This window comes from Halopseudomonas sp. 4NH20-0008, assembly GCF_057548395.1.
In genome coordinates this window covers 1-57,671 of sequence record NZ_BAAJMD010000001.1, presented here as the reverse complement: position 1 = coordinate 57,671, position 57,671 = coordinate 1, and the positions used below count along the sequence as shown (strand labels likewise).

At 56.6% G+C, this 57,671-nt stretch carries 43 protein-coding genes (1 of these 43 running past the window's edge); 29 read left to right on the top strand and 14 right to left on the bottom strand.

All coding sequences use genetic code 11. The features are described 5' to 3' along the window. Positions 1 to 1,206, bottom strand: partial view of a polyphosphate:AMP phosphotransferase gene (pap, locus tag AC27HQ_RS00215; protein ID WP_487153807.1) — the 5' portion only. The gene continues 249 nt to the left of window position 1, outside the view; only the first 1,206 of its 1,455 coding nucleotides appear in the window; it begins with the start codon at positions 1,204 to 1,206; the stop codon falls past the left edge of the window. After that, positions 1,199 to 1,963, bottom strand: coding sequence for an EAL domain-containing protein (locus tag AC27HQ_RS00210; RefSeq protein WP_487153806.1), 765 nt, complete (start codon positions 1,961 to 1,963; stop codon positions 1,199 to 1,201). The genes pap and AC27HQ_RS00210 overlap by 8 nt, the downstream gene beginning before the upstream one ends. A 111-nt stretch (positions 1,964 to 2,074) precedes the next feature. Between AC27HQ_RS00210 and radA the strand changes: the two genes are divergently transcribed. Continuing rightward, the gene (gene radA, locus AC27HQ_RS00205; RefSeq protein WP_487154174.1) at positions 2,075 to 3,448 is read left to right on the top strand and encodes a DNA repair protein RadA; all 1,374 of its coding nucleotides are present in this window, start codon (positions 2,075 to 2,077) and stop codon (positions 3,446 to 3,448) included. Positions 3,449 to 3,625: 177 nt separating this feature from the next. Here the strand turns inward: radA and AC27HQ_RS00200 are convergent, their stop codons facing one another. The 3 genes from AC27HQ_RS00200 to ettA form a co-directional block, all read right to left on the bottom strand. Continuing rightward, positions 3,626 to 3,982, bottom strand: a complete 357-nt coding sequence (locus tag AC27HQ_RS00200) for a PilZ domain-containing protein (RefSeq protein WP_487153805.1) — start codon at positions 3,980 to 3,982, stop codon at positions 3,626 to 3,628. A gap of 84 nt (positions 3,983 to 4,066) precedes the next feature. Continuing rightward, a complete protein-coding gene (gene gdhA, locus AC27HQ_RS00195) occupies positions 4,067 to 5,407 on the bottom strand; it encodes an NADP-specific glutamate dehydrogenase (protein WP_487153804.1) in 1,341 nt (446 codons plus the stop codon). Positions 5,408 to 5,619: 212 nt separating this feature from the next. Then, positions 5,620 to 7,284 (bottom strand): energy-dependent translational throttle protein EttA, encoded by a 1,665-nt coding sequence (gene ettA, locus AC27HQ_RS00190; RefSeq protein ID WP_487153803.1) that lies wholly within the window; start codon positions 7,282 to 7,284, stop codon positions 5,620 to 5,622. A gap of 190 nt (positions 7,285 to 7,474) precedes the next feature. Between ettA and AC27HQ_RS00185 the strand changes: the two genes are divergently transcribed. The 5 genes from AC27HQ_RS00185 to AC27HQ_RS00165 all read left to right on the top strand — a co-directional run bounded on the left by AC27HQ_RS00185 (position 7,475) and on the right by AC27HQ_RS00165 (position 16,174). Next, positions 7,475 to 11,341 (top strand): EAL domain-containing protein, encoded by a 3,867-nt coding sequence (locus AC27HQ_RS00185; RefSeq protein WP_487153802.1) that lies wholly within the window; start codon positions 7,475 to 7,477, stop codon positions 11,339 to 11,341. A gap of 121 nt (positions 11,342 to 11,462) precedes the next feature. After that, positions 11,463 to 12,719 (top strand): serine hydroxymethyltransferase, encoded by a 1,257-nt coding sequence (gene glyA, locus AC27HQ_RS00180; protein WP_487153801.1) that lies wholly within the window; start codon positions 11,463 to 11,465, stop codon positions 12,717 to 12,719. Between the two features lie 126 nt (positions 12,720 to 12,845). Beyond that, positions 12,846 to 13,589 (top strand): substrate-binding periplasmic protein, encoded by a 744-nt coding sequence (locus AC27HQ_RS00175; RefSeq protein WP_487153800.1) that lies wholly within the window; start codon positions 12,846 to 12,848, stop codon positions 13,587 to 13,589. Between the two features lie 166 nt (positions 13,590 to 13,755). Next, the gene (locus tag AC27HQ_RS00170) at positions 13,756 to 15,156 is read left to right on the top strand and encodes a YjgN family protein (protein WP_487153799.1); all 1,401 of its coding nucleotides are present in this window, start codon (positions 13,756 to 13,758) and stop codon (positions 15,154 to 15,156) included. Beyond that, positions 15,134 to 16,174 (top strand): M48 family metallopeptidase, encoded by a 1,041-nt coding sequence (locus AC27HQ_RS00165; RefSeq protein WP_487153798.1) that lies wholly within the window; start codon positions 15,134 to 15,136, stop codon positions 16,172 to 16,174. The genes AC27HQ_RS00170 and AC27HQ_RS00165 overlap by 23 nt, the downstream gene beginning before the upstream one ends. A gap of 43 nt (positions 16,175 to 16,217) precedes the next feature. Here AC27HQ_RS00165 and mqo read toward each other — a convergent pair whose 3' ends face one another. Then, on the bottom strand, positions 16,218 to 17,699 hold the full coding sequence (gene mqo, locus AC27HQ_RS00160) for a malate dehydrogenase (quinone) (RefSeq protein ID WP_487153797.1): 1,482 nt from the start codon (positions 17,697 to 17,699) through the stop codon (positions 16,218 to 16,220). A 212-nt stretch (positions 17,700 to 17,911) separates the two neighbouring features. On the opposite strand from mqo, the gene AC27HQ_RS00155 reads away from it, so the two are divergent. Next, positions 17,912 to 19,012, top strand: coding sequence for an NAD(P)/FAD-dependent oxidoreductase (locus AC27HQ_RS00155; RefSeq protein ID WP_487153796.1), 1,101 nt, complete (start codon positions 17,912 to 17,914; stop codon positions 19,010 to 19,012). Positions 19,013 to 19,022: 10 nt separating this feature from the next. On the opposite strand, the gene AC27HQ_RS00150 is transcribed toward AC27HQ_RS00155, so the two are convergent. The 3 genes from AC27HQ_RS00150 to AC27HQ_RS00140 are packed head-to-tail and all read right to left on the bottom strand — an operon-like array spanning position 19,023 to position 22,215. Beyond that, complete coding sequence (locus AC27HQ_RS00150) at positions 19,023 to 20,381, bottom strand: sigma-54-dependent transcriptional regulator (protein ID WP_487153795.1); 1,359 nt, start codon at positions 20,379 to 20,381, stop codon at positions 19,023 to 19,025. Between the two features lie 33 nt (positions 20,382 to 20,414). Beyond that, positions 20,415 to 21,998 carry a two-component system sensor histidine kinase NtrB gene (locus AC27HQ_RS00145; protein WP_487153794.1) on the bottom strand — a complete coding sequence of 528 codons (1,584 nt, stop codon included), beginning with the start codon at positions 21,996 to 21,998 and terminating at the stop codon, positions 20,415 to 20,417. Next, a complete protein-coding gene (locus AC27HQ_RS00140; protein ID WP_487153793.1) occupies positions 21,991 to 22,215 on the bottom strand; it encodes a PP0621 family protein in 225 nt (74 codons plus the stop codon). Before AC27HQ_RS00140 ends, AC27HQ_RS00145 begins: the two co-directional genes overlap by 8 nt. A gap of 136 nt (positions 22,216 to 22,351) precedes the next feature. Between AC27HQ_RS00140 and AC27HQ_RS00135 the strand changes: the two genes are divergently transcribed. Beyond that, a complete protein-coding gene (locus AC27HQ_RS00135; protein WP_487153792.1) occupies positions 22,352 to 23,983 on the top strand; it encodes an NAD+ synthase in 1,632 nt (543 codons plus the stop codon). Positions 23,984 to 24,041: 58 nt separating this feature from the next. Here the strand turns inward: AC27HQ_RS00135 and AC27HQ_RS00130 are convergent, their stop codons facing one another. Then, complete coding sequence (locus tag AC27HQ_RS00130; RefSeq protein WP_487153791.1) at positions 24,042 to 25,031, bottom strand: outer membrane protein assembly factor BamD; 990 nt, start codon at positions 25,029 to 25,031, stop codon at positions 24,042 to 24,044. 192 nt (positions 25,032 to 25,223) lie between these two features. Between AC27HQ_RS00130 and rluD the strand changes: the two genes are divergently transcribed. The 3 genes from rluD to clpB all read left to right on the top strand — a co-directional run bounded on the left by rluD (position 25,224) and on the right by clpB (position 29,921). Then, positions 25,224 to 26,183 (top strand): 23S rRNA pseudouridine(1911/1915/1917) synthase RluD, encoded by a 960-nt coding sequence (rluD, locus tag AC27HQ_RS00125; protein WP_487153790.1) that lies wholly within the window; start codon positions 25,224 to 25,226, stop codon positions 26,181 to 26,183. Then, positions 26,180 to 26,911 carry a peptidoglycan editing factor PgeF gene (gene pgeF / locus AC27HQ_RS00120; RefSeq protein WP_487153789.1) on the top strand — a complete coding sequence of 244 codons (732 nt, stop codon included), beginning with the start codon at positions 26,180 to 26,182 and terminating at the stop codon, positions 26,909 to 26,911. The genes rluD and pgeF overlap by 4 nt, the downstream gene beginning before the upstream one ends. 442 nt (positions 26,912 to 27,353) lie before the next feature. Then, positions 27,354 to 29,921, top strand: coding sequence for an ATP-dependent chaperone ClpB (gene clpB, locus AC27HQ_RS00115; RefSeq protein ID WP_487153788.1), 2,568 nt, complete (start codon positions 27,354 to 27,356; stop codon positions 29,919 to 29,921). Between the two features lie 296 nt (positions 29,922 to 30,217). On the opposite strand, the gene aceF is transcribed toward clpB, so the two are convergent. Beyond that, the gene (gene aceF / locus AC27HQ_RS00110; protein WP_487153787.1) at positions 30,218 to 31,915 is read right to left on the bottom strand and encodes a dihydrolipoyllysine-residue acetyltransferase; all 1,698 of its coding nucleotides are present in this window, start codon (positions 31,913 to 31,915) and stop codon (positions 30,218 to 30,220) included. A gap of 10 nt (positions 31,916 to 31,925) precedes the next feature. After that, a complete protein-coding gene (gene aceE, locus AC27HQ_RS00105; protein ID WP_487153786.1) occupies positions 31,926 to 34,580 on the bottom strand; it encodes a pyruvate dehydrogenase (acetyl-transferring), homodimeric type in 2,655 nt (884 codons plus the stop codon). A gap of 224 nt (positions 34,581 to 34,804) precedes the next feature. On the opposite strand from aceE, the gene glnE reads away from it, so the two are divergent. The 11 genes from glnE (at position 34,805) to AC27HQ_RS00050 (ending at position 48,301) form a co-directional block, all read left to right on the top strand. Continuing rightward, positions 34,805 to 37,753, top strand: a complete 2,949-nt coding sequence (gene glnE, locus AC27HQ_RS00100) for a bifunctional [glutamate--ammonia ligase]-adenylyl-L-tyrosine phosphorylase/[glutamate--ammonia-ligase] adenylyltransferase (RefSeq protein ID WP_487153785.1) — start codon at positions 34,805 to 34,807, stop codon at positions 37,751 to 37,753. Between the two features lie 76 nt (positions 37,754 to 37,829). Next, positions 37,830 to 38,753, top strand: coding sequence for a branched-chain amino acid transaminase (locus AC27HQ_RS00095; protein ID WP_487153784.1), 924 nt, complete (start codon positions 37,830 to 37,832; stop codon positions 38,751 to 38,753). A gap of 100 nt (positions 38,754 to 38,853) precedes the next feature. Then, complete coding sequence (gene waaF, locus AC27HQ_RS00090) at positions 38,854 to 39,900, top strand: lipopolysaccharide heptosyltransferase II (RefSeq protein ID WP_487153783.1); 1,047 nt, start codon at positions 38,854 to 38,856, stop codon at positions 39,898 to 39,900. Positions 39,901 to 39,902: 2 nt separating this feature from the next. Further along, on the top strand, positions 39,903 to 40,964 hold the full coding sequence (gene waaC / locus AC27HQ_RS00085; RefSeq protein WP_487153782.1) for a lipopolysaccharide heptosyltransferase I: 1,062 nt from the start codon (positions 39,903 to 39,905) through the stop codon (positions 40,962 to 40,964). Next, entirely contained in the window at positions 40,964 to 42,085 is a 1,122-nt protein-coding gene (locus AC27HQ_RS00080) for a glycosyltransferase family 4 protein (protein ID WP_487153781.1), read from the top strand. Before waaC ends, AC27HQ_RS00080 begins: the two co-directional genes overlap by 1 nt. Beyond that, positions 42,079 to 42,891 (top strand): lipopolysaccharide core heptose(I) kinase RfaP, encoded by an 813-nt coding sequence (gene rfaP / locus AC27HQ_RS00075; RefSeq protein WP_487153780.1) that lies wholly within the window; start codon positions 42,079 to 42,081, stop codon positions 42,889 to 42,891. Before AC27HQ_RS00080 ends, rfaP begins: the two co-directional genes overlap by 7 nt. Continuing rightward, a complete protein-coding gene (locus AC27HQ_RS00070) occupies positions 42,888 to 43,634 on the top strand; it encodes a lipopolysaccharide kinase InaA family protein (RefSeq protein ID WP_487153779.1) in 747 nt (248 codons plus the stop codon). The genes rfaP and AC27HQ_RS00070 overlap by 4 nt, the downstream gene beginning before the upstream one ends. Next, positions 43,631 to 44,407: a lipopolysaccharide kinase InaA family protein gene (locus AC27HQ_RS00065; protein WP_487153778.1), complete on the top strand. Its 777-nt coding sequence runs from the start codon at positions 43,631 to 43,633 to the stop codon at positions 44,405 to 44,407. The genes AC27HQ_RS00070 and AC27HQ_RS00065 overlap by 4 nt, the downstream gene beginning before the upstream one ends. Next, positions 44,404 to 45,828, top strand: coding sequence for a lipopolysaccharide kinase InaA family protein (locus tag AC27HQ_RS00060; RefSeq protein ID WP_487153777.1), 1,425 nt, complete (start codon positions 44,404 to 44,406; stop codon positions 45,826 to 45,828). The genes AC27HQ_RS00065 and AC27HQ_RS00060 overlap by 4 nt, the downstream gene beginning before the upstream one ends. Before the next feature lie 103 nt (positions 45,829 to 45,931). Beyond that, positions 45,932 to 47,227 (top strand): Mur ligase family protein, encoded by a 1,296-nt coding sequence (locus AC27HQ_RS00055; RefSeq protein ID WP_487153776.1) that lies wholly within the window; start codon positions 45,932 to 45,934, stop codon positions 47,225 to 47,227. Between the two features lie 12 nt (positions 47,228 to 47,239). Further along, positions 47,240 to 48,301 carry a polysaccharide pyruvyl transferase family protein gene (locus AC27HQ_RS00050; RefSeq protein ID WP_487153775.1) on the top strand — a complete coding sequence of 354 codons (1,062 nt, stop codon included), beginning with the start codon at positions 47,240 to 47,242 and terminating at the stop codon, positions 48,299 to 48,301. An 11-nt stretch (positions 48,302 to 48,312) separates the two neighbouring features. Here the strand turns inward: AC27HQ_RS00050 and AC27HQ_RS00045 are convergent, their stop codons facing one another. Then, on the bottom strand, positions 48,313 to 49,458 hold the full coding sequence (locus tag AC27HQ_RS00045) for a hypothetical protein (protein ID WP_487153774.1): 1,146 nt from the start codon (positions 49,456 to 49,458) through the stop codon (positions 48,313 to 48,315). Positions 49,459 to 49,664: 206 nt separating this feature from the next. On the opposite strand from AC27HQ_RS00045, the gene AC27HQ_RS00040 reads away from it, so the two are divergent. The 7 genes from AC27HQ_RS00040 (at position 49,665) to AC27HQ_RS00010 (ending at position 57,115) form a co-directional block, all read left to right on the top strand. Next, the gene (locus tag AC27HQ_RS00040) at positions 49,665 to 50,489 is read left to right on the top strand and encodes a lipopolysaccharide core biosynthesis protein (RefSeq protein WP_487153773.1); all 825 of its coding nucleotides are present in this window, start codon (positions 49,665 to 49,667) and stop codon (positions 50,487 to 50,489) included. Between the two features lie 58 nt (positions 50,490 to 50,547). Then, positions 50,548 to 51,510: a glycosyltransferase family 2 protein gene (locus AC27HQ_RS00035; RefSeq protein WP_487153772.1), complete on the top strand. Its 963-nt coding sequence runs from the start codon at positions 50,548 to 50,550 to the stop codon at positions 51,508 to 51,510. 108 nt (positions 51,511 to 51,618) lie between these two features. Continuing rightward, complete coding sequence (locus AC27HQ_RS00030; RefSeq protein WP_487153771.1) at positions 51,619 to 53,358, top strand: carbamoyltransferase family protein; 1,740 nt, start codon at positions 51,619 to 51,621, stop codon at positions 53,356 to 53,358. Further along, positions 53,358 to 54,065: a sulfotransferase family protein gene (locus AC27HQ_RS00025; protein WP_487153770.1), complete on the top strand. Its 708-nt coding sequence runs from the start codon at positions 53,358 to 53,360 to the stop codon at positions 54,063 to 54,065. Before AC27HQ_RS00030 ends, AC27HQ_RS00025 begins: the two co-directional genes overlap by 1 nt. Next, positions 54,065 to 54,931 (top strand): sulfotransferase, encoded by an 867-nt coding sequence (locus tag AC27HQ_RS00020; RefSeq protein WP_487153769.1) that lies wholly within the window; start codon positions 54,065 to 54,067, stop codon positions 54,929 to 54,931. Before AC27HQ_RS00025 ends, AC27HQ_RS00020 begins: the two co-directional genes overlap by 1 nt. Positions 54,932 to 54,980: 49 nt before the next feature. Next, a complete protein-coding gene (locus AC27HQ_RS00015; RefSeq protein ID WP_487153768.1) occupies positions 54,981 to 56,111 on the top strand; it encodes a glycosyltransferase in 1,131 nt (376 codons plus the stop codon). Positions 56,112 to 56,227: 116 nt separating this feature from the next. After that, positions 56,228 to 57,115, top strand: a complete 888-nt coding sequence (locus AC27HQ_RS00010) for a DUF6625 family protein (protein ID WP_487153767.1) — start codon at positions 56,228 to 56,230, stop codon at positions 57,113 to 57,115. Between the two features lie 51 nt (positions 57,116 to 57,166). Here the strand turns inward: AC27HQ_RS00010 and AC27HQ_RS00005 are convergent. Next, the coding region (locus AC27HQ_RS00005) for an SGNH hydrolase domain-containing protein (protein WP_487153766.1) at positions 57,167 to 57,671 on the bottom strand (505 nt) is incomplete at its 5' end.

Sequence of the window (57,671 nt, the reverse complement as noted above, 5' to 3'; positions counted from 1 at the left end):
AATCGCCAACCAGAACTTGATGATCAGCGTATCGGCTTCAAGCAATTGCGTTTCAAAGTCGTTGATTTCGCCGTAGGCGCGTTGCCAGTCGGCGGCTGTGCAAAAACCTTCAACCCGCTCGACCAGCACTCGACCATAATAGCTGCGGTCAAAAATCACGATCTTGCCCGGCGCCGGGATACGCTTCCAAAAGCGCATCAGATAGGGTTGGCGACGTTCTTCCTCGGTAGGCGCTCGAGTACCATGCACGCGCATCTGACGTGGGTCGAGGCATTGGCTGACGCGACGTATGGCGCCGCCCTTGCCAGCGGCATCCGAGCCTTCAAAGACCAGCAACAGACTGAGCTTGGCAAACGCTGGTTGTGTCACCAGCGATTGGAGTTGCTTCTGGTATTTGTCCAATTGGATTTTATAGTCGTCTTTTTCCAGCCTGGCACTGTAGTCGAGCTGGCCCAGCAGGTCCTCATTGGACGGTATCCAACTGCGTGGCAATGGCAGGCTTTCCTCTGGCTGTGTCTGGTTGCGCATGGCCTCCAGTATCAGCTTGCCAATCTGAATGTCACGAAAGTAGGGATCCTGACTGGGGACGCGTTGCCATTCGGTACCGGGACTTGAGCTGAGTTGGATCATGGCGTGCGAGGCTTCGCGAACCTTCTCGTAATCCTGTGCACTGAAGTCGCCCCACTCGCGCATGCTGACGGAATCAAGGGCTTTTTTTACTTCAGATTTAGATAGTTGCACGCGGACATTGTCGCTGCTCAGTTGCAACCACAGCTTGACCAGAACCACCCCTTCGTTTACCAGCATCTGTTCAAAATGCAGGATATCCCGCATCTGCTGCTCAAACTCGGCGTAGGAAAGGGTGCCGCGGCTATAGTCCATCAAGGGCTGGTGATACCAGGAACCTAAGTAGAAACCTATCTCGCCACTGGGGGGAAGGGTGCGCCAGTAACGCCACATACGCGGCATGCGCTTGTCGATACCCTCTGGCAGGTGGTAGGCGCGGGTATTCAGGTAGCGATTGTCGAGCCAATCGTAAAAGCGATAGATGACCTCCGCCTTGCCGGCCATGTCATTGCCGCTGATGATGACCAATAGTGGGCCTTTGCCGTCACGGTTGAGGTCAAACTGAGCCTCCAGCAGGGCCTCATTCAGCTCATCACTCAATGTGTTGAAGTCTTTCTTGCTCAGACTATTCTCAGACATCGACAGGCCAGTTGACCTCGGGTAGGTGTTCAAAGGCCGGCTTGGCAAAGAGGTAGCCTTGGTACAGGTTGACGCCCATGCCGATCAGCACAGTGAGTTCCTCCTGGCTTTCGATGCCTTCGGCGATCACCTCGATATTCAAGGCTGCGCAAACGCCTAGTATGCCCTTGACGATGGCCTGGCGCACCGGGTCCTGGTCGATATCGCGGACCAGGTCCATATCCAGCTTGATGATGTCAGGCTGGAACTCAGCGAGTAGATTCAGCCCGGAGTAACCTGCGCCAAAATCGTCGATGGCGGTTTTGAAGCCCTGACGCTTGTATTCGCGAATGATGCTCTTGAGGTGTTCCTTCTCGACCAGCTTTTCGTTTTCGGTGATTTCGAAGATCAGTTGGTTGGTCGGAAAGTTGAAGCGTCTTGCTGCTTCAAGGGTGGCGCGGATGCAGGTGGCCGCCTGATAGACGGCATTGGGCAGAAAGTTGATGCTGATAAAACAGGGTATCTGCAGACGTGCTGCCAGTTCGACCGCCTTGACCCGGCAGGATTGATCGAAAATGTAGCGGTTATCTTCGTTGATGCGTGACAGGATGCTGGCTGCACCACTGCCATCCACGCCACGAACCAGCGCTTCATAGGCAAACAGGCTGCGGTCGCGCATATCAATGATGGGCTGGAAGGCCATGGTAAAGTCGAATGGCAACTGCTCACCGTCCTGGCAGGCTTTACAGGGTTTGGGTGTATCACTTGCGTTGCTCATACAATGGTTCCATCTGCGCGGTGAAGGTCAGTATAGTCGATGCGTCAGCCTGACTGTCGGCTGCTTTTGCTTTATGACAAAGATAGCATCATGCATACCCCGGGGGGGATAGTGGCGAAAAATAAACGTCTGTACGGCTGCACCGAGTGTGGTGCGACCTTCAGCAAATGGGCCGGCCAGTGCGGTGAGTGTCAGGCCTGGAATACTCTGGTTGAAACCCTGATTGACGCTACACCAACCGGTGGCACTGGGGCGGCGCGCAGCGGTAACTGGGCCGGGCAGGCGGCACAGGTGAAAACCCTGGCCGAGGTCTCAACAGAGGAGGTGCCACGCCAGCCGAGTGGGTCGTCCGAGCTGGACAGGGTCTTGGGTGGCGGACTGGTGTCGGGTTCGGTGGTGCTGATTGGAGGGGATCCGGGCATAGGCAAGTCGACTATCCTGCTGCAGACCCTGTGTCAGCTGGCAGCCAGCATGCCGGCCTTGTATGTGACTGGGGAAGAGTCGCAGCAACAGGTCGCCATGCGGGCGCGGCGTCTGGGCTTGCCGGAAGACAAGCTGATGGTGATGACCGAGACCTGCATTGAAAATATCATCGCTACCGCCAGACAGCATCAGCCACGGGTGATGGTGGTGGATTCAATTCAGACTATCTTTACTGAGCAGTTGCAGTCGGCTCCGGGTGGCGTGGCCCAGGTGCGCGAAAGTGCCGCCTTGCTGGTGCGTTATGCCAAACAGAGCGGTACGGCGATTTTTCTGGTTGGACATGTGACCAAGGAGGGCTCGCTGGCGGGCCCGCGCGTTTTGGAGCACATGGTCGATACCGTGTTGTATTTCGAAGGCGAGTCAGACGGTCGTCTGCGTTTGCTGCGAGCGGTGAAAAACCGTTTCGGTGCGGTTAACGAGTTGGGTGTATTTGCCATGACCGACAAGGGGCTTAAGGAGGTTTCAAACCCCTCGGCGATCTTCCTGTCACGCTATGAAACGCCGATTCCTGGCAGTGTTGTTATGTCCACCTGGGAGGGCTCAAGACCGATGCTGGTCGAGGTGCAGGCCCTGGTGGATACCAGCCATCTGGGTAACCCCCGTCGGGTCACCGTGGGTCTGGACCAGAACCGGCTGGCCATGCTGCTGGCGGTGCTGCACCGCCACGGCGGCGTGGCTACCTATGATCAGGATGTGTTCGTCAATGTGGTAGGTGGCGTCAAAGTGCTGGAAACCGCTGTTGATCTGGCGCTACTGGCCGCGGTGATGTCGAGTCTGCGCAACCGGCCATTGCCGATGGATCTGATGATTTTTGGCGAGCTTGGATTGTCCGGCGAGATACGCCCTGTTCCCAGTGGCCAGGAGCGCTTGAAGGAAGCAGCCAAACATGGTTTTACCCGCGCTATTGTACCCAAGGCTAATGCGCCCAAGGACGCACCCAAGGGCATGCAGGTGATAGCGGTAACACGCCTGGATCAGGCATTGGCGGCGATATTTGACTAGCAGCGGCAGGGCTGCTGCTACAGCCGCAAGCCGCAAGCCGCAAGCCCCAAGCGGCAAGCGGCAAGCAAATTCTGCAACCCTAACCACCCTGCAAGCATACAAACACGAAATGGTCGATTAGTCTTTTCGCTTGAAGCTTGAAGCTTGAAGCTTATGGCTTATGGCTTGCGAAGCGGCTCAAAGCAATGCCGCCAGCTCGCGCTCCAGCATGGCCTCGTCACCCATGTTCAGGGCAACCAGACGCTTGAGATGGCTAATAGAATCAAGGTCAATGTGCGCGCATTCAAAGCCCAGTAGCCCCTCCTCGGCGTGGGCCAAGGTGACCTCCATGCAGATCTGGCTGCCCTCGGCCAGATCAATGATGGCATTGAAGGGCGCTTTTTCCCGTGGATGAGGCCATTCAGTAGGCTGCATGACCAGTAAACCGCGCAAGGATATATCCACCAGCTGGACGACCACCGACCAGTCATCCTGCTGCAGGCGAGTCTGAGCATCAAAGGGAATACGGGTAAAACGGCGTCTGTCATCGCTCATATATCAGCCCCAGCATGATGGGAATATCCTTACTATAGCTGTTTTGTGGCTTTGCGGACGCCGATTGTCGGTTTCAGCCTTTGCTCACACTACGCCTTGAGCCAGCATGGCGTCAGCGACTTTGACGAAGCCGGCGATATTGGCGCCTTTGACGTAGTTGATAAAGCCGTCCTGCTCTTTGCCATAGCGTTCACACGCGGCATGGATTGACTGCATGATGTCATGCAGGCGGCTGTCGACTTCAGTGTCGCTCCAGGCCAGACGCATGGCGTTCTGGCTCATTTCCAGACCGCTTACGGCGACGCCGCCGGCATTGGCTGCCTTTCCGGGTGCAAACAGGAGGCGGTGCTCGTGGAATACGTCGACCGCTTCCAGTGTGGAAGGCATGTTGGCCCCCTCGGCGACCGCGATACAGCCATTCTTGACCAAGGTGCGGGCATCCGCTGCGTTCAGCTCGTTTTGCGTGGCACAGGGCATGGCTATATCGCATTTCAGATGCCATGGGCTGGACTTGCTCATGAATTCACAGCCTGATTGCGTAGCTAACTCTTCCAGTCGCCCACGCCGGACGTTCTTTAGCTCAATGATGGCATGCCACTGATCGTCATTCAGTCCATCCTTGAAATGCAGGGTGCCACCTGAGTCGGACAAAGAGACTACCCGAGCACCCAGATCCATGGCTTTGCGCGCTGCGAACTGCGCTACGTTGCCGGAGCCTGAGATGGCGAGGCGCTTGCCATCTATGCTCTGTCCGGATTCCTTGAGCATCTCTTCGGTAAAGTAGACACAGCCATAACCTGTTGCTTCCGGACGAATCAGGCTGCCACCATAGGACAGACCCTTGCCGGTCAGCACCGAGGTGAATTCATTGCGCAGGCGCTTGTACTGGCCGTACATATAGCCGATTTCGCGGGCGCCAACGCCGATATCCCCGGCGGGAATATCAAGATTCTCGCCAATGTGGCGCGACAGTTCGGTCATGAACGACTGGCAAAAGCGCATGACTTCGGCGTTACTCTTGCCCTTGGGGTCAAAGTCTGAGCCGCCTTTGCCGCCACCCATTGGCAGCGTTGTCAGCGCATTCTTGAATACCTGCTCGAAGGCCAGAAACTTGAGCACGCCCAGATTGACTGAGGGATGAAAGCGCAGGCCGCCCTTGTAGGGGCCAATAGCACTGTTCATCTGGATGCGATAGCCACGGTTGACGTGAACCTGACCCTTGTCGTCGGTCCAGGGCACGCGGAACATGATGGTTCGTTCGGGCTCGACCAGGCGCTGGATGATGCCGTTGTTGAGGTATTTCGGGTTAGCCTCGAGGAAGGGCCAGAGCGTGCTCAAGACTTCTTCGGCGGCCTGATGGAATTCAGGTTGGTCAGGGTCGCGAAGTTTAAGGTGCGCGAGACAGGCGGCGAGGCTATCGGTCATGGAAGGGTCACTTTTCTGAAAGAGTTTGACGAAACCGCGACACTCTACCAGAGCTTTATATGCACAGAAATAGTGCAAAATAATAATCGCGGGTATTGGTTGAAGATGCGCCCTTAGCCCTTTTCTAGAGGGTTAAGGGACGCATCCCAAGCTTCCATGCGCCAGGTTGGTGCAAAAAAACCTTTGCTCTGCGGAGTAAGAAGCAGGCCTGTTCAGGCCAGCTTCTTGTAGCGAACACGGTGGGGTTGGGCAGCAGCGTCGCCCAGTCGTTTTTTCCGGTCGGCTTCAAACTCAGCGTAATTGCCCTCGAAGAAGGACACTTTGCCGTCGTCCTCATAAGACAGGATATGCGTGGCAATGCGATCGAGAAACCAGCGATCGTGGGAAATCACGATTGCGGCGCCGGGAAAGTCCAGCAGGGCTTCTTCCAGTGCGCGCAGGGTTTCAACGTCCAGGTCGTTGGAGGGCTCATCCAGCAGCAGCACGTTGGCGCCCTGCTTCAGGGTCAGGGCCAGGTGCAGGCGGCCGCGTTCACCGCCGGACAGGTCCTTGACGAACTTCTGCTGGTCCGCACCCTTGAAGTTGAAACGACCGACATAGCCACGTGAGGGCACCTCGTAGTTACCGACCTTGATCATGTCGAAGCCGTCGGACACCTGCTCCCACACGCTCTTGTTGCCGTCGAGGTTGTCGCGACTCTGGTCGACGCTGGCAATCTGCACGGTCTCGCCGATGACGATCTCGCCGCTGTCGGGCTGTTCCCTGCCGGTAATCATGCGGAACAGTGTCGATTTGCCGGCACCATTACCACCAATCACGCCAACGATCGCACCCTTGGGGATGGTCAGGCTCAGGTCGTCGATCAGTACACGGTCGCCATAGGCCTTGCACACATTGTGCAGTTCGATGACCTTGTCGCCCAGCCGTGGGCCAGCCGGGATATAGATCTCGTTGGTTTCACTGCGCTTCTGGAATTCCTGCGACTGCATTTCCTCGAAGCGCTGAAGGCGCGCCTTGGATTTTGACTGACGCGCCTTGGCGCCCTGGCGTACCCACTCCAGTTCGGCTTTCATGGCCTTGGCATGGGAAGACTCCTGCTTGGCTTCCTGAGCCAGACGCGCGGCCTTCGATTCCAGCCACTGCGAGTAGTTGCCCTCAAAGGGGATGCCATGGCCGCGATCCAGTTCCAGAATCCAGCCGGCAACATTGTCAAGGAAGTAGCGATCGTGGGTGATGGCTACCACAGTGCCGGGGAAATCATGCAGGAATTGCTCAAGCCAGGCGACCGAGTCGGCATCCAGGTGGTTGGTTGGTTCGTCCAGCAGCAGCATGTCGGGGGCCGAAAGCAGCAGGCGGCACAGCGCAACCCGGCGCTTTTCACCGCCGGACAGGTGTTCGATACGGGCATCCCAGGCCGGCAGGCGCAGGGCGTCAGCGGCAACTTCAAGCTGACGATCCAGATTATGGCCGTCGGCCGCTTGCAATATGGCTTCCAGTTTGGCCTGTTCGGCAGCCAGTGCATCAAAATCAGCATCTTCTTCTGCATAGGCTGCATAGACTTCGTCCAGTCGCGCCTGGGCCTGCTTGATTTCGCCCACGGCCTCTTCCACTACGTCGCGTACGGTCTTGCTCGGGTCGAGTTCCGGCTCCTGGGGCAGATAACCGATCTTGATGCCCGGCATGGGCCGTGCCTCACCTTCAATCTCGGTATCGACACCCGCCATGATCCGCAAAAGGGTGGATTTTCCCGAACCGTTGAGGCCGAGCACGCCGATTTTGGCGCCGGGGAAAAAGGACAGGGAAATATCCTTGAGAATACGGTTCTTGGGCGGCACAACCTTGCCGACCCGGTTCATGCTGTACACAAATTGAGCCATGCTGTGAAAACCTGATGTGAGACAGAGAGCGGAGGTTTGCAGTGCGATGCCTTGGCAACGCCTGATGTGCTGGCAAGGCTAGCCGAACTGCGGCCTCAGGGCAAATCCAGGCTGAAGCAGACTGGCTCGGCAGGTCCTTTTGCCACTATAGTGGCAGCCAGTCTTATATGTGGACGATAAAAACATTTTGATGGATTACAACAGCCGCCTCGCATCCGATACCTCAGTGCTCTCGCAGTCTGATGGCACCCATGACGCACGCCGAATGGGCATGGGTGTCCTGATCATTGCCGGTGTGGCAGTGCTTTTGACTGTCCTGATGTTCTGGCAGGCATGGCAGGACTACCGTTTACTGCGCTTGCAGCATGAAGCCCAGGTTGAAGAGTCGGTCTGGCTTACGGCCAGCCAGATTGGCTTGAATCTGGAGGTCAAGTCCGCAGCTTTATCACAGTTGCTTGATCATCTCTATGAAGATGACCCGGCGCTGGCTCAGCAGTCGGTGTCGCAACTGCTCCCCGGTTTGCGCAGCCTCACTCCAGCTTCCTTGAGTAATTCGGTATCGTGGCAGGAAACCCCGCCCTGGATGCCCTCGGTACGCAGTCTGATGCTCAGTGGCCAGCCCTATGTCGTGGACTCGGACCTCAGCCGCTCAGTGTTGTACTGGGTGGTACCAAGCAGCCGCGTCGGACAATTCTGGGTCATCGAAGTGAATGATCGGGATATTTCCGGTCTGGTGTCCGCGCAACCTGCGCAGGGCTATGTCTGGCTGCTTGAGGATGCCGGTCGAGCCAGGGTGCTGGCACGACAGCAGGGCGATCGCCTGGTTTATCTGGACAACAAGGCTATGACTGCCCTGGAGCGTCAGCAGGTAGTGGTCAGCGCACCGGTGGATGGCAGCCTCTGGCAGGTAAGGGGGCTGGTCGAGGCGGACTATTACACGCAGCAGTTAGGGCAGTTATTACGCTTCAAGTTCTTTGTTGTGGGTTGCTTCGTACTGGTATTGCTGGTCATGATCTGGATGATTGCCCGGGACCGGCAAACCCACAGGCGTCTTCTGGCCAGTCGGCGTGCCAGTGACCAGCACGCCGATGATGTCGAGCGTCGCTACAGCGAGGTGTTCCAGACTGCCGGTATGGCCTTGTGTCAGCTGGATCTGGCGGATCTGCGTGACCGTTTGGTGCGCGAGGGTATTAACAATCAGGCCAGTCTGGACAGCTGGCTGGATGATCACCCACTGGAACATGGTGAGCTTTTCAGTCCAGTGCGCGTAATGGAAGCCAATGGCAGCATGCTGGAGTTGCTGGGGTTGTCTTCGTTGCAGGGGTTGGACGCGCTGCTCAAGCGTAATGAGCGGATACGTGCCAATACCGCCCGTTATCGTTTGCTGTTGACGGTGGTCAACCGTGACCGGCGTCTGGAAATGGAAACGCCGCTGCGCGCTGCCAATGGTGCCGCCCGCTATGTTTGGTTGGTCATGACCCTGCCCGAGCGGATAGAGGATTACCACGCCGTTGCGCTCAGCATGACGGACATCACTGCCCGTCGACGCATAGAGCTGTCCATGGTCGAGCGTGAACGCTTCTGGTCACGGGCGCTGCGGGCGGTACCCGATGTGGTCTTTATCCGCGACATGCCGCGCCAGCGTTTTGTGTACACCAATAGAAAGTTTGCTTTGATGCTTGGTTATAGCCCGGAAGAAGCGGCCGAGTTGCCGGTCGACTACCGTGACCGTCTGCTGCATCCCGATGATGCGGAATCAATGCGCATCAATCGCAATTTGCAGCAGGTGCTAACCGACGGCGCGGTACAGGAAAGCCGTCTGCGCTGGCGGCACAAGGATGGCAAATGGCATTGGTTCAGTCTGCGGGTCAAGGCGCTGTCGCGTCTACCCGATGGCCGGGTGCGTCAGGTGATCGGGGTGGTGCGCGATATCACCGAGCAGGCTGGCGCCCTTGATGAGTTGCAGGCCAGTGAAGAGCGCTACCGTTTGCTGGCAGAAAATATCAATGACGTGATCTGGGCCAGCGATGTGGATTTTCGCCTCAACTATATCAGCCCCTCGGTGACTGCACTGCTTGGTTATACCCCGGATTATCTGATCAGTAAGGGTTTCAGCGACATCGTTGCCGGCAAGGAATATAACCAGTTCATGGGGTTGGTGCTGCGTGAGTTGAAGCCGCAATTGGCTGATCCTGAGGCCGCCAGAGTCCTGCGCGAGCAGGGGTTTCACCGGCAGATCAGCTTTGATTGTCTGCGCGCCAATGGCACCAAATGTCCGATCGAGTTGCGCCTGTCATTGATGTGGGATGCCGAGGGGCGCTTTCTCGGCCTGCTGGGCATTGCCCGCGATATCACCGAGCAGCGCCGAACCGAAAACCGGCTGCGTATGGCGGCCACCGTGTTTGAAAACACCACGGGAGGCATTGTGGTCACCGATCCTGCTGGCTACATAGTGCAGGTCAATGACAACTTCTGTCAGATTACTGGCTACAGCGTACCTGAGGTGATTGATCAGTTACCGCACATGCTGGCCTCCGATCGTCACGAAACAAGTTTCTACACCGATATTCGCGATACCCTGCAGCAGCAGGGGCGATGGGAAGGGGAAATCTGGCCCCAGCGCAAGAACGGCGAAGCCTTTCCGGCCTGGGCGGGCATTACGGCAGTGCAGGACAATGAGGGCGATCTGGTCAGTTATGTCGGATTTTTTGTCGACATCAGTGAGCGCAAGGCAACCGAAGCGAGAATCGAAACGCTCGCCTACTACGATGGGTTAACCGGGCTGGCGAACCGCACCTTGTTTCAGGATCGCCTGAAGACCGCGCTGCAACTGGCCGCCAGACGGGGCGATTGGCTGGTGGTGCTGTTTCTCGATCTGGATCGCTTCAAGCCGATCAACGATACCCTTGGGCATGCCGCTGGTGATGTCATGTTGCGTGAGGTTGCGCGCCGTCTCAGGGAGTGTGTGCGCGAAAGCGACACCCTCGCACGCATGGGCGGGGACGAGTTCACGCTGCTGCTAGGCGGTTTGGTCAGTCGCGAGGCGGCCATGGCAGCGGCTATCCATGTTGCCGAGAAAATCCTCGCACAGCTGACCCCCGCTTTTATATTGCAGGAGCGCGAGTTCTTTATCAGCGCCAGTATCGGCATGGCCTTGTCGCCGCAGGATGGTGAGGAGGTCAATGTTCTGCTTAAAAATGCTGATACGGCCATGTATCACGCCAAGGCCATGGGCAAGGATACGTTTCAGTTTTATCAGGCTGAAATGAATGCCAGTGCGCTTGATCGGCTGAGCCTGGAGGCGGACTTGCGCCGGGCCTTGCATGACAACGCCTTTGAGCTGCACTTTCAGCCGCAATTCGATTGCGCAACACGCCGCCTGACCGGGGCGGAAGCGCTGTTGCGTTGGCAGCATCCGCAGCGCGGGGCGATCTCTCCAGCTGAGTTCATTCCCATTGCGGAAGAAATCGGTCTGGTTGGCGTGCTTGGTGAGTGGGTAATGGATCGAGCTTGTCAACAGATGGCGGCGTGGCGCGCGAAGGGCTATCAGTTGCCACGGTTATCCATCAACCTGTCGGCGCGGCAATTTGCCGAGGGGAGCTTGAGTGAGCAGGTGGGTGCGGTACTGTCGCGCTATCAGCTTGATCCAGCCAGCATTGAGCTGGAATTGACCGAGAGCGTATTGCTGCAGGATGTCGAAGAAACCATGCAGGCGCTGGCAGCACTCAAGGCGCTGGGTGTGTATATTGCGGTTGATGACTTCGGAACCGGCTACTCATCGCTCAACTATCTCAAGGACTTTCCGATCGATACCCTGAAAATTGATCGCAGTTTTATCCATGCCATGCATGCTGGTAATCGCGACAGTCGTTTGGCCAAGGCCATTGTCGCCATGGGTCGCAGCCTGCAGTTGCGTGTGGTGGCCGAGGGCGTGGAAACCCTGGAGCAGATGGGCTTGTTGATCGGCTTTGGCTGTGACGAGGTGCAGGGCTACCTGTTGGGTCGGCCGCAATCGGTTGAGGCGTTCGAACGGACGGTGTTGAATGCCCAGCCCTGAGCGGCTGAGGTATTGTTGAAACGAATTTGTTTGCTGCTTGAGTGCTTTTCATGTGCCAGAAGCGGCTGCTTGCGTTAAAATGCCACCCTTCTTTTTGAATGTCCTTGCAGGGGGGCTCCCGATGTTTAGCCGTTCCAACGATATTGCTGCTTTCGATCCTGAACTCTGGGCTGCCATGCAGCAGGAGTCTGTGCGTCAGGAAGATCACATCGAGCTGATCGCCTCCGAAAACTATACCAGCCCGGCCGTCATGCAGGCCCAGGGTTCGGTGCTGACCAACAAATATGCCGAAGGGTATCCGGGCAAACGCTATTACGGCGGCTGCGAGTTTGTCGACATTGCCGAGCAATTGGCCATCGACCGTGCCAAGCAACTGTTCGGCGCCGATTATGCCAACGTTCAGCCGCACGCCGGTTCACAGGCCAATGCGGCCGTATTCCAGGCGCTGCTGACCCCGGGTGACACCATTCTGGGTATGAGTCTGGCCCACGGCGGTCATCTGACCCACGGTGCCAGCGTGAACTTTTCCGGCAAGCACTACAACGCCGTGCAATATGGCATCAACACCGATACCGGTCTGATTGACTATGACGAAGTCGAAGGCCTGGCCGTCGAGCACAAGCCGAAGATGATCATCGCCGGCTTCTCCGCCTATTCTCAGGTATTGGACTTTGCGCGCTTCCGTGCCATTGCCGACAAGGTTGGTGCCTATCTCTTTGTTGATATGGCTCACATTGCCGGCCTGGTTGCCGCAGGTGTTTATCCCAACCCGGTTCCCTTTGCCGACGTGGTTACCACGACTACTCACAAGACCCTGCGTGGTCCGCGTGGTGGCCTGATTCTGGCGCGTGCCAATGAAGCGTTGGAAAAGAAATTGAACTCGGCGGTATTCCCCGGTGGTCAGGGTGGCCCATTGATGCACGTGATTGCCGCCAAGGCGGTGTGCTTCAAGGAGGCCATGAGTGATGAGTTCAAGGCCTATCAGAAGCAGGTTGTCAAGAACGCCCAGGCTATGGCCGGGGTGTTTATTGGTCGGGGTTTTGATGTGGTTTCCGGTGGCACCGAGAACCACCTTTTCCTGTTGTCATTGATCAAACAGGACATTACCGGAAAGGACGCCGATGCAGCGTTGGGTCGGGCGCATATCACCGTAAACAAGAATGCCGTGCCGAATGACCCGCGCTCGCCCTTCGTTACCTCGGGTCTGCGTATCGGTACACCGGCAGTCACTACCCGTGGCTTCAATGAAGAAGATTGCCGCGAACTGGCTGGCTGGATCTGCGATGTGCTGGAAAACATGGGTGATGAGTCGGTGATCGAGCGCGTGCGCAGTCAGGTGCAAAGTATTTGTGGCCGTCTGCCGGTTTACCGTGATTAAGCCAAACTTGCGCACAAGAACCCGCCTTCCGGCGGGTTTTTTATAGCCATTGAAGCAGCAAAGGGGCAAGATCGAGTGCAGGTGTCGCTCAAGGCGCAAGCCTGTTTAATCAGGGCCATGCTATTGATGTTATGGGTTATTCGTTATTGCAGTCTGTGCTGGGCATTGCTCGCCTGTTCGATGCTGTGGGCTGAGTCGCGACCACAGGTTGAGGTTGGTCTTACCCCTTTCCCCGGTTACGCCTATCTGAATGACCAGGGTGAGCCAGCCGGTCATACGGTTGACCTTGCCAGTGCGTTGCTGGATCAGGCGGGCTATTCCTACCGCTTGCGCCTGATGCCTGCGGCGCGTATCTGGCTGGGGCTCGCCGATGGCAGTGTGCATTTGTGGCCGGGTGTCCTGACACGGCCAGATATGGCCAAAGAGATTCAATCGATCAGACGTGATTTTGGCCGCATTAGTTTGAGCCTGTATGCCCGGCATGACGAGCGCTTGCCTGACTGGCCCAGTGGGTTGGCTGGCAAGCGGCTGATTACCGTGACCAACTATCAGTACGCCAATGAAATCCAGTTGTTGTTCGCGGATGCCTCGCTGGCGATAGATGTGCAGCGCAGTGCTTCAGCGTCGGGTGCACTGGAAATGCTCTTGCGCGGACGTGGTGATTATTTGTTGCATTATCGCGGCCAGATTGACCCGCTGCTGGCAGTCAGGGGGCTTGATCCCCTGCCTAGCCAACTGCTGATGAGTCCGTCAATTGACTATATGTTATCGAGGCATTCTGGTTACGCCGATCAATTGCAGCGTGACCTTGAAGCGGCCTACGACACCCTGCTGGAGCAGGGTGTTGAGATGGACGTAACCCGCCGTTGAGCGCGCCCTGAAAAAGGGCTTGTGCTGCCGCGCCAGGATTTTCCAGGCTGAAATATTCAGTTGCAACTCTTGATGTGCGCTGCTTGAATAACCAGCTTGGCGCGTGTGCTTGGCGGAATATCTGTGCAAGGACGCGAGCGTTATTTATTCCAGCGGACGGTAGACAATGACAATACAGAATTATCGGGTGTATTTTGCAGGTCATCTGGTTGAAGGTGTGACGCCGGAAGCGGCCAAGGCCGGCTTGATTCAGTTGGGCATGAATGAAGCGCAGGCGTCCAGCCTGACGGCTCTGAGGCCAGCCACGATCAAGCGAAACCTGAGCCGTGATCAGGCGCTGAAATATCAACAGCGCTTGCAGGCTGCTGGTCTGCTGGTTGAAATCGAGATGGAGCTGGCCTTGATGCCCTCCGATGACGCCCCTGATCTCGCCCAGGCTGCCGCAAAAGCCGAGCAGGATGAGTCCCCTGGTACCTGGCATGCTGCCCCCGCCATGCGCGCTCAGGCTGCGGAACCGGCTACGGACACGGAGCGTTTCAGCGCCCGCGAACCAACCCGCAGCCACGCCACTGAGGTGCCTGTTGAAAGGCGCATCGAGCCTATCCGTTTTACCGGTAACGGTAGCGAGTACTTTGGTATCTGGATCGTCAATATTCTATTGATGATAGTGACCCTGGGTTTCTACGCCCCCTGGGCCAAGGTGCGTAATGCGCAGTATTTCTATGGGCATACCGAGCTCGATGGCAGCAGCTTCCAGTATCTGGCCGATCCCTGGGTGATTTTCCGTGGTCGCCTAGTTGCGATTGTCGCCGTGATCATCTGGGCTGTCGCGTCCGAGTTCTATCCGATTGCGGGCTTGATTCTTGTTTTGCTGTTCCTTCCTCTGCTGCCGTGGATTGTTGTGCGGAGTCTGAAGTTTCATGCGGTCAATAGTGCCTGGCGCAATATCCGGTTCAACTTCAATGGCACTTATGGCGGCGCCTGCATGGTCCTCTTTGTCTGGCCACTGGTGGCATTGCTGACACTTTTCCTGGCCTTCCCTCTGAGCATGTACAAGGCTCAGGCCTGGCGGATTGATAACACCTATTTTGGCACCATGCCGTTCAGACTCAAGGCCAGCGCTGGCGACTTTTTTCTGTTCTTCCTCAAGCTGATGCTGATCGCTGCGGGCTTTGGCGTGGTTTCTTCTGCCTTGAGTGCTGCTATTTCGCCCTGGTTGGGTATGCCGGTCCTGTTTGCAGGTTACCTGGTGCTGTTTGGGTATTTCATGGCGGGTTTGCAGAATCTGATTCTTGGCTCGACGGTGTTGGGTATGCACAACCTGCATTCAAACCTTGGCAAGGGCAGAATACTCTGGATTTTCATGACCAACAGCATCCTGGTTGTGCTTACTCTGGGGCTTTACACACCCTGGGCCAAGGTGCGCATGGCGCAGTACATGATGAGTTGTACCCAGCTTGAAGTCAGCGGTGATCTTGACCATTTCATTGCCGCAGAAACCGAGCGTACCAGTGCGCTGGGACAGGAATTGGGAGAAGCCTTTGATGTTGGCGTCTCCTTCATCTGAGCCGACTGTCAGTGGGCTGTTCTTTGACGGCAAGCGTAGCCAGGGTTTTGCTGCGCAACTGTCGCGGCAGGGGCAGAGTCTTTGTCTGAGCTATGCAGACCAGTCGTTGGTGCTGGCCGTCAGCGAACTGCGTTTGGGTGTCCAGGTCGGCAAGGCACGCAGCTATCTCAGTCTGGAGCAGGGTGGTGTTTTTGAGTCGGCCGATCAGGCCGGACTCATGGCGTTGGCCCGCGCCACCAAGGTGCCCGGTGCCGGCGGTGGCTTGCAGCGACTCGAGGGCAATCTGCGGCTTATCCTGATCAGTGCCGTCATTGTGCTCGCGGTGCTGGCAGGTAGTCTGGTATTCGGTATTCCCTGGTTATCCAAGGTGGTTGCCAACCAGATTCCAGTCAGCATGGAAGTGGAGATGGGTAAGCAGACGCTGGAGGCCATGGAGCGCCTGTACATGTCGCCCAGTCAACTCGATGACGCGCGGCTGGCAGAGGTGCGAGACGCCTTTGAACCCTATCTTGCGGCCCTTGCAGAACGTCAGCCCGAGCAAAGTCTGACGGTCCTTTTTCGCGATAGTGATACGTTTGGCGCCAATGCCTTTGCCTTGCCGGGTGGCATCGTGGTGTTTACCGATGATCTGCTGACCCTGGCTGAACAGGATGAGGAGCTGGTGGCCATCCTGGCGCACGAAGTGGGCCATGTGGTGCATCGACACAGTTTACGCAGCGCTATCCAGAGCTCCCTGGCGCTTTGGCTGGTGTTCGCCATCAGTGGTGATTTGTCAGCGGCCTCGGATCTGTCTACGGTCTTGCCGGCACTGATTGCCAGTATGAGTTATTCGCGGGCTATGGAACGTGAGGCGGATGCCTTCTCGCTGGCTTTCATGCGTGATCACGGGCTGCCCCCGGTGCACTTTGCCAATATCATGCGGCGACTGGACAGTGATGCCTCGGAAGAGGGTGGGGTGGGTGATTTTCTTTCAACGCACCCGCCAACACCGGAGCGCATAAGGGCTTTTGAGGAATAAAAAGGTATTCCCTGCAGCCTGATATCAGGCTGCAGGGAAAGGTTCAGTGCAGGTTGAGCGTGCGCAGTGTGCGTTCGCGAACCTGCTTCAGCAACGCGGCGTCATCGATCAATGATTGGCCGTAAGAGGGCACCAGTTCGCGCATGCGACTTTGCCATTCAGGGCTGGCCATCCGATCCTTGAAGCAGCGCTCCAGAACGTCGATCATTGCATGAACTGCGGTAGACGCGCCGGGTGACGCACCCAGCAGCGCTGCCAGGCTGCCGTCCTTGGCCGCTACCAGTTCAGTGCCGAACTCGAGTTTGCCATGGCCTTGGGCGTCCTTCTTGATGATCTGCACGCGCATGCCCGCATCCTGCAACGCCCAGTCCTTTTCTGTCGCTTGAGGAAAGAAGTTGCGCAGGGAGGCGACCCTGTCCTTGTGCGACTGAAAGGACTCGGCAATCAGATAGCGCGTCAAATCCATGTTGTCTCGGCCAACGGCCATCATGGGTGCCAGATTACTGGTTTTGACCGAGCTGATCAGATCAAAGACCGAGCCTTTTTTCAGGAACTTGGTGGTGAAACCGGCAAAAGGACCAAAGAGCAGGGCCGGCTCACCGTTGATGATGCGAGTATCCAGATGCGGTACTGACATCGGCGGAGCGCCAACCGGAGCCTTGCCGTAGACCTTGGAGTGATGTCGCTGAACGATGTCAGGCTTCTTGCACACCAGCCACTGACCACTTACCGGAAAACCACCATAGCCTTCGCTTTCATCGATATGACATTTCTGCAGCAGCGGCAGTGAGCCGCCGCCGGCACCGATGAACACAAACTTGGCATTGATGGTTTTCTCTTCGCCGGTTTTGTCATCCTCGACGGCAACACGCCAGTGACCTTGCTTGCTCTTTTTCAAGCTGTGCACTGAATGGCTCAGACACAGTTCAAAGGCGTCCAGTTGCTGAAGATGTTTGACCATACTGCGGGTCAATGAGCCAAAGTCGACGTCAGCACCGTGGTTGACACGGGTTGCTGCCACGGTTTGCTTGGCATCGCGCTGGTCCATCACCAGCGGCATCCAATCGCGGATTTCCTCGGCTGACTCGCTGTATTGCATCTCTGCAAAAAGGTGGTGGGCGCTGAGCAGGGCATGGCGTTTGCGCAAAAAGGCCGCGTCCTTGTCGCCCCAGACAAAGCTCTGGTGTGGTGTCGGATTGATGAATGTCGGCGGCGCCGGAAGTATCTTCTGCTCTACCAGATAGGTCCAGAACTGCAGAGTCACCTCGAAGGAGGCATTGATAGCCAGGGCTCGATCAATATTGATGCTGCCGTCGGGGGCTTCCGGGGTGTAGTTCAGCTCACAGTAGCCAGCATGGCCTGTTCCCGCGTTGTTCCAGCCATCCGTGCTTTCGTGGGCAACGTGGTCCAGACGCTCGACCAGGGTAATGGTCATGGCTGGATCCAACTGTTTGAGCAACATTCCCAGAGTGGCGCTCATGACGCCACCTCCGACCAGCAAAACGTCTACGTTGCTTGCGGTCATTAACATGTCGCCTCTTGCATGAAAATCTGTCTCAATAATACCGTTTAATCACAGCGAGTAACACTCTCGAACACCTGTCCAAAGGTATATCTTGCGCTTTTTTTTATTAACACATTTTTTCATTTTCATCCTTGTTCTGAATCATGGCGATGCCTGGGTCACTGCTTTATGCTGATCGGGTTTGATTGGTGTGCAGATTGACGGGGCAGGATATGGAACGACTGAGCGTTGTAGGTGGGGGGGTTATTGGCTGTTTGACAGCACTGCATTTATTGGAACGGGGTTACGCAGTAACCCTGTTCGATAAAGGCTTGACCGGTCAGGAGTCATCCTGGGCCGGGGGCGGGATAGTGTCGCCACTCTACCCATGGCGTTATGTTGAACCGGTCAGTGCATTGGCCGAGGCCTCCCAGGTCGCCTATCCGCTGTTGAACAGGCAGCTTTTTGCGACGACGGGCATTGATCCTGAACTCACCCCCTGTGGCCTTCTATGGCTCGACCATAGCGAGCAAAAAGCTGCTTTGGAATGGGCTTCAGCGCATGCCAAACCGATTGTTGAAGTGGATCAGAACTTTATTTATCGCCAGGTACCTCAGTTGCGCCAGGGTTACAGCAGGGCGCTCTGGCAGGCCGATCTGGCCAATGTGCGAAACCCCAGGTTGATGCGCGCGTTGCGCGCGCGTTTGTTGCAGTTCGCGCATTTTCAGTTGCATGAGCAGAGTCCAGTCGATGGCCTGCTGATTGAACAGGGACGGGTCTCTGGTGTGCGCTGCGGCGATGCAAGGATCCCGAGCGAAGCGGTAGTCCTGGCTGCGGGTGCCTGGAGCGGTGACTGGCTGGCCGGGCTGGGCTTGGCTTTGCCGGTCAAACCGGTCAAGGGGCAGATGCTGCTTTACCGTCGTGCGCCGGGCTGGCTACCGAGCATGGTGTTATTCGATGGCCGCTATGCCATACCGCGACGAGATGGCCATATTCTTATCGGCAGTACGCTGGAGCATGCCGGTTTTGATTACAGCACTACGGATGCGGCGCTGGCGTCCCTGCGTGCTTCGGCTGAGGCCTTGTTGCCCGATCTGGCAGACAACCAGCCGGTGGCGCAGTGGGCTGGTCTGCGACCCGGTTCGCCGGATGGCGTGCCCTTTATTGGCGCCGTACCCGGTTATGACGGACTGTGGTTGAATGCCGGGCATTACCGCAATGGTCTGGTTCTGGCGCCGGCATCCTGTGCCTTGCTGGCTGATCTGATCAGTGGCAGTAAACCGCTGATTGATCCGGCCGCCTATAACCCCGCTGATCGACTGCAGGCGCTGTAGATCAGGCGGGTCAATCCTCCAGGCCGAGCTTCTTCAAGCGGTACCGTAATGATCGAAAGGTCAGCCCCAGGCGCTTGGCGGCCGCGGTCTTGTTCCAGCGGGTTTCTTCGAGTGCCTGAGTGATCGCCGTTCTCTCGATGTTGTCGAGGAAGTCTTCCAGAGAGTCAATCTCGTTGAGGTTTGAAGACGGGTTGCCTTTGCTGTTGCTGGACAATGCCGAAAGATGCAGATCGTCGACTCGAATTGTCTGGCCTTCGCACAGGGTAAATGCCCGCTCCAATACATTTTCCAGTTCCCTGACATTGCCCGGAAAGCGGTAATTGCATAGCGACTCGAGACTCTCACGCGCCAACTCGGGCGCTGGTATCTGGTTACGGTCAGCCAGTCTGGCAAGGATATGTCGGCTAAGCAGGGGGATATCTTCACGGCGTTCGCGCAATGGCGGGACACGCAGCTCTATAACGTTGATCCGGTAGAACAGATCCTGGCGAAAGCGTCCAGCCGCCACTTCTGCGGCGAGATCTTTGTGGGTAGCACAGAGCAGACGTATATCAACAGCTTCTTCCTGCTGGGTACCCAAGGGACGCACAGCCTTTTCCTGAATGGCACGGAGCAACTTGACCTGCATGGCCATGGGCAGGTCGGCGACCTCGTCAAGGAACAGGGTGCCGCCCGATGCAGCCTGAAACAGTCCGGGCTTGTCTGCGACTGCGCCGGTGAAGCTGCCCTTGCGGTGGCCAAAAAATTCACTTTCCATCAATTCTGAGGGGATCGCGCCGCAGTTGACCGGCACAAAGGGCTGGTCATTGCGCGAACCGAGGGCGTGAATCCGGCGTGCGACCAATTCCTTGCCGCTGCCGGACTCACCGCTGATATACAGCGGGGCCTGGCTGCGTGCCAGTTTGTTGATCTGCTTGCGCAGCTGCAGGATAGGCGGTGAAATCCCAAGAATCGGATCGTCCTCGACCAGTCCACTGTCCTGTTCGGTGCTCGGCGTCAAGCGCAGCGCACTGTTGACCAGATCCCGCAGGCGCTGCAAGTCAACCGGCTTGGTCAGGAAGTCAAATGCGCCCGCCTTGAGCGCGCAAATAGCCGTATCCAGGCTGCCATAGGCGGTAATCATGGCGATGGGGGTGTGCGGATGGTGCAGCTGGATATGACGGACAATGTCCAGTCCATCACCATCAGGCAGGCGCATATCGGTCAGGCACAGATCGAAGCGCTGCGTCGCCAGCTGCTGCATGGCTTCGGTCACGTTGACTGCACTGCGGGTCCTGACCTGCATACGCTGCAGGGTCAAGTCCAGTAGCTCAAGAATATCGGGTTCGTCGTCAATGATGAGCACCAGCGGTTGCTTGCTATCGTTCATTGGCCTGACTCTGTTTGCTGTCCATGTGGTCAATCATACAAGACGTTTGGGGTGGGCAAAGGTAATCCGCATGCAGCTTCCGCGGGGGAACAGTGGCTCGTATTCGAGACGCGCCTGATTGCTTTCGCATAGCTCGCGGGAGATATACAGGCCCAAACCGGTGCCCGAGGACTCGGTAGTGTAAAAGGGTTCGAAAATATGCGAAACATGCTCCTCGGCAATACCTGGGCCGTGATCGATGATCTCGAGGGTGGGTAGCTCACTGTCAGGGTGCAGGTACAGTTTCAGCCAAATGGTTCTGTTGCTGCCCGCTTTGCCGCTGTATCGAAAGGCGTTCTGGCAAAGGTTGTCGAGTACCTGATTAAGCTGGCCCGGGTCCATGCGTGTCATGATGCCAGGCTGATCAATAGTCAGTTCAAGGTTGTCTGATGCAGGATTGATGAGGCTGAATGACTCACTGAACTGTTCCAGCCAGAGTGCCAGATCGACCAGTTGCGGCTCGCTGGCGCGCCGCCGTGAGAGTTCCAGTACGGTTTCGATAACCTTGTTCATGCGTTGGGAGTGCTGCTGGATGATTTGCGCCAGGCGCTTGTCCTGATCATCAATAACCGTGGATTCGTTGAGAAGCTGGGCGGCATGACTGATAGCGCCAAGTGGATTGCGGATTTCATGGGCAATACTGGCGGTCAGTCGGCCCAGCGAGGCCAGCTTCAGCTGTTGTGCTTGCTGGGCTACCTGGGTGTTGTCATCAAGAAAGATCAATAATGTCTCATCGTGTTCGGAAATCAGCGGCTTGAAGTTGGCCATGATTTCAGTCCCACCACTGTGGTTATGGAAGGGTTGGGTACGAATCGAGGGATTGCTCTGCCATTGTCTGAGCCGTTGGGTCAGACTGGGTGACAGCTGATTGAGCGCTGAGTCACGGGCAATGTCGGTGCCCAGCATGCGGGCTGCCGCCTCGTTGGCGAGTAATACCTGGTGGTTATTGCCGACCACCATTATTCCAGTGCGCATGCGTTGAATAATCAGCTGATTGATCTTTTCCATGCTGGCAAGGCTGGCGGCTTGTTGCTGGGCCAGGCTTTCTGACTGCCGCAGGCGTCTGCTCAGGCGTTGCACAAAGAGCGCGACGGCAAAGTAGATACAGCCAATGACCCCCACCTGCAAGTAGCTTTGGGTGGTGGCGGGATTAGACAGGCTAAGGAAAAAAGTCAGGTAAATGATCGCCAGGCTGGCCAGCGCCGGTAACAGTAGTCCAACGCGGCCATGTAGCAGAATATTGCCGACAGCCACAGGGATGATCAGTAGATTGCCAAAGCCGCTGCCAGCGCCACCCGCCGAATAGAAGATGACGCCGAGCAGAATGATATCGAGCACCGAGAGGGTAAAGAGGTGGATATCACGGCGGATCTGATGCAGCAAGAGTGCAATGAGAACGTTGATGAACAGATAGAACCAGCTGGCCTTTTCATACAAGCCTGAGTTATTCAGCTCAAGCAGGCCATCCTGCAGTGATGAGCTGGTCAGAATAGTCAGAAAAAAGCCGAGAATGACGCGGTAGATATTGTAATAGCGCAGAATTCTCGGGCGCTGGGAGTCGGTACTGATGTCAGTCATGGGGCCCGGCATCACGGTGTTCGCTGCTGCAGTACCAGTGTTTTCCTTCGCGTATGGCATGATTTTCGGGCAGGTTCAGCTTGCAGTGAGCGCAGCGCACCATCAGTGCGGTTTTCTGCTCGCCGCCAGCGGTTTTTTGCCATGCCTGGAAACGACGCCATAGCATCATCACAGCGACGATCAGCAGAATCAGAACAAGCAGTTTGAATAAGCCCATCAGGTGGCATCCATTGACAATGTCGGACCAGTGTAGCCCATGCCGCAGCCGCGCCAAAGGGGCGCGGCGCGGTAGATGATTGCCGGCGACAGACGCATGCCTGACAATATGCCCATTCTGAATCAGGAGATAGACAATGAACGCGAACCTCCGCGTTGTGATGGCGCAGTTGAATCTGCGTGTCGGGGATATTAGGAGCAATCTTGAGCGCATTGTCGAATCCGCCATAACGGCGCGCGATGAGCTTCAGGCCCGCGTGATCCTGTTTCCCGAGCTGTCATTGTGTGGCTATCCACCTGAAGATCTGCTGTTGCGTTCGAGCATGCAGGCCCGAATCGACTGGGCCCTGCAGCAACTATGTGAGCGTGTACAGGGCATTTATATGGTGGTGGGATATCCCTGGCAGGAAAAGGGCCTTTGCTACAACCGTGCTGCGGTGATTGCCGATGGCAGCCTGCTGGCCCATTACAGCAAGCAGCATCTGCCCAATTACAAGGTGTTTGATGAAAAGCGTTATTTCGCTGAGGGCGACAGCCCCAGTGTGCTGGATATCGACGGTCTGCCCGTGGCCTTGAGTATCTGTGAGGACATCTGGCAGCCCTCGCCCATGGCCCAGGCCCATGCCGCCGGAGCCAGGCTGATGTTGAATCTGAATGCCTCGCCCTTTCACATGGGCAAGCAGGCTGAGCGCGAAGACGTGCTGCGCGAGCGCTGCAGCGAAGGCAGTATGCCGGTGATTTATGTCAACCAGGTCGGCGGCCAGGATGAGCTGGTCTTTGACGGTGGCTCGGTGGCTATGCAGGCCGACGGCAGGGTGGCGCTACGTGCGCCAGCCTATGTCGAGGGCTTGTACCCGGTTGATGTCCTGTATGACGATCATCGGGTGCAATTGCGTCAGGGCAGTCTGGCGCCATTGCCTGAGCTTGAGGCCAGCGTCTATCAAGCGCTGGTTGTCGGGGTGCGCGACTATATTGGTAAAACAGGCTTCAGAGGTGTACTGCTGGGGCTTTCGGGTGGAATCGACTCGGCGCTGACCCTGGCAATTGCCGTTGATGCTCTTGGCCCGGACCGCGTCGAAGCCGTCATGATGCCCTATCATTACACCTCCAGCATGAGCCTTGAGGATGCCGAAGCACAGGCACGTACTCAGCGGGTTACCTACCGAGTACTGTCTATCGCGCCCATGGTTGAGGCGTTCATGCAGATCCTGGAGCCGGTATTTGCCGGGTTGCCGCGCGATACCACCGAGGAAAACCTGCAGTCGCGCTGCCGGGGTGTCGTGCTGATGGCACTGTCGAATAAAACCGGCGCGCTGGTGTTGACCACGGGTAACAAAAGCGAAGTGGCGGTGGGTTATGCCACGCTATACGGCGACATGGCGGGTGGTTTTGATGTGCTCAAGGATGTCCCCAAGACACTGGTATTCCGTTTGGCGGAGTACCGTAATCGGCTTGGTCCGGTGATCCCGCAGCGGGTCATTGATCGCCCGCCTTCTGCCGAGTTGGCGCCGGATCAGAAGGATGCAGATTCGTTGCCGGCCTATCCTGAGCTCGATGAAATCCTTCGCCTCTATGTAGAGCATGACTTGTCAGCCAGCGCCATTGTCGCAGCGGGGTTTGATCAGGATGTGGTACACAGGGTGGTCAAACTGGTTGATCGCAATGAGTACAAGCGTCGACAGGCGGCAGTGGGGCCCCGTATTACCCAACGAGGCTTTGGTCGCGACCGCCGTTATCCGATCACATCAGGTTGGGCTGTGGAAGACTAGGCACGAATCTGATCCTTGCAGGATAAAAAAACCGGCCTTTGGGCCGGTTTTTCAATACTTAGTCAAACAGCCCGAAGGTGATTCTGCTCCAGATTGAGCGCGACGGGGCTTCATCTGCTGGGGCGCGAATATCCGCTGGCAGGGCATCGAGGGCATTGCGATATTGTGCCTGCATTTCGCGCTCCATCTGCGTGCCCTGGTTGCGCGAGGGCGGCGTCAATACCTTGTCCAGTAAACCTGTGGTCATGCTGCGAAAGCGTCCGGCTTCAGCTTTGGCAGGTTCAACATGGTGGCGAAATTCGCCGCTGCTCAAGCTGGGGTGCTCGGGGTAGTTCATTTGCAATGTCAGCAGGGCGGTATCAGCCAGATCAGGCATGGCCAGACGCTGATAGCCTTCGACCATGATGGCCAGTCCGTCAGCCACCGAAGGTGTCTGCTGGAAATTTTCGACGATGTAACGACCGCGGTTGACGGCAGCCAGATTGGCCTGACGCTTCAGGTAATAATGGGCCACATGCACGTCATAGGCGGCCAGCAGGTTACGCAGATAAACCATGCGCAGTCGTGCATCCGGGGCATAACGACTGTCCGGGTAGCGACTCACCAGTTGGGCGAACTCATTGAAGGAGTCACGTGCGGCGCCAGGATCGCGGCGGGTCATATCCAATGGCAGAAAGCGCTCAAAGATACCCCGGTCACGGTTGAACGAGGCCATGCCGCGCATGTAGTAGGCATAGTCGACGTTGGGGTGCTGGGGGTGCAGACGAATAAAACGATCAGCCGAAGATTTGGATGCCTCAGGCTCCATATTCTCGTAGTAGGCGTAAATCAGCTCGAGCTGGGCCTGCTGGGCAAAGCGACCGAAAGGATAGCGTGACTCGAGTGCCCGAAGCTTCTCAATTGCTGCCGCGTAACTGTTGGCATCCAGATCCAGCTGAGCCAGCTGATAGAGTTCGGACTCACTGAGCGACTCGTCGAGCACGACGTTTGAGGAGCAAGCGGCCAGAAGGGCAAGCAAACCGACCAGCAGAAGGTGTTTCATCGACATAGTTGATTTCCGGATGGACGACCTCGTGCTGTTGCCCGGACAGCCGTCCTGTTATAGTTGGGACCTGTTTGCAGTCCGCCGGTCAGCCCGGTTACCGGCTGCAAAGTAGCCGTATTTAACCACAGCGTGGAGCCGAAACCAAAAAGGATTCAGCTTTGCCATTGCGCCCCGGCGCCTTCCAGTGAGTTCCGCATGTCTGATCGTATCCGCCTGTCTGCCCAAGTCACCCCCGAGAGTGGCGGTCAACGCCTTGACCAAGTGGCGGCCCAATTGTTCCCCGATTTTTCCCGCTCGCGTTTGCAGGGCTGGATCAAGGATGGCAGCCTCACTCTGGACGGGCGCAGTGTGCGGCCCCGTGACACGGTATTTGGTGGCGAAAAGCTTGAGCTGGACGCCGAGCGTGAAATTCAGGGTGAGTGGCAGGCCGAGGCCATCGATCTGGATATTCTGTATGAGGACCATGCCTTGCTGGTCATCAACAAGCCTGCGGGGCTGGTTGTGCATCCGGCGGCCGGGCATGCCGATGGCACCTTGCTGAATGCGCTGTTGCACCATGCCCCTGACTTGGCCAAGGTGCCGCGCGCGGGCATTGTGCACCGCCTGGACAAGGACACCACGGGCCTTATGGTGGTGGCAAAAACCCTTGAAGCGCAGAACGATCTGGTCAACCAGTTGCAGAATCGTACCGTTACCCGCGAATACGAGTGCGTGGTAGTTGGTGTGATGACGGCTGGTGGCAAGGTCGACCAACCGATTGCCCGGCACGGCACCAACCGCCAAAAAATGGCGGTGATGGTCGGTGGTAAACAAGCGGTCAGCCACTATCGGGTTATCAGTCGCTTCCGCGCGCACACCCACGTCAAGGTCAAGCTGGAAACCGGCCGCACTCATCAGATTCGCGTGCACATGAGTTATATCAACTTCCCTTTGGTGGGCGACCAGACCTATGGCGGGCGCTTGCGCATTCCCGCCGGCGCGACCAAGGAGCTGATTGCCATGTTGCGCGAGTTCCCGCGCCAGGCGCTGCATGCACGACGCCTTGAACTGGAGCATCCTGACGATGGCCGGCCCATGCGTTGGGAGGTGCCGCTGCCGCAGGATATGGTCACGCTGCTGGAGTTGCTGCGCGAAGATGGCGAGTTGGGTGAATGATCAGTCATTGGTTGCAGGCTGACTGGCCCGCGCCAGCGGGTGTGCGAACCTGTCTGACGACCCGCGCAGGCGGTGTCAGTGCGGGCGTTTGGCAAGGTTTGAATCTGGGCGATCATGTCGGTGATAACGTCGCCCATGTAGCCCATAACCGTGCTCTGTTGGCCGCTGAACTGGGTTGCATGCCGGCCTGGCTGCACCAGGTGCATGGCACGGCCGTGGTGCCCGCCACCGCACAGCGGGTGCTTACTGCGGATGCGCTGTGGACCGACACGCCCGGTTTGGCCTGTTGCATCATGACTGCCGATTGCCTGCCTGTTTTGTTCTGTCGCCGTGACGGCACGCGCGTTGCTGCCGCACATGCCGGGTGGCGCGGGTTGTTGGCCGGTGTGCTGGAGCAAACCCTGCTGGCGCTGGACTGTGCTCCGGAAGAGGTGCTGACCTGGTTTGGGCCAGCAATTGGTCCGCAGGCCTTTGAGGTGGGTGAAGAGGTACGTAGTGCCTTTATCGCCGAGCATCCCGAGGCCGAGCTGGCCTTTGTGCAGAACCGGCCTGGCCATTATCTGGCTGATATCTTTACTCTGGCCCGGCAGCGGCTGGAGCGTTGTGGTGTGGGTTATATCAGTGGCGGTGGGCTATGTACTTATAGTGACCCTGAGCGTTTTTATTCCTACCGGCGCGATGGCCAGACGGGTCGCATGGCGTCGCTTATCTGGCTCGATCAACACTGAAAATCAGGCGGCCTGTTTGCTCTCTTGTTGCTTGAATGAGTAAAAGCTGGCTTTTGCCTGGCTGCTGGAGACTTTGCCGGGGTATGTGCTTTCAATCAATCCTCAGTGGTTGCAGGCATCCTCCTGGGGGTGTCGAGTTCCACCTCGGCACAACGGTGTTAGCCACCCACAACGATGGCCGAGATGGAACTCGGCCTTCCCAGGGAGGCTCTTGTCCTTCGGGGCGGTGCCGCCGCTGCTACCTGCGGACGTGGAACCCCCGCTCGAGATGCTATTGCACAGCTCGGAATTCCCGATCGTTGAAGATAAATCCGACAATATTTTGACTCTGATCAATTTTTCTTCCCTTGAAAGGTCAATAATCAGCCCTATCTATAGTCCATACTCATTGAACTAAATCGTTGGCCAACTGGCGGCGATTATCAAGACAGGATGGCAGATCATGCGCATTGACCGTTTCACCAGCAAACTTCAGGTAGCCCTGTCCGATGCCCAGTCATTGGCTGTTGGCCGTGACCATAACCAGATCGATCCCCTACATCTGATCCTGGCACTGCTGGATCAACAGCAGGGGTCAGTCAAACCACTGCTGCGGCAGGTCGGCTTTGACACCAATGCCCTGCGCGCGGCGCTGATCGATGCACTGGATAAGTTGCCCACAATTAGCAACCCGACCGGCGATATCAGCATGTCCCAGGATCTCGGTCGTTTGCTGAATCAGGCTGATCGACTGGCCCAGCAAAACAATGACCAGTTTATTTCCAGCGAACTGGTACTGCTGGCGGCGATGGAGGGCAGCTCGGCGGTCAGCAAGATCCTGTTGGGCCAGGGTGTCTCGAAAAAAGCCCTGGAAAATGCCATCAGCAACCTGCGGGGTGGTGAGTCGGTGAATGACCCGAATGCGGAAGAGTCGCGCCAGGCATTGGACAAGTACACCGTCGATCTGACCAAAAAGGCCGAGGAGGGCAAACTTGACCCGGTGATTGGCCGCGATGACGAAATCCGTCGGACCATTCAGGTACTGCAGCGCCGGACCAAGAACAACCCGGTACTCATCGGCGAACCAGGCGTGGGCAAGACGGCTATTGTCGAAGGCCTGGCGCAGCGCATCATCAATGGCGAGGTGCCCGACGGCCTGCGAGACAAGCGCTTGCTGTCACTGGATATGGGCTCGCTGATTGCCGGAGCCAAATTCCGTGGTGAGTTCGAGGAGCGCCTGAAAGCGGTCTTGAATGAACTCGGCAAGCAGGAAGGTCGGGTCATTCTGTTTATCGACGAATTACACACCATGGTTGGCGCGGGTAAGGCTGAGGGCTCGATGGATGCCGGCAATATGCTCAAGCCGGCGCTGGCCCGTGGCGAGCTGCACTGTGTCGGCGCGACCACACTGGACGAGTACCGCAAGTACATCGAAAAGGATGCGGCGTTGGAGCGGCGCTTCCAGAAGGTGCTGGTCGATGAGCCCTCTGAAGAGGATACCATCGCCATTCTGCGCGGCCTGAAGGAGCGCTACGAGGTGCACCACAAAGTCGCGATCACCGACAGCGCCATTATTGCAGCAGCCAAGCTCAGTCACCGTTATATCACTGACCGGCAATTGCCGGACAAGGCCATTGACCTGATCGACGAGGCGGCCAGCCGCATTCGTATGGAAATCGATTCCAAGCCGGAGGTGCTGGACCGCCTGGAACGGCGCCTGATTCAGCTCAAGGTCGAGCGTGAAGCGCTGAAGAAGGAAGAAGACGATGCGGCGCTCAAGCGCCTGGAGAAACTCAAGGAGGATATTGTCCGGCTGGAGCGCGAGTATGCCGACCTTGAGGAAATCTGGAAGGCTGAGAAGGCCGACGTGCAGGGTTCGGCGCAGATCCAGGAAAAAATCGAGCAGGCCCGTCAGGAACTTGAGGCCGCCCGCCGCAAGGGCGATCTGAACCGCATGGCGGAACTGCAATACGGCATCATTCCCGACCTTGAACGCAGCCAGCAGATGGCCGAGCAGCACGGTCCGACCGAGAACCAATTGCTGCGCAGCAAGGTGACCGAGGAAGAAATCGCTGAAGTGGTATCCAAGTGGACCGGTATTCCGGTGTCCAAGATGCTCGAAGGCGAGCGCGACAAGTTGCTGCGCATGGAAGAGGGCCTGCACAAGCGGGTGATTGGCCAGCATGAAGCCGTGGTGGCGGTGTCCAACGCGGTACGCCGCTCGCGTGCGGGTTTGAGTGACCCGAACCGGCCCAGCGGCTCCTTCATGTTCCTCGGGCCGACCGGGGTGGGCAAGACTGAACTGTGCAAGGCGCTGGCCGAGTTCCTCTTCGATACCGAAGAGGCCATGGTGCGGATCGATATGTCCGAATTCATGGAGAAGCATTCGGTGGCTCGCTTGATCGGCGCGCCTCCGGGTTATGTCGGTTATGAAGAGGGCGGTTATCTGACCGAAGCGGTGCGGCGCAAGCCCTATTCGGTGATCCTGCTGGACGAGGTCGAGAAGGCCCACCCCGATGTCTTCAACGTGCTGCTGCAGGTGCTCGAAGATGGCCGTTTGACTGATAGTCAGGGTCGTACAGTGGACTTCCGCAATACCGTGATTGTTATGACCTCGAACCTGGGTTCAGCGCAGATCCAGGAGCTGGTCGGTGATACCGAGGCGCAGCATGCCGCGGTGATGGATGCCATCGGCCAGCACTTCCGTCCGGAGTTTATTAATCGGATCGATGAGGTGGTGGTATTCGAGCCGCTGGGCAAGGAGCAGATTGCCGGTATCGCCGGGATCCAGATGCAGCGTCTGGGCGTGCGCCTGGCCGAGCGCGAGCTGAAGCTGGAATTGACCGACGAGGCGCTGGAGAAGCTGATAGCCGTCGGGTACGACCCGGTATATGGCGCGCGTCCGCTCAAGCGTGCGATTCAGCGCTGGATCGAGAACCCGCTGGCGCAGCGTATCCTGGCAGGCGATTTCGCGCCGGGGGTGACCATCAAGGCCAAGGTTGAGGATGATGCCTTCGTCTTCACCAGCTAGCATGTGTCCCAGTAGGAGCGGGCTTGACCGCGAATGGGGGTTGGGTATCCGGGCCTGGCTGCAACCTGCCTTGTTCGCGCTCAAGCGCGCTCCTACACATAACCCTAAACTCCATGCAGGGAGGGTGCTTGTAACGCAAACGGGGTTTATCTGAGTCAGTCTGCACGCTGCCTGTTCGCGCTCAAGCGCGCTCCTACATATAACCCTGCGCTATCTCTGTAGGAGCGGGCTTGACCGCGATCTTGGCCAGTGCGTCACTCCTTGGTTCAAGAGGGAACGGGACAGTTCAGACGGGCTTACAACAGCATCGACCTGATATCCCCCAGCAATTCCCCAAGTCGCTTGGTGAACTGCGCGGCCGCGGCGCCGTTGATGGCGCGGTGGTCGTAGGACAGCGATAGCGGCAGCATCAATTTCGGCTGGAATGCATTGCCATCCCACACCGGTTGCAGGGTTGCCTTGGAGACGCCAAGGATTGCCACTTCCGGGGCGTTGACTATCGGCGTGAAGTAAGTGCCACCAATATGGCCCAGGCTGGAGATGGTAAAGCAGGCGCCCTGCATGCCGTCGGCAGCCAGTTTCTTGTTGCGCGCCTTGTCTGCCAGTTCTGCGGCCTCGCCAGCCAGTTGCAGCAGGCTCTTCTTGTCCACATCGCGGATTACCGGGACCATCAAGCCATCAGGCGTGTCCACGGCAAAGCCGATATGCACGTAGTGCTTGTGGATCAGTTGCTTGCCGTTGGTCGCCAATGAGACGTTGAAATTCGCTTGCTCGCGCAGCAGGTGGGCACAGGCCTTGAGCAGGAAGGGCAGTAGGGTCAGCTTGACGCCGGCCTTGTCTGCCACGGCCTTCTGGTCCTTGCGGAAGTTTTCCAGTTCGCTGATATCGGCCAGATCAAACTGGGTTACGTGCGGCACGTTCAACCAGCTGCGGTGGATATTGGCCGCGCCGATCTGCTGCAGCCGGGTCATGTCCTTGACCTCGATTTCGCCAAAGCGGCTGAAGTCGATTTCCGGTACGGCGGGTATGCCTGAACCATTCGCCACAGCAGGTGAACTCTTGCTGTGCTTCATCACCGATTTGACATGGTTCTGCAGGTCTTCCTTGAGAATGCGCTCGCGGGGGCCGCTGGGTTTGACCTCGGCCAGATTGACCCCGAACTCACGGGCGAGCAGGCGTACGGCCGGGCCTGCGTGCACCTTGGTGCCTTCGCGGCTGGGCCCACCAACCGGCGGTGGCGCCTCGGTCTGTTCGGCATCCTCGGCTTTTTCAGCGGCTTTGTTCCCTGAGCCGCTATCCGCTTTTGGGCTGCTCTCCTTGCCAGATTTATCAGCCTTTTCAGATGCGTCTGACGCTTTAGGCGCCTCGCCTGCGACCTTCATATGCAGGATCAGATCGCCGGTTCCGGCGTCCTGGTCCTGCTTGATCCCCACCGACTCGACAGTGCCCGCGACCGGGGAGGGGATCTCCATGCTGGCCTTGTCGGACTCCAGTACGATCAGCGACTGGTCGACTTCTACGCTGTCGCCTTTCTTCACCAGAATCTCGATGACCTTGGCTTTGCTGTCCGAGCCGAGATCGGGAATCTTTACCGGCTGCACCGAGCTGCCAGAAGAGGGCTTGTCGCTGGCGGCCTGTCTATCTCCGGCGGCTTTTTCGCTGCCTTTGTCGGCTTTCGGTTTCTCGTCCTGGTGGCCGGAGGCCGCTTCTGCTTGATCGGTATCCGCTTTCTCCGTCCCCTTCTCTTTGCCGCCTTCGGCAGCCTTGGATTCCAGCTCAATCAGCGCGTCGCCCTCTTTCAGGCTATCGCCGATCTTGACCTTGATCGATTTGATCGTGCCGGCCTTGGGGCAGGGAATTTCCATGCTGGCCTTGTCCGACTCCAGGGTGACCAGGCTCTGCTCGGCCTCGACCTTGTCGCCGACCTTGACCAGTATCTCGATGACTTCGCCCGCACCGTCGCCGATGCCGGGTACTTTGATCACTTCACTCATGGCGTTCTCCTCAGCAATCCAGCGGGTTGGTTTTCTCGGGATCGATACCGAAGGTCTTGAGCGCGTCGGTCAGGACCTTGGGTTTCAGATCACCGGATTCCACCAGCGCCGAGAGCGCGGAGTAGGCTACCCAGTAGCGATCCACTTCAAAGAAGTGACGCAGTTTGCGGCGGCTGTCGCTGCGGCCAAAGCCATCGGTGCCCAGCACCTTGAAGGTGCCTGGCACCCATTGGCGAATCTGTTCGGCAAACAGCTTCATGTAATCGGTCGAGGCAATGACCGGGCCGCTGCGCTTGGCCAGATTCTGTTCGACAAAGCTGACGCGCGGTTTCTTGGTCGGATGCAGACGGTTCCAGCGTTCCACGTCCAGACCGTCGCGGCGCAGCTCGTTGAAGCTGGTGACGCTCCAGATGTCGGAGGTTATGTCGAAGTCCTCCTTGAGAATGGTCGCTGCTTCGCGAACCTCGCGCAAAATAGTCCCGCTGCCCATCAGCTGCACGTGCAGCTTGCCGGGTTTGGTGCTCTCCAGCAGGTACATGCCGCGCATGATGCCCTCTTCCACGTCCTTGCCCTTGGGCATGGGTGGCTGAACATAGGCTTCGTTCATTACCGTGAGGTAGTAGTAGACATTTTCCTGCTCCTCCATCATCCGTCGTGCGCCTTCGCGGATGATCACCGCCAGTTCGTAACCGTAGGTCGGGTCGAAGCTACGGCAGTTGGGAATGGTAGAGGCGAGGATATGGCTATGGCCATCTTCGTGCTGCAGACCCTCGCCGTTGAGCGTAGTGCGTCCGGCGGTACCGCCGATCAAAAAGCCCTTGGCGCGGCTGTCGCCTGCGGCCCAGGCCAGATCGCCGATACGCTGGAAGCCGAACATCGAATAGAAGATATAGAACGGCAGCATCGGCTGGTTGTAGGTGCTGTAGGCGGTAGCCGCGGCAATCCAGCTGGACATCGCGCCGGCTTCGTTGATGCCTTCTTCGAGGATCTGGCCCTTCTTGTCCTCGCGGTAGAACATCACCTGATCCTTGTCGACGGGCTCGTATAACTGACCGACCGAAGAGTAGATCCCCAGTTGGCGGAACATGCCCTCCATACCAAAGGTACGGGCCTCATCGGGCACGATGGGGACGATGCGTGGTCCGAGCTCCTTATCCTTGACCAGTTGCGAAATGATCCGGACAAAGGCCATGGTGGTGGAGATTTCTCGGTCGCCGCTGCCATCAAGAATGGCCTTGAGGGTGTCCAGTGGCGGCACGGGTACCTTGAAACTGTCGACCCGGCGCTGGGGCATGTAGCCACCCAGTGCTTCTCGGCGCGAGTGCAGATACTTGTACTCGGCACTGCCTTCTTCGGGCTTGAAGAAGGGGAGCTTCTCCAGGTCCTTGTCATTGACTGGAATATCGAAGCGGTCGCGGAATTTCTTCAGGCTCTCGATATCGACCTTTTTCGTGTTGTGCGCGGTGTTCTGACCTTGACCGGCGCCAGTACCGTAGCCCTTGATGGTCTTGGCCAGAATGACCGTCGGCTGATCCTTGTGGTTGACCGCCTCATGGTAGGCGGCATACACCTTGTAGGGGTCATGGCCGCCGCGGTTGAGCTTCCAGATTTCCTCGTCGGACAGGTCCTTGACCATGTCCGTCAGCTCCGGGCGGGTGCCGAAGAAGTGTTCGCGCACATAGGCGCCGTCATTCGCCTTGTAGTTCTGGTAGTCGCCATCAACGGCTTCTTCCATGCGCTGTTGCAGCAGGCCGTCATGGTCCTGGGCGAACAGCGGATCCCACATGCGCCCCCAGATCACCTTGATTACATTCCAGTCGGCGCCGCGGAAACTGCCCTCAAGCTCTTGAATGATCTTGCCGTTGCCGCGCACCGGACCGTCGAGGCGCTGCAGGTTGCAGTTGATGACGAAGATCAGGTTGTCGAGTTTTTCACGACCGGCCAAAGAAATGGCGCCCAGTGATTCAGGTTCATCGGTTTCGCCGTCGCCAACAAAACACCAGACCTTCTGCTTGCCCGGCTCGATAAAGCCGCGGTGCTCCAGGTACTTCATGAAGCGCGCCTGGTAGATCGCCTGAATCGGGCCCAGACCCATGGAGACGGTGGGGAACTGCCAGAAGTCCGGCATCAGCCAGGGGTGCGGATAGGACGACAGACCTTCTCCACCGGTTTCCTGTCGGAAGTTGTCGAGCTGGTCTTCACTGATGCGGCCTTCGAGGAAGGCGCGGGCATAAATGCCGGGTGACGCATGGCCCTGGAAAAACACCAGATCGCCACCGTGCTCATCGGTGGGCGCCTTGAAGAAGTAGTTGAAACCGATATCGTACAGGGTCGCGCTGGAGGCAAAGGTGGAAATGTGGCCGCCCAGATCCGGATCCTGTTGGTTGGTGCGCATGACCATGGCCAGCGCGTTCCAGCGCACCATGGAGCGGATGCGCCGTTCCATGAACAGATCGCCGGGCATGCGCGCTTCATGGCTGACCGGAATAGTATTGCGGTAGGGCGTGGTGATGGCGTAAGGCAGGGGAGTGCCACTACGGCTGGCCAGTTCGCCCAGGCGGGTCATCAGGTAGTGGGCGCGGTCCTCGCCCTCTTTATCAAGAACTGATTCCAGTGCGTCGAGCCATTCTTGGGTTTCGAGTGGGTCGATATCATCTTGCTTCATTGTTTAGCTCCAGACCTTGTGGGTCCAACCGGTAGTATTTAACCAAACTACCGTGACTGTTTTGAGTGTATTTGTAGTTTAGCTACATAAATTTGCAGTTATCTAGCTCTTTGATTGATTTTTTTGTAGCTAAGCTACATTGCTTTCGCGTCGCAAATCTCTGCCCTTTTCCATTGCGCGTTGCCATGGCAAGCTGCATGCCTGTGTTTTATTCAGGATAGACCATGCCCTTTACAACACCCCTTGCCTTGCCGACGGCTATCGATGCTCTGGTATCTCACCACCAGGCCCAATGGCGGGCAGCTGTTGGCGCTCAGGGGTTGGACAGCCAGTTGGATCAGCTTGATCCCGGTTTTCTCGATTCATTGCCTCAGGTATTGGCTGGCAGCGACTTTGTTGCCGAACAATTACGTCGTGATCCCCAGTTGGCGTGGCGCCTGCATGAAGATGGGATGTTGTGGCGATCGCTGGACAGAGGGGAGCTGCTCAAGCGTCTTGATGCAGCCTTGCTCGAGGTTGACTGTGAGGAGCGGTTGGCTCAGGTTTTGCGGCGCTTCAGGCAGTTGCATCAGGTACGGATTATCTGGCGCGACCTTACCTCTGTGGCGAACACCGCTGAAACCACCCGAGACCTCTCCGACATGGCTGATGCCTGCCTGGATCTGGCCTATCAGTGGCTGTATCGCCGTGCCTGCGAAAGCCAGGGTACGCCCACGGGGCAGAGCGGTGCTCTACAGCATATGGTGGTGCTGGGCATGGGCAAGCTGGGCGCGCAGGAACTGAACCTGTCCTCGGATATCGATCTGATTTTTGCCTACCCTGAAGCCGGTGAAACTCAGGGTGGTCGTCGCAGCCTGTCGAATCAGGAGTTCTTTATCCGTGTAGGTCAGAAGCTGATCAAGGCGCTGGATGCCATTACTGTGGATGGCTTTGTTTTTCGCGTGGATATGCGCCTACGACCCTATGGCGATAGCGGTGCACTGGTCTTCAGCTTTGATGCGCTGGAGCAGTACTACCAGAGTCAGGGTCGTGATTGGGAGCGTTATGCCATGATCAAGGCCCGCGTCGTTGCCGGTGACCAAGTGGCGGGCGCAGAGCTGCTGGCCATGCTCAAGCCTTTTGTGTATCGGCGCTATCTGGACTTTGCTGCTATCGAGGCCCTGCGCACCCTAAAGCAGATGATCCAGCGCGAAGTGCAACGCAAAGGTTTGCAGGATAACGTCAAGCTGGGTTCGGGCGGCATTCGCGAGGTCGAATTTATTGGCCAGGCTTTTCAACTCATTCATGGTGGGCGTGATCGCGGTCTGCAGCAACGGCCAATTTTGTCTGTGCTCGATATGCTGGCAACCAACAGTTATTTGCCGGATGAAGCGGTCGATGAGCTCAAGGGTGCCTACCTTTTTCTGCGCGACACCGAGCACGTACTGCAAGCCATAGATGATCGTCAGACCCAGATGCTGCCGACCGATTCGCAAACCCAGGCCCGGGTAGCTTTCAGCATGGGCTTTGAGGACTGGAGCCAGTTCCGCAGCATGCTGGATACTCAGCGGGCAAGGGTCGCCAGGCATTTTGCCGGGGTTATTGCCGACCCTGACGAAGAGATGAATACCGATGTCCCGCTGCATGCTGAATGGATTCCGGTGTGGGAGGGTGCACTGGAATCGGATCAGGCGATTGCCCAGTTTGCCAGCGCTGGATTCAAGCAGCCGGATGAGGGCTGGCGATTGCTCGCCGGCTTGTTGGCTTCGGGACGTGTTCGGGCCATGCAACGCCAGGGCCGTGAACGGTTGGATGTCTTCATGCCGCGTTTGCTGGGTATGGCGGCTGAACAGGATAATCCGGATCTGGCGCTTGAGCGGGTCATGCCGCTGGTCGAGGCCGTGGCACGGCGCTCTGCCTATTTGCTGCTGCTGACGGAGAACCCTGGAGCATTGCGCGAGCTTTTGGTCTTGTGCAGCGCCAGCCCATGGATAGCCGAGCAGATTACCCGCTACCCCGTGGTGCTGGATGAGCTATTGAATGCCGGGCGTCTCTATCGCCCGCCGCAAACCCACGAGTTGGTTGATGAGTTGCGTCAGCAACTGATGCGTATTCCCGAAGACGATCTTGAGCAGCAAATGGAAGTGCTGCGCTATTTCAAACGTGCCCATGTGCTGCGGGTAGCCGCCTCGGAAGTGGCCGGCAGTCTGCCCTTGATGAAGGTCAGCGACTATCTGACCTGGATTGCCGAGGCGATATTGCAACAGGTATTGTTGCTGGCTTGGCGCGAAATGACGCTGCGTCACGGTTTTCCCCGGCGTCTGGATGGCAGTCTCTGCGATCTGGATTTTGTCATAGTGGGTTATGGCAAGGTCGGTGGCATTGAGCTGGGACATGGTTCTGATCTGGATCTGGTCTTTATCCATGATGCCGATGGTCAGGCGGAAACCGATGGTCCTCGCCCGATTGACGGCAGCCGTTTCTATACTCGGCTCGGCCAGCGCATCATTCATATGCTGACCGCACAGACTACCTCGGGCGCGCTCTATGAGGTGGACATGCGTTTGCGACCTTCGGGTGAATCCGGTTTGCTGGTCAGTTCACTGGACGCCTTCGGCCGCTACCAGCGCGAGGATGCCTGGACCTGGGAGCATCAGGCGCTGGTTCGGGCTCGGGTTTTGGCGGGGTGTAAAAGGTTGAATCATCGTTTTGATGATCTCCGCGCCGAGGTGCTGGGTCGTCAGCGCGACGAAGATGAGTTGCGGCAAGAAGTCGCGGACATGCGCCAGAAAATGCGTGAAAACCTGGGTTCCAAGGCGACCCAGGGCGGTTTGAGTCCCTCCGCTTTTATCGAGGATGCCTCCTTTGATCTCAAGCAGGATGCTGGTGGTATCGTTGATATCGAATTTATGGTGCAATATGCCGTTCTGGCCTGGTCGTGCCGGTACCCCGAGTTACTGCGTTATACCGATAACATCAGAATTCTTGATGGGCTGCATGAGGCTGGCTTGATTGCCGGCGAGCAGGTGCAGTGTCTGCAGGAGGCCTACAAGGCCTACCGGGCAGCAGCCCATCGTCTGGCCTTGCAAAAGCAGCCGGGCAAGGTAAGTGGCGACCAGTTCCATGATTTCCGACACGGAGTCATCCGTCTCTGGCAGCAGTGGCTGCCCGACGACAGAGCAGCGCCCGACTGAAACGGGTCGGTTTTCAGGGCAGGTCAAGGCCGAACAGAATCAATTAAGAACAACCCAATTTATGGAGCTGGCTGCTATGTCGATGGCCGATCGTGATGGTGTTATCTGGTTTGATGGTGAAATGTTGCCATGGCGCGATGCCAATGTGCATGTGCTGACGCATTCCCTGCACTATGGCATGGCGGTTTTCGAAGGTGTGCGTGCGTACAGCACCCCTGATGGCACGGCGATCTTCCGCTTGCAGGCCCACACTGACCGGTTGTTTGATTCTGCCCATATCATGGGCATGAAGATTCCCTATACCAAGGAACAGCTGAACGAAGCTCAACGAGCGGTGGTGCGTGAGAACAATCTTGAAACAGCTTATGTTCGCCCGCTGGTGTTCTACGGATCCGAGGGTATGGGTATTCGTGCTGACAATCTCAAGGTGCACGTTGCCATCGCTGCCTGGCATTGGGGTGCGTACATGGGTGAAGAGGCGCTGGAACGCGGGATCAAGATCCGCACCAGCTCCTTCACCCGTCATCATGTGAATATCACCATGACCCGCGCCAAGGCCAGCGGTGCCTACATGAACTCCATGCTGGCGCTGCAGGAGGCTGTTTCTGCAGGTGCTGATGAGGCGTTGTTGCTGGATCCTGAAGGTTACGTGGCTGAAGGCTCAGGCGAGAATGTGTTTATCGTCAAGAACGGTGTGATCTACACGCCAGAAGTGACCGCCTGCCTGAATGGCATCACCCGCGGTACTGTTCTGGCGCTGGCTAGCGAATTCGGTATTCCTGTAGTCGAGAAGCGTTTGACCCGTGACGAAGTCTACATCGCTGATGAAGCCTTCTTTACCGGTACCGCCGCTGAAGTGACACCTATCCGTGAGCTGGATAATCGCCAGATTGGCGCCGGTCACCGTGGTCCGGTGACCGAGAAGCTGCAAAAAGCCTACTTTGATCTGGTAACCGGGCAGAGCGGAGCGCATGCCGAATGGCGTACGCTGGTCCGCTGATAGCGTCAAGCCGCAAGCGGCAAGCGGCAAGCCGTCGGAGATCGACTGCTTGCTGTCTTGCTTGGCTTACTTGCAGCTTGCAGCTTGAGGCTTGCAGCTTATGAGAATTCTGATCGTAGGTCCCAGTTGGGTTGGCGACATGGTGATGGCGCAGACGTTGTTTGCCTGCCTGAAGCTGCGTCATGGCGCTGACTGTGCGATTGATGTGCTGGCGCCGGACTGGAGTCGGCCGATTCTTGAGCGCATGCCCGAGGTGCGCAGCGCCCTGAGTTTTCCACTTGGTCATGGCGTGCTGAATCTGACCGCCAGACGGCGTATTGGCCACTCCCTGCGCGGACAATACGATCAGGCCATTGTGTTACCCAATTCCCTGAAATCGGCTCTGGTGCCCTGGTTTGCCGGCATTCCCCAGCGTACCGGCTGGCGTGGCGAGATGCGCTATGGCCTGCTGAATGATCTGCGCGTGCTGGACAAGCTGCGCTATCCACTGATGATTGAACGCTTTATGGCGCTGGCCTTCGAGCCAACCCATGTATTGCAGCGACCCTATCCACGTCCAACCCTGAGCATTGATCCTGTTAGCCGTGACACGGCGCTGGCGCATTTCGAACTGGAGCTTGATCGTCCGGTACTGGCGCTGTGTCCTGGCGCCGAGTTTGGCGAGGCCAAGCGCTGGCCAGTAGAGCATTACGCCCGGGTTGCCGATGAGAAAATTCGTCAGGGCTGGCAAGTATGGTTGTTTGGTTCAGCCTCGGACCGCGCCGGTTGCGAGGATATCCGCAGCCAGTTGATTCCCGGCCTGCGCGAGGAGTCAGTCAATCTGGCGGGTGCCACCAGTCTGGCTGAGGCGATTGACCTGCTTTCCTGTGCCCACGCGGTGGTCAGTAATGACTCGGGTCTGATGCACGTGGCTGCCGCTCTCAATCGGCCATTGGTGGCACTCTATGGCTCGACCTCGCCGGACTTCACCCCGCCCCTTGCAGCCCAGGTTGAGATCGTACGACTGGGGCTGGATTGCAGCCCGTGTTTTGAGCGTACCTGCCGCTTCGGCCATTACAACTGCCTGCGCGATTTACCGCCAGAGCTTGTGTTGGATGCCCTGCAGCGCCTGGTCGGTGAGCCTCTGGCTGACCCACAGGCGATCTGAGGATGCGCGTCCTGTTGATCAAAACATCCTCCATGGGGGATGTCATTCATACCCTTCCAGCCTTGACCGATGCCATGCGCTGTCTGCCCGGGATTCAGTTCGACTGGGTGGTGGAAGAGGGGTTCGCCGAAATCCCCGCATGGCATCCAGCGGTTGCCGAGGTCTTGCCAGTGGCAATTCGCCGCTGGCGCAAGCATCCACTGAAAACCTGGCGCAACGGTGAGTGGCGTCGCTTCAAGGCGCGTCTGGCGGCTACCCGATATGACCTGGTGATCGACGCCCAGGGACTGCTGAAAAGCGCCTGGCTCAGTCGCTATGTTCAGGGGCCGGTGGTTGGTCTGGACGGCAGCTCTGCCCGTGAGCCGCTTGCCAGTCGCTTTTATCAGCAGGGTTTTCATGTGCCCTGGGGCCAGCATGCGGTAGAGCGGGTGCGTCAGCTGTTTGCCCAGGCCCTGGGTTACAGCGTCCCCGAGGGTGTCGGTGACTACGGGCTGAACCGTCATTATCTGGCCGGTGACGCCACGACTGAGCCCTATCTGCTGTTTCTGCACGGTACTACATGGGCCAGCAAGCACTGGCCGGAACTGTATTGGCGCCAGCTCGCCGAGCACATGAGTGAGCACGGCATGGGTGTGCGTCTGGCCTGGGGCAATGCTGAAGAGCAGGCCCGTGCCGAACGCATAGCCTCCGGGCTTGACGGTGTTCAGGTGCTGCCGCGTCTGCCCTTGGCTGGTATAGCCCGTCTGGTTGCCGGTGCCCGGGCCTGTGTGGCGGTGGATACCGGGTTAGGCCATCTGGCTGCGGCGCTGGATGTGCCCACACTGTCGCTATTCGGACCCACGGATCCGAAGTTGACGGGCGCCTATGGCCGCTCGCAGCAGCATCTGGCCAGCGACTTCCCCTGCGCGCCCTGCCTGCAGAAGCGCTGTCCCTATCAGCCGAGTCCAGCCGAGGCCAGGCAGTTTGATCTGCGCCGTGAGCAGCCGCTGTGCTTTACTCGTTTGAACCCCGAACACGTGCAGGCGCAACTGGCCGTTCTGCTGATGGAACAGGAAGCCCCCTGATGCAACTGGCGTTTGTGCTCTACAAGTATTTTCCCTTTGGCGGACTGCAACGCGATTTCATGCGTATTGCCCAGATATGCCAGCAGCGCGGCCACCAGATTCGCGTCTATACCCTGATCTGGGAGGGAGACATACCGGACGGCTTTGAGGTATTGGTGGCGCCGGTCAAGGCGCTGTCCAATCATCGGCGCAATGAGAAATTCAGCGCCTGGGTGCAGGCTGATCTGGCGTGCCGTCCGGTGGATCGACTGGTTGGCTTTAACAAAATGCCCGGGCTGGATGTGTACTATGCCGCCGATCCCTGTTTTGAGGACAAGGCGCAGACGCTGCGCAATCCCCTGTATCGCTACTGGGGCCGTTACAAGCACTTTGCCGAGTATGAAAGGGCCGTATTTGCACCGGAAGTGGGAACCCAGATCCTGATGATTTCGGAGGTGCAAAAGCCTTTGTTCATGAAGCACTACCGCACCCCTGAAGAGCGCTTTCATCTGTTACCGCCGGGCATTGCGGCTGACCGCCGGGCGCCGACGAATGCCGGCGAGATTCGTCAAGCCTTCAGAGCCGAGTTTGATCTTCAAGACACCGATTTGCTGTTGCTGCAGGTCGGATCGGGTTTCAAGACCAAGGGCCTGGATCGCAGCCTGAGGGCACTGGCGGCACTACCGCAAGCGTTGCGCCAACGTACCCGTCTGATGGTTATAGGCCAGGATGATCCAGGCCCGTTTCTTACCCAAATCAAGTCCCTGGGTATCAGTGACCGGGTAGATATTTTCAGCGGTCGCAACGATGTACCGCGCTTCCTGTTGGGCGCGGATCTGCTGATTCATCCGGCCTACAACGAAAACACCGGTACCGTGCTGCTGGAGGCGCTGGTCGCCGGGCTGCCGGTTCTGGTCACGGACGTCTGCGGCTATGCCCATTACATCGAAGAGGCGGATTGCGGGCGGGTGGTCGTCAGCCCCTTCGAACAAGCAATGTTGAACCAGGCCTTGCAGGCCATGCTGGAGGACCCGCAGGCACGTGCGCGCTGGAGCGCGAATGGATTGGCATTTGCCGATCAGGCCGACTTGTACAGCCTGCCGGAAAAAGCCGCCGATGTGATTCTGGGGACAGCATGTTGATGCTTGCCGAACCCTTCAAGCAGCTTTGGTCCGGGCGCGATCCCTTTGTTGAGGTTGAAGCGCTGCAGGGCGAGGTATACCGCGAACTGGAAGCCCGCCGGACCTTGCGTACCGAGGTCGATGGGCAGGCTTATTTTGTCAAGATTCACCGCGGTGTCGGTTGGGGCGAGATCCTCAAGAACTGGCTGACCTTGCGAGCCCCGGTATTGGGTGCAGCACAGGAATGGCAGGCTATTCAGGCGTTGACCGCAGCAGGCGTACCGACCATGACGGCGGTGGCCTTCGGTCAGCGCGGCCGCAACCCGGCCACCCAGCACTCCTTTATCATTACTCAAGCACTTACCCCGACCATCAGTCTTGAGGACCTCAGTCGTGACTGGCTGCAATCGCCGCCCAACCCCGGCTTCAAGCGCGCCCTGATCGCCGAGGTGGCGCGCATGACCGGCCTGATGCACCGGGCCGGGGTCAACCACCGCGACTGCTACATCTGCCACTTTTTGCTGCATACCGATCAGCCGGCGTTTCCGGCGCCACCCAAGCTGTCCCTGATTGACTTGCATCGTGCACAGATCAGGCCTCGGGTACCGCGCCGCTGGCGCGACAAGGATTTGGCTGGTCTGACTTTTTCAGCGCTTCATATCGGTCTGACACGCCGGGATCAGCTGCGCTTTTTGCGTGATTATTTTCAACTACCGCTGCGTCAGATCCTGTTGGCGGAAGCGCCTTTGCTTCGGCATCTGCAGAAGCGTGCAGCAGTCTTGCAGGCCCGCTTTGAACGTAAATATGCCGCGGAGGCAGAGCATTGAAGCGTTGGACCCTGAATCCCGAATACGCCACCGGTGATAGTGGACGTTTGTTTGCCGACCTGGATGCGGTATTTGCCCTGGAGGGTGAGTACATCACCCAGGATCCGTTGAGTACCGTGCACAAGGTCTGGGTGGGTGATCGTTATTACTACGTCAAGCGCTATCTGGGGGCGGGCAAGCATTTGCGCCGTTTTATCGGTCGGCCGCGGGTTCAGGCTGAATGGGAGAATCTACTGCACTTTCATGCCTGGGGTATTCCCGCCGCAACGGTTGTGGGTTTTGGTATGGAGCGGCGCGGTGGAGCCTTTGTTCGTGGAGCGCTGATTACCCAGGAGCTGACTGATACTAATGATCTTGCGCGCATGGCCAAGAATCGGGATCCACGGTTGCAGGATCCGGGTTGGTTACGCCATGTTCTGCGGCAGATTGCCCATGCCACGCGCATGATGCATGAACAGCAATTTACCCATAACGATTTGAAGTGGCGCAATATCCTGGTTGATAGTCAGGCCTATGCCAATGTGTTCATGATCGACTGTCCCGGTGGCAGTTTCTGGTGGGGTCCAATGCTGGGTCATCGCAAGATCAAGGACCTGGCCTGCCTGGACAAGCTCGGCAAACAGTACCTGAGTCGCAATCAGCGCCTGCGTTTTTATCGGGAATACAGTGGCAAGCAGCGCCTGGACACTGCTGCTAAACGGCAGATAAAAGCCGTGCTAGGTTACTTCGAGGGACGCGAATGAGCAGCAACGCCTTTATTGCCGTCAATGCCCGAGACGTGCTGTGGCGGCATGGGCTCGACTCCTTTGATGCCCTGTGGGATTTACAGCTTGAGGCAGTCGATGCACCCAATACCCAGCGTGGAGGGTGGAGCAGCGTGTACCGTCTGGAGCTGGAAGATGCCAATGGTGCAACGCAGAGTTTTTACCTGAAACGGCAGGACAACCATCTGACCCGTGGGCTGACAGCACCTCTTGGCAAGCCTACCTTTGCCCGTGAGTTTGCGGCAATTCAGCATTATGCGCATTTGGGTATCCCGGCACTGGAAACGGCCTTTTTTGCCGAACGTCAGTTGCCCGGCCACAAGCAGGCTATTCTTCTGACCCGTGCACTGGACGCTTATGCCCCTGCTGATCAATGGTATCAACGCTGGACCGAGTTGAGCTGGCGCGGGCGACAGGATCTGATTCTCGCCAGTGCCGCACTGGTGCGCGCCCTGCACAATACCGGGCGTATCCATAACTGCCTGTACCCCAAGCATGTGTTTCTCAAGTTGGATGGGGACGGTGCTGGCGCACGCTTTATTGATCTGGAGAAAACCCGCCGCGCGCTGTTTGGCGAGCGGGATTTTGTTCGCGACCTGGAGTCCCTGCACAGACGCAGTCAGGCGCCGAGTCGCAGCCAACGGCTGCGCTTTTTCCTGGCCTATGCGGGTAAGCAGCGTCTGGACACAGAGGCCCGTGCCTTGTTAAAGCGGATCCACGCACGTCTGAGAGACAAGGCGCAGCGCTCATGAGGGTCGATCTTCAGGCTCTGCGCAGGGAGGGGCGTACGCCTGCTGTGCCCTGTGAGCTGGTGCTTGCCGATGGTCGATACCTGCGGGTGTTGCAATGGCTACGGATTTTGCCGGGCAAGCGTCTGGTAGGGCGGGCCGAGTTGGACGGTCAGACGGTATTGGCCAAGGTTTTTATAGCCAGTGCCAGTCAGCGCCATTGGCAGCGTGAGGTTCAAGGCCTTCAGGCTTTGGCCTCAGCCAGGCTGAATACGCCGGAATTGATCCTGAGCCAGGCTCTGCCAAGTGGTGGTCATCTGCTCTGTACCCGCTTTGTTCAGGGATCATTGACTCTGGCTGAGGTCTGGAATGGGCTCGCTGACCAGTCTCCCGCCAGTGCTGCGGCAGTCGATGTACTCTCGCAGGCACTGCGCGCGCTCGCCGACATGCATCAGGCGGGCCTGACACAGGCCGATCTGCATCTGGGCAATTTCCTGCAGCAGTCTGATCGATTGTTTCTGATTGACGGGGATGCTGTGCAGGCCGTCTGTCCGGGTCAGCCTCTGAGTGCTGCCGATGCAGAGCGCAATCTGGCGATCTTCTTTGCCCAACTTGATAGCGACTGGGATGCGCAGATTGAGCGCTTGCTGGTCGAGTACTTGAGCGTGAATGCGGCCCGGGCGCTGAACCCGGATCGTTTGACGACACTGATCGAGAAGCACCGGCAACATCGACTCGAGGATTGGTTGGCCAAGGCGCTGCGTGATTGCAGTGCCTTTTTGGCGCGCCGTAATTGGTGGCGCTTCAGTGTTGCCGTGCGAGATCAGGCCGCAGATCTCGCACCCCTGCTGGCTGACCCTGATGCGTCTTTTGTCAGCAAACCAAGCTTGAAAGACGGCGGCAGTAGCAGTGTTACTCGTGTGCAAATGGCAGAACGCACTTTGGTGATCAAGCGTTACAACATAAAAGGGCTTGGTCACTGGTTGAGTCGTTTCTGGCGCCCCAGTCGTGCCTGGCATGCCTGGTTGGCCGGACAGCGCTTGCGCTTTCTTGGTATAGCCACGCCAGCGCCGCTGGCCATGATCGAAAGCCGTTTTGGCCCTCTGCGTCGTCGAGCCTGGTTGCTCAATGAGTTCTGTCCGGGCCAGGATCTGCGTTCGCTCTTTGATCCTACGGGTCAGACATTGCCGCCCGATGAACAGCTACAGGCCTTGCTCAGGTGTTTTCAGCAATTGGAACAAGCGCGTATCAGTCACGGTGATTGCAAGGCGACCAATCTACTGTGGCATGAAGGCCAAATCTGGTTGATTGACTTGGATGCGATGCAAGCACACGTGACTAAAGCCAACTGGCAGCGAGCTTGGTCAAAGGATAGGACGCGGTTGATCCGGAACTGGCCAGAGGGCAGTCCTATGGCCGAGTGGTTGGCGCAGCACCTTCCGTGACAGGTGGACTGCTTGGTGTGAATTAGTACTTGAGCCCACTTGCAAGACGACGCTAAGCATTGCTCAGAAAATCAAGGATCCCTTCAACCCAGGTACAGCCTGTATGAATCTCAAGTGGCAACGCAAGTTGAGCAAATGGCGGTTGATCTTGAGACTGAGGCGCTTTCCGTCGCGTAGCGAAGTCGATATTTTCCTGGCGTTTAAAGTTCGCCAGGCTATGTCACAAACCCGTTTTATTGGTGTCACCGGCAGCGCCGGTAAAAGCACAACCAGTGCCCTTCTTCTTTTTTTACTCTCGGCACGCTTCCCGACGGCAGCGTCTATTTTGCACAACAATACCAAAGATATTGCCCGGCGATTGATTGAAGTCCAGCCAGGTGACCAGTACGTGGTTGTCGAAATGAGCGGCCATGAAGCAGGCGCATTAATTCGCGGCTGCCAGCTGGTTCAGCCCGATATGGCCATTGTGACTACGGTGTCGGCCGATCATTACAATAACTTTCGTAGTCTCGATCTGACTGCGCAGGAAAAAAGTACCCTGGTCAGCTCCGTAAAGCGATCTGGCAAGGTATTTCTCAATCTGGATGATCCGCGTGTGGCTGCCATGTCTAACGCAGCCGAGGCATCTGTATCGACCTTTGGTACCGGCAGTGGCGCTGACTATCAGGCCATTAATCCTCATATCAACGATCGAGGTAACTTGACCTTTATTTGTATATATGCGGAACAGCAGGTTGTCTTCGAGATAGCGCTACCTGCCATGCATTTTGTAACGGCAGCATTGGCTGCTATTGCCTGTGCTCATCAAGCGGGTATTGCCTTGAGCTGTCTGGCCGAGCGAGCAAGGTTGTTCACAGGGTTGAAGGAGCGTTGCTCGCTGCATAGCCTTTCCTATGGTCGACAGTTGATCTGTGATACTGCGAAAGCGCCTTACGCCACTCTAGAGTCGGCTTTCAGCGTATTGACCGGTTTTGCAACTGCACCACGCAAGACACTGGTATTGGGTGCCTTTTCGGACTATCCAGGTGCTTTCAGCCCCAAATTGCGTAAGGTGGTAAAAATGGCATTCAGCTATGCGGATCGCATTTTTCTGTTGAAACCTGCTCATATCCCCTCGGAGTTGCCGCAACCTGGGCCTGGTCAATCTTTGGACTTTGTTGATTCGCTGAAGGAGATCAGTGTGCTGTTGGATGGCGATATTCTTCCGGGTGAAGTGATTCTGCTCAAGGCTGCACCGGTCAGTGAACTGGTTGGTTTGCTTGAGCTCTATGGGGAAGCTGTCCCCGCGGAAAAACAACTGCAGCTCGATACTGATTTTGCCAGTCTGGATGCGCGCTGGGCGGCATGCTCTGCGCAAATGCCTTCTTCACTGGTCCGACTTGCGCCGCCTGTTCCCTGACTGGAGTTGTTTATGCTGCAAGCACTATTGTTCAACGATACTTCCTATGAAGATCATCATGGTTGCCAGTTGGTCATCCGGCAGATACACCGGCTGGCAACAGACGCAGGGATATCCATTGCCCAAACATCCCCTATAGGCCATGACTGGGAAGCAGACGCGTATTTGCTCGACAGTTTGAACAAGGTTGATCTGTGCATAGTCAACGGTGAGGGCACCATGCATGATGATGCGCCCGCAGCCATGAAACTGGTTGCACTGGCGCGCTACTGCAAGCAGTTGGGCATTCCCTGTGTACTGATTAATTCGGTTTGGCAGCGAAACCCGCAACTGATTGACCATGCACGTGATTTTCTGGCCATTTTCGTACGAGATGGCTTGAGCCAGGCGGAGCTTTTGGCATACGGGATTGAGGCTCGTCTGGTACCTGATTTGACGCTGACTTATCAGCCAGAGGCCGGAGAGCTTTCTCGTCACGGATTTATAGTCAACGGCAGTGTACTAAGGCCCGTGCAGCAACAGATGTGGACGCTGTTGGCTCAGCCTGCTGCATCATCAGCGCAATACTTGAGTATCCGTACCATCCCGCCCCTGCGTCTTGGTGGCGGGCATGGGCGCTTTTTTTTCAGCAGTCTAAGGGCCAACATCAAGATGTGGCGCCATTGGTTGTCCAGCCGTTTTACGCGACCCGCAGCGGTAGCCAGCAGCAAAGGTTTTAGTCGCCTTCGCTGGCGCTATTGCGAGCTTTCAACTGATGATTTTTTGCGCAGACTCAGCCGGACACAGGGTGTAGTTACTGGACGCTTCCATATGGTCACACTGTGCATGGTATGCCGGACACCCTTTATGGCACTGGGTTCTAATACCCACAAGATCGAGGCGCTGCTGGCTGAAGCGGGTATGCCAGAGCGGCTTTGCACCAGCTATGCTGAGGGCCTGGGCAAGCTGGCCGAAACACCCTTCAGTGATGCCGAGCTGGCCAGGCTTGACGTTTTTCTTGAGGGCGCCCGGGTGTCCGCACAGCAGATGTTCGCAGACATTGCAGGGCTCGGGTACGCACGTCGCAAGGCATGAACAACGGCGGCTCATTGGGCCAGCTTCAAGCGCTTCAGCCATTTCATTTTCTTGCGTTGCAACCAGGTTTTCTTTGCTGGTCTGGCGCTCACGCGTTGCACCAGTTTGGGGAAAAGTGACAATCTGTTGTGCAGTGCTGCCGAGGTAAGCAGATTGATTGCTGAGGCTCTGTCTCCCCGGCTACTGAGGTCCATACTGGCGAGCATGTCTTCATCAAAACTGTTGTCAATAAATATGCCCGGGATCTGACCTGTTTCGGCGAGGAACATCGCTTTGGTGCGGGTGCATTTTGAGCAGAGGCCGCAGTTTTCCGGGCGAATATCGCGCTTCTTGCAGAAGCTGATGCAATTCAGAGCTGTCGGGTTGGTGCTCAGCGCAGTCAATTTGGCAGGCCGATCAATATCCAGATCAAAGGTATGGATATGAAAGGCTTGGCTGGCGAAGAGGCAGTTGGTGATCGAGCTGGTTCCCCAGGGAAAAATCAGGGGTTCAAGGTAGATTGAGCTGTCGGCAGCAATGCTGCCGCGATTGTAACGATCTTCGAAAAGAAAGAGTGAACCGAACAACTGGAAGCCATGTCCGCAATCGGCGTCCGTGCCAAAGCGCTTCATGACCTCGGCCGCATTTGAGCGCAGGGTATAGCTTTCCTTGATGGCAAGGTCTCGCAAGGGCTGGGTTTTGGCCATCAGAGCCTTGAAGCGCGTGTTGTCCTTTGGACTGTAATCCATGCCATGGATGGTCAGGGCGGCTAAGTCAATATTGTTTTTCAGATAGTGAGTGATCAAAGTGTAGGTAGAATCTGCTCCACCGGAGTAGAGCATGATGTCACCTCTTTGCTCGCCGTACAGAGACTCCTCAGGTTGTTCAGCACTGACGTTGACCATGTGATACACGTCTGGCCGCCATGCATACCAGATTTTGATCAGCTGTCTTGCGTTGTCCAGAGCGGATGGACTTACTCGACCGAGAATATGTAAATCGCGATTCAGACTCATGGCTATTGGTAGACAGACCCATAACGCGAAGGTATTGCTGATGCCGCTGAAGTCATCACGACCGCCGGCCTCGAATTCAATTTCAAAGCAGTCTGCAACAAGTCGGATGTGTTGCTTGTCGAACAGAGTGTTGATGACCAATGGCGCTAAAATATCCGGCATTATTGTGTTCCATGAGTAACTTACGATGATTTTATCGGTGCTAGTCTGAATTCACACTTCATTCTAGTGTCAATTGCTACACGTCTGCCGGGTGTGCGGCAAATGACCTGGTTGGTTCGGCGTGAAACTGTTTTGCTTTCCAGATTTTGTTACAGGCTCAGACCATGATTTATCGAAATGATTGTCTCCGGACTTTGGCGTTACCCTTGGCATTTGCCTCCTTTGAGGGTAATCGTCATAGCCAGCAGGGGGCTGTCTTTATCCTCGCTTCAGGGCCTACGGCTGCTGACTTTCCTTTGCACAGGTTTCCCAACATACCTGTGATTGCCATGAATGGCTCTATCTTGCGTTGCGAAGAGGAGAGGGTGCGCCCTTTGTTCTATCTGTGTGACGACCCGGCTTTCATTGAAGGACGCCTCTCACTTGCCATAAAGGGTATCGAACTAGCTGATCAGACAGCTATGACGGAGGATTGTTACCAGTTACTGCTGGACAAGGCTCCGGTGACATTGAGCGCCAGTAAGCTTTATCGGCTTTCGCGAGTTAACCGTCTGGAACGACGTCCGATCATTTCGGATAGACGTTTTGCCTGGTCAATTCGGCATGACCCGCATTTGCATAGCTATTTTTCGTTGCTACGGGTCAAGCCTAACCGGGTAGGTTTCAGTACCAATCTGGCCAAGGGGTATTTTGGTTCCCGAACTATCCCTTTGGCTGCGTTACAGCTCGCTTGCCACCTCGGGTTCAGCAAGGCTTATATGATTGGTGTCGATCTGGATGCATCACGAGGTCGCTTTTACGAGCAGGGTAGTCGCGCTATGCCTAGTTCTTTGGATGAGTGCTATGAGGATTATATTCTGCCAAGTTTTAAAATCATGGCAGAGCGAGTTGTAGCCCCAGGTCGATTTGAGGTTTTCAATTTATCAAGCAGCAGTCGCTTGCCTGCTGCTGTGGTGCCGCGCATCAGTCTGGAGCAGTTGCTTTGCGAATTGAGTATGCCGAGCGATGACTCGTCAGCAGAGACAATATAAACTTGTTTCCCCAGGATAAGTCGTCCTGATACGGGTTGGTTCCAGCAGGAAGCAGGTCATGATCAGTATTGCACCCATAGGCGCTGATGTAGCGCTGCCAAGCGGTGAAGTGGTGGCTGTGCCCAGGGTATCAGTGATCATGCCCTGCTATAACTATGCCCGTTACGTTGCTGAAGCGGTTCGTAGTGTATTGCAACAGGACTATGCGGATTTCGAGTTGATCATCATCAATGATGGTTCAACCGACAACAGCCTGGAGGTGATTCAGCAGGCTGTACAGAGTCATCAGCTAGGCAGCCGGGTAAAAAGGGTTGAAGTGATTGATCAGCCCAATCAGGGCGTCAGTGCTGCCTTGAATGCAGGGATAGCGCGGGCGAGTGGCGAGTTTGTTGCCACCTTTGACGCTGACGATCGCATGCCGCAGCAGCGCTTGCGTTTGCAGGCTGAATACCTTGTTCATCACTCCCAGGTAGGCTGTGTTGGTGGAAGAGCTCAACCCATTGATCGCCATGGGCACATGCTGGCGCCCAAAAAAGTCCGCACCGAAGTGAGTTATTATGATTTTCCCAGAGTGCTGTCCGAGGCCTTTGTGGTGGGTGGCAGTCTTGCGCTGTTTCGCCGATGTGCGCTTGTGCAGGTTGGCGGTTATGACTCAAGCATTCGTGTGCAGGATTTTCAGATTACCCTCAAGCTTGCCCACGCGGGCTACCGAATCGATATTTTGCCGGATATCGTCAATTATTACCGGCGCCATCCCGACAGCCTCTCTAAAGCCTATCTATCGGAGTATCGATATGCTCTGCAGGCCATCATGCCTTATGCCGATTATCCTGAGTATGCTGCCTGCCAGGCGCGCCTTGCCATCAAAGCGCTGAGGTCTGCTGTTGTTATCGACAAACCGGCGGCCTGGGGGCTTGTGCGGCGCATTCCACTGCGTCATTGGGACCGTCAGATGCTCAAGCGCCTACGCTATCTGCTATTAAAGCATGCAACACAAACTGAGCGTATGACCCCGGTATGATGGTAATGACTAGTTGGCCATGCGACGGGCGGGAATCTAGCGGCAATCGTTGGCCGAAAGGTGTAAAATGCTCTGCTTTAAAGAAACCTGAACTGCAGAGGCACTCCAGTGGCATTGACGATTCTCGGACTCTCCGGCGCACTCAGCCATGACCCTTCCGCCGCCTTGTATATCGATGGCAAGTTGATTGCTGCGGTCGAGGAAGAGCGTTTTGTACGTGACAAGCATGCCAAGAATCGCATGCCCTACGAATCAGCCAAGTTTTGCCTGGAACAGGCAGGCATCAGCCCGGCGGATGTGGATATCGTCACCATCCCCTTTGCACCCATCAGTATTTTTGGCAAGGCGCGCTGGCAGTACGCCAAGCGCTACTGGTATGCGCCTGATCGTGCTCTGGATGCGATTTTGATGGGCAATCGGCGTTTTTATCGCTACAAGAAGCGCATCGAATGGTGTCTGCTGCAATTGGGCTTTGATCTGAAAAAGGTCAAGCTCGAACCGGTTGAGCATCACCTTGCGCACGCCTCCAGTGCTTATCACTGTTCCGGTTTCAAGGAAAAGACCGCGATCATGGGTATCGACGGCAAAGGCGAGTACGCCACTACCTTTTTTGGTTACGGTGAGAACGGCAAGATCCACAAGATCAAGGAGTTCTTTGATCCGGACTCCCTTGGCGGCCTGTACGGCGCGTTGACCGAATATCTGGGCTTCGAGATGCTTGACGGCGAGTTCAAGGTCATGGGCATGGCGCCGTATGGCGATGCGGCCAAGTATGATTTCTCGAGGCTGGCCAAATTTGAAAACGGCGAGCTGGTCATCAATACCGATTATGCCAACGTTATCGGCTTCCGCCGCTTCAAGGAAAAGGGCAAGGGTTATTACTTCTCACCCAAACTTATCGAGTGGCTGGGGCCCAAGCGCGAAGGCGATATTGCCGATGACCCCTATATCCACTATGCCGCCAGCATGCAGGCGTTGTTCGAAAAGCTGGCGCTGGAGATGATGGATTACTATCTCGGTGACATTTTGCGTGAAACCGGGCGCATTGCCTTTGCCGGTGGCTGTGCGCTGAACGTCAAGCTTAACCAGCGCATCATCGCCCGTCCTGAGGTCAAGGAGTTGTTTGTGCAACCGGCGGCTGGCGATGCCGGAACCGCAGTGGGTGCGGCCGCTTTTGTTTCTGAGCGCAACGGTGTGCCTGTGGAGAAGATGGAGCATGTCTATCTTGGCCCGGAATACAGCAACGAAGACGTCATTGCCGCCTGCGCCCGGCACCCCAACAAACCGGAGTTCAAGCTGCTGGATGATGTACCCGAGTACATCGCCGATATTCTCAACGAAGGCAATCCGGTCGCCTGGTTTCAAGGGCGCATGGAGTTCGGTCCGCGCGCTTTGGGTGGCCGTTCTATTATCGGTTGCCCGAGCATCAAGGGTGTGGCTGACCGTATCAATGCGCAAATCAAATTTCGTGAGCGCTGGCGCCCATTTTGTCCTTCCATGTTGGATACCGTGGCCCCGCAGATGCTCGGAATTGACCACCCATCGCCTTTCATGACCTTCACCTTCGAAGTCAACGATGAATGGAAGAGGCGGGTACCCGAGGTAGTCCATGAGGATGGCACGGCACGGGCGCAGGTGCTTAAGCGTGAATACAATCCGCGCTATTACGACCTGATGACCCATCTTGAGCGTCTGACCGGCAATGGTGTCGTGCTCAATACCTCGTTGAATCGCCGAGGTGAGCCTATGGTCTGCTCGCCAACTGATGCGTTGAACATGTTCTATGGATCGGATCTCGAGTACCTGATCATGCAGGATGTGCTGGTAGTCAAAGACGGCGCTCGTTGATGGGACGTGTGCGAGAGGCCTTTGTCGATGCCCGTAAACGCTACAAGATTGGCCGTGAAAAACCGCAGCTCTGGTCCTTTGAGGAGCTGGGGTTTGGTTATATTCAGATTCCCAAGGTGGCGACGCGTTCAATAAGGAATGCGCTCCTGGGGATGGCGGGTAAACAGGGTGAAGCGGACGCATTTGCCGGTTTCGAGTCGGACAATAGTGCCCATGTACCCAAGCTTGAGATAAGGCGGGCCGTTAACGCGGGTCTTTTTATCTTTGCGTTTGTTCGCCATCCATTAGCTAGATTGCATTCAGCCTGGGTCAACAAGATTGTTGACGGCGAAAAGTTCGGCAGACCGAACATTTTGCGTTGTCATGGGATGCATTACGGTATGCCCTTCGCCGATTTTGTTGCTCGGGTTGCAGAGCTTGATGATTGCCAGGTAGATAGGCACATTCGCTCTCAAGCCTGGTTTCTGGCTGATGAGCAGGGCTTGTTGCCTGGCTTTATCGGCAAGTTGGAGCATTTTGCCGATGACTGGGATGCGTTGAGACAAAGGGTCCCGGCATTGGGCACTGTGCCGCACAAAAACAAGGCCGCTTTTGATATGGACTTTATCCGTGCCTATGACCCGCTTAGCCTGGAGTTGGCTGTGGCTCGTTTTGCCAGAGATTTCGCTCTGTTTGATTATCCCCTCCCATTACAGGCAGATACCTGATGAGTGACCAGCGCCCAGGTGTGATTTTTATCCTCTCGACTAACTATGCTGGTTCGCACTTGCTGACCCAGCTGCTGGGCGCGCATCCACAGTGCCGTTCAATCGGTGAGCTGCATAATTATCGCAAATATCAGGATAGGCCTGATGAGCGGCACAGCGTTGTCAACGACTTTGCTGATAACCCTTGGTTTTCCGGTCTTGATAGTTTGCCGCAATCCCGCTGGCATGGGCAGGTCTTACAGGCGGTCCGCGCTGGCGCGCCAGAGGTCAGGGTGCTGGTGGATAACTCGAAGAAACCGGCCTGGGCCGAGCGTTTTATTGATAATCCGGATTTTGATGCGCACTTCGTACACCTGATCCGTGATCCGAGAGCACTTGTCAGGCGTTGGCAGCAGACCTATGACACGTCTCAGGCCCGGAGAGCGCAGCGCCGCAGGGTCTTCAGGCATAATCCTCGTTGCCTTTTTACGGCTTTGTTTGGCAGCGAACTCGAGTTGTACTGCGCCAAGTGGTTGCAGGCCAATCAGGAAATCAGTCGCTTCCTGAGTTCAGTAGGGCAGTCAGCGAATCTGGTTACTTATCACGATTTGGCTCTGCATACTCGCACAGCGCTGGAGCGACTGATGCCGTGTATAGGTATGGATTTTCGCAATGAACAATTGAACTTTGGCGCGGTCGAACACCGTGGGACTTTGAAAAAGGCGTACCTGGAACAATCCAAGCGCTCTGAGATTCAATTGGACAATCGTTGGAAGCAGTCATTGTCTAGCGCCGACATTAGCCGAATTACTGGCAACAGGTCTCTATGTGACTATCTGTCTGAACTGGGTTTGTCCTGGGCTCAAGACGGGCTTACAGCGCAATAATCTATTATGCAGGGCAGCACAGTTTGCCCTGTGGACGTTGAGCTTATTTATGCCTACATATGTACAGCCTTGGATTTTGCAAATTTGTCATGGCTATGAAGCGCCCTTTATGGATTGTGCCAGGCAATATGCGGGCATGTTCAAGGGTGGTCCTTTTAAGGTTCTGACTGTTTATTTGACAGGCAAACCCAGTGATAAGGTGGTTCAGGGTACAGACAGCGATGAAGTCATTTTTCTTGATTTCAGCAGTCGGGACATTGCTGGCTTGAAGCTGGCAGCTATTGCCCGCATTCGTGCCTTGAGTCGGTCAAGACGTTGTGTTTTGTGTATTGCCCATCGCTTCAAGTCGATTCACGTTGCCTTATTGGGTACAGCGTTGCCCGTAGTGGGCGTGAATCATGCCTTTGATGTTTATCAGCGCGTCACCCGCCAGTGGTTTGTACGACTTTTTCAATCACGACTTTTGCTGCTGGGCGTCTCAGATGCGGTGCGCGACAATATTCGTGATTGCCTTAAAGGCTGGCCTGCAGATCATATTCAGACGCTTTACAACCGTGTTGATCCTGATGCCCTTATCACGGGGCAGGTATCCCGTGCAGAAGCGCGATTATTTCTTGGCCTTGCTGCGGATGCCTGGATCATAGCCAGTGTTGGTCGACTCCATCCTAAGAAGGATCAGAGCACGTTGATTCGTGCTTTTGCCGAAGCGCTGCCCAGATTGCCTGAGCATGCACAGCTGGTTCTGGTCGGCAAAGGCGAGATGGAAAAGTCGTTAAAGTCGCTGGCTGAATCATTAGGTTTGGGCGGCCGTGTTCAGTTTCTGGGATTTGTGCCGGAGGTCTGGCGATACTTCAAAGCATTCGATTACTTCCTGTTGGTAACAGACCGCGAACCTTTCGGGATGGTGCTGCTTGAAGCGATGGTCGCTGGGGTGCCAGTGCACTGCACTGACTGTGGAGGTTCCCGTGAGGTGGTATCAGGCCTGGGCCAGCTTTTTCGCTATGGTGATGTGCAATCAATCGCCGCAGGACTTGTCAGTCGCGTTGAGGCCGGACAGGACCTGATTGCCTTGCAGCAGCGGATGCTGTTGCGCGTTCGAGAGTCTTTTTCAGATGAGGCTGTTCGTCAGCGCTTTCTGTCCATGCCATTAATTGAAAATTGGCTGGCGTCATCAAGTTAAATGATTTGCTCAGTGTACGGCTTACAAGTTGATGTTATTTTTAACGTCAGCATGCCATTGCTCTCGTTTAAGAAATAACGAAATCTCTGACTGACATGTATATTTAAAGGCTTTACATGACTACTTTCATTTCCTCAGGTAAGCCCAGCATCCGGTTTTTGATCCCGTATTTCGGCGCTTGGCCATTTTGGATGCCTTTTTTTCTTGAGGGATGTCGGCGCAACGCCGATATTGACTGGTTATTTTTTACTGACTGTGGGATACCCAGGGATGCTCCTGACAATCTGACCTTCGTCGAGATGGACTTCAAATCCTATTGCACTTTAGTCTCATCGCGACTTGGCATTGATTTTTACCCTGATCGTGCCTACAAGCTATGTGATATCAAACCCGCGCTTGGTTACATTCATGCAGAGTACCTGGATGGCTACGATTTTTGGGCTTTTGGTGACATAGATGTGGTATACGGCGATATCAGAGCTTATTTTTCAGCGCAGCGTCTGGCCACCAAGGATCTTTTCTCGACCCACGCCCGGCGCGTCTCAGGCCACCTTTGTCTTATTCGCAATACACCCGAGATGCGTCAAGCCTTTATGCGTATACCGCACTGGCAAGCGCGTTTTGCTGACCCCGTGCATCAAGCGTTGGACGAGGGTGCATTCAGTCGGCTGTTTATGCGCAGAAAAAACTGGCCGGATGCCTTGCGGCGTTTTGCAGCGCGTTTCAATGCCTGGAGCCGCAGGAGCGAGTTTGTAGAAGCGCATAGCACTTTTACCCTGTTGTCTAACGGCAAAAAAGTCATACCGCAGCGTTGGTTTCTTCGTGATGGCGTCCTGACCAACAGTGAGCTGGGTGACGTCAGCTTGCCTTATCTGCATTTTTTGGCCTGGAAGAATAAGAGCTGGAAAAACAGAAGGCCGGCTGATCTCCTGGGGCCACCAGGGTTGGCAGAGTCAGGTCATTGGGAGGTGTCTGTCGACGGCTGGAGGTCGCTCGGAGATTAATCCGATCAACCATATACCGAGAACCAGACACGTGCTTTGGCGTTGGTAAAATCAAATGGGAGGTCTTTCAGAGGCCAAAACGGCCTTGACCTTTTGTTCTATTCTAGAGCCTAGCCACTGAGCCCCACTGATGGATAAGTGATCGTCATCTCGGTATATCAGTACATTGTCCTGACGGGCTCGGCATGTCCTGGCATCGCATATCCTATCGGTTGGATCGATTTGCCTGATGGATGGAAACTGGTTGAGGATAGCGTCGAGTACAGGGCGGTACTCACTCGAGCGTGCATCTGTCACTGCATTGTCAAAGTGACAATGTTCTCTTGGTATGCGACTTATAAACTGGTTAGGTGTCCAGGAAATGCATTCCCTGGCATTGAATGGCAGCTCTGGTACTGCGTGCAGAAAAACGACGCGTTTGCCAGACGCCGTCAACTGATCAAGTGTCGCTGTCAGTGCGGCTGAGAAGGTACTGATACGCTGTTGGTTGTCATTGGCACTGGGCTGACCAATGAAAATGTTTTCATCTGACACATGCTCTGCAGGGTCATCAATA

What these genes read in the sequence shown, in the direction of transcription:
- AC27HQ_RS00210 (WP_487153806.1), bottom strand. Translation starts at nt 1,963, where the DNA reads ATGAGCAACGCAAGTGATACACCCAAACCCTGTAAAGCCTGCCAGGAC.
- AC27HQ_RS00200 (WP_487153805.1), bottom strand. Translation starts at nt 3,982, where the DNA reads ATGAGCGATGACAGACGCCGTTTTACCCGTATTCCCTTTGATGCTCAG.
- gdhA (WP_487153804.1), bottom strand. Translation starts at nt 5,407, where the DNA reads ATGACCGATAGCCTCGCCGCCTGTCTCGCGCACCTTAAACTTCGCGAC.
- ettA (WP_487153803.1), bottom strand. Translation starts at nt 7,284, where the DNA reads ATGGCTCAATTTGTGTACAGCATGAACCGGGTCGGCAAGGTTGTGCCG.
- AC27HQ_RS00185 (WP_487153802.1), top strand. Translation starts at nt 7,475, where the DNA reads ATGGATTACAACAGCCGCCTCGCATCCGATACCTCAGTGCTCTCGCAG.
- glyA (WP_487153801.1), top strand. Translation starts at nt 11,463, where the DNA reads ATGTTTAGCCGTTCCAACGATATTGCTGCTTTCGATCCTGAACTCTGG.
- AC27HQ_RS00175 (WP_487153800.1), top strand. Translation starts at nt 12,846, where the DNA reads ATGTTATGGGTTATTCGTTATTGCAGTCTGTGCTGGGCATTGCTCGCC.
- AC27HQ_RS00170 (WP_487153799.1), top strand. Translation starts at nt 13,756, where the DNA reads ATGACAATACAGAATTATCGGGTGTATTTTGCAGGTCATCTGGTTGAA.
- AC27HQ_RS00165 (WP_487153798.1), top strand. Translation starts at nt 15,134, where the DNA reads ATGTTGGCGTCTCCTTCATCTGAGCCGACTGTCAGTGGGCTGTTCTTT.
- mqo (WP_487153797.1), bottom strand. Translation starts at nt 17,699, where the DNA reads ATGACCGCAAGCAACGTAGACGTTTTGCTGGTCGGAGGTGGCGTCATG.
- AC27HQ_RS00155 (WP_487153796.1), top strand. Translation starts at nt 17,912, where the DNA reads ATGGAACGACTGAGCGTTGTAGGTGGGGGGGTTATTGGCTGTTTGACA.
- AC27HQ_RS00150 (WP_487153795.1), bottom strand. Translation starts at nt 20,381, where the DNA reads ATGAACGATAGCAAGCAACCGCTGGTGCTCATCATTGACGACGAACCC.
- AC27HQ_RS00145 (WP_487153794.1), bottom strand. Translation starts at nt 21,998, where the DNA reads ATGACTGACATCAGTACCGACTCCCAGCGCCCGAGAATTCTGCGCTAT.
- AC27HQ_RS00140 (WP_487153793.1), bottom strand. Translation starts at nt 22,215, where the DNA reads ATGGGCTTATTCAAACTGCTTGTTCTGATTCTGCTGATCGTCGCTGTG.
- AC27HQ_RS00135 (WP_487153792.1), top strand. Translation starts at nt 22,352, where the DNA reads ATGAACGCGAACCTCCGCGTTGTGATGGCGCAGTTGAATCTGCGTGTC.
- AC27HQ_RS00130 (WP_487153791.1), bottom strand. Translation starts at nt 25,031, where the DNA reads ATGTCGATGAAACACCTTCTGCTGGTCGGTTTGCTTGCCCTTCTGGCC.
- rluD (WP_487153790.1), top strand. Translation starts at nt 25,224, where the DNA reads ATGTCTGATCGTATCCGCCTGTCTGCCCAAGTCACCCCCGAGAGTGGC.
- pgeF (WP_487153789.1), top strand. Translation starts at nt 26,180, where the DNA reads ATGATCAGTCATTGGTTGCAGGCTGACTGGCCCGCGCCAGCGGGTGTG.
- clpB (WP_487153788.1), top strand. Translation starts at nt 27,354, where the DNA reads ATGCGCATTGACCGTTTCACCAGCAAACTTCAGGTAGCCCTGTCCGAT.
- aceF (WP_487153787.1), bottom strand. Translation starts at nt 31,915, where the DNA reads ATGAGTGAAGTGATCAAAGTACCCGGCATCGGCGACGGTGCGGGCGAA.
- aceE (WP_487153786.1), bottom strand. Translation starts at nt 34,580, where the DNA reads ATGAAGCAAGATGATATCGACCCACTCGAAACCCAAGAATGGCTCGAC.
- glnE (WP_487153785.1), top strand. Translation starts at nt 34,805, where the DNA reads ATGCCCTTTACAACACCCCTTGCCTTGCCGACGGCTATCGATGCTCTG.
- AC27HQ_RS00095 (WP_487153784.1), top strand. Translation starts at nt 37,830, where the DNA reads ATGTCGATGGCCGATCGTGATGGTGTTATCTGGTTTGATGGTGAAATG.
- waaF (WP_487153783.1), top strand. Translation starts at nt 38,854, where the DNA reads ATGAGAATTCTGATCGTAGGTCCCAGTTGGGTTGGCGACATGGTGATG.
- waaC (WP_487153782.1), top strand. Translation starts at nt 39,903, where the DNA reads ATGCGCGTCCTGTTGATCAAAACATCCTCCATGGGGGATGTCATTCAT.
- AC27HQ_RS00080 (WP_487153781.1), top strand. Translation starts at nt 40,964, where the DNA reads ATGCAACTGGCGTTTGTGCTCTACAAGTATTTTCCCTTTGGCGGACTG.
- rfaP (WP_487153780.1), top strand. Translation starts at nt 42,079, where the DNA reads ATGTTGATGCTTGCCGAACCCTTCAAGCAGCTTTGGTCCGGGCGCGAT.
- AC27HQ_RS00065 (WP_487153778.1), top strand. Translation starts at nt 43,631, where the DNA reads ATGAGCAGCAACGCCTTTATTGCCGTCAATGCCCGAGACGTGCTGTGG.
- AC27HQ_RS00060 (WP_487153777.1), top strand. Translation starts at nt 44,404, where the DNA reads ATGAGGGTCGATCTTCAGGCTCTGCGCAGGGAGGGGCGTACGCCTGCT.
- AC27HQ_RS00055 (WP_487153776.1), top strand. Translation starts at nt 45,932, where the DNA reads ATGAATCTCAAGTGGCAACGCAAGTTGAGCAAATGGCGGTTGATCTTG.
- AC27HQ_RS00050 (WP_487153775.1), top strand. Translation starts at nt 47,240, where the DNA reads ATGCTGCAAGCACTATTGTTCAACGATACTTCCTATGAAGATCATCAT.
- AC27HQ_RS00045 (WP_487153774.1), bottom strand. Translation starts at nt 49,458, where the DNA reads ATGCCGGATATTTTAGCGCCATTGGTCATCAACACTCTGTTCGACAAG.
- AC27HQ_RS00035 (WP_487153772.1), top strand. Translation starts at nt 50,548, where the DNA reads ATGATCAGTATTGCACCCATAGGCGCTGATGTAGCGCTGCCAAGCGGT.
- AC27HQ_RS00025 (WP_487153770.1), top strand. Translation starts at nt 53,358, where the DNA reads ATGGGACGTGTGCGAGAGGCCTTTGTCGATGCCCGTAAACGCTACAAG.
- AC27HQ_RS00020 (WP_487153769.1), top strand. Translation starts at nt 54,065, where the DNA reads ATGAGTGACCAGCGCCCAGGTGTGATTTTTATCCTCTCGACTAACTAT.
- AC27HQ_RS00015 (WP_487153768.1), top strand. Translation starts at nt 54,981, where the DNA reads ATGCCTACATATGTACAGCCTTGGATTTTGCAAATTTGTCATGGCTAT.
- AC27HQ_RS00010 (WP_487153767.1), top strand. Translation starts at nt 56,228, where the DNA reads ATGACTACTTTCATTTCCTCAGGTAAGCCCAGCATCCGGTTTTTGATC.